Here is a 44809-nt window from a genome sequence, read left to right as displayed (position 1 = left end):
CAGATTCTCTTTGCACGTTGTGCGGCACGAGGTTTCATAGCAACCTCACAGGGAACAGTGACCCTATGCGGCGCTCCGGTGTCCATGATGGAGAATGACAGAAGGTAGTAATCAGCGTCGGCAGTTCCGAGCGGGAGCGGTCGACGCGCATGGAGGTGTTGATGGTCGCAGCGACGACAACCGCAGACCGCGCGCCGGTCGCTCCCCTCAGACCGCTTCGCTCACGCTGGTGGCAGCTGAGGCTCCCGGCGACGTTCGGATATCTGGCGGCTCTTGTCGCTGTCACCGCGGTGTTCTCGGCGCTCAGTGAGTCGGCGCAGGCGCGGATGGTGCTGCATGCGAGCACGAATCTGCACAATCTGCTGGATGGCCGTGTCGGTACCGTGCTGTCGAGCGCACTGGTGATCGGCGATGTCAGCGCCGCCTGGGTGCTGATTCCGTTGCTCGGTTGCCTGCTGGCACTTGCCGAGCTGCGTTTCGGCGCCGTGCATATGGTGCGGGTGTTCTTGGCTGGACATATCGGTGCCACGCTTCTTGTCGCCGTCGGCCTGTGGATCGCGATCGAGGTCGACTGGTTGCCCGCCAGCATCCGCTGGGCGCAGGATGTCGGCGTCAGCTATGGCGCGATGGCGTTGGTCGGGGCGATCGTGGTGGCCATTCCGCACCGCTGGCGAATCGCCTGGTCCACTGTGTGGTTCATCGTCGCGGCCGAGGGCGTGCTGATCGAACGGACCTTCACCAATGTCGGTCATCTGTTGGCGTTCGTCATCGGAACCGCGGTCGGCTTCGGCATGCTGCGCGCGAAAGCGGCGTCTACCCGCCGACTCACCCGGGTCGAATCCGGTCTGCTCGCGGTGAGCGCGTTCCTCGCGGCCATCCTGCTCATGGGCTGACGGTCGATGCGACAGGGGTGACGCCGGGCTGGGCCGGGCACTCACCTACAGTGCTTGGGTGCGCCTAGTGATTGCTCGCTGTCAGGTCGACTACGTAGGGCGACTCACCGCCCATCTCGCGATGGCCCGCCGATTGTTGCTGATCAAAGCTGACGGTTCGGTGCTCGTACATTCCGATGGCGGCTCATATAAGCCGCTGAACTGGATGAGTCCGCCGTGCTGGTTGGAGGAGCGCGACGGTGATGCGGTGCCCGAGGGGGCGAAGGCCTTCTGGGTGGTCACCAACAAGGCGGGTGAGGAACTGCGCATCACCATCGAGGAAATCGAGCACGACTCCTCGCACGAGCTGGGTGTGGACCCCGGTCTGGTGAAAGACGGTGTGGAGGCTCATCTTCAGGAGCTGCTCGCCGAACACGTGCAAACCCTCGGCCCCGGTTACACACTGATTCGCCGCGAGTACATGACCGCCATCGGCCCGGTGGATCTGCTCTGCCGCGATGCCGACGGCGCGACCGTGGCCGTCGAGATCAAACGTCGCGGTGAAATCGACGGCGTCGAACAGCTGACCCGCTACCTCGAACTCCTGAACCGTGACCCACTCCTGGCCCCGGTCGCCGGAGTCTTCGCCGCACAACAGATCAAACCCCAGGCCCGCACCCTCGCCGAAGACCGCGGCATCCGCTGCCTGACACTCGATTACGACGCCCTGCGCGGCACAGAGAGCAACGAATTCCGCCTCTTCTAGCCTGTCGCGCCGCCATGGCGAATGGGTTCGTATGCTGCGCATAGATTTTGCCCGGCGGGCGTGGGGCGCGCTCCGGGTGGATTCGCCTGGCATGCGTGCGCCGTTGTGGAGGGGCGGACTGCGTCCTCGAGTGCGTGAGGTCGTCGGCGGCGGTGCGTGAGGTTGTCTGCGGTGCTTATGTTCGGTGAGCGCACGGCTGGCGGCTGGGCTGGGCTTAGTTCGCTGGGACCCAGGATTGGTTCCATGGGTTTGCTGGCTGACAGATGGTTCGCCGGGCAAACGTATGCGGCGCGGAGGTCGTGCGTGGCGGGCCTGGACTGCGCGCGCAGCGTGAATTCGGCCACGACCTAGGCTTATGGGATGCCTCGACGGAAACCGCGGACGCAACGTCAGGTGGGCCGCTGGCAGGAGGGCGCTCCGCCGATCGGTGATGTCTTCGGTCGGCGGGAGGCCGGGCCGGACAGCGATGATATGTATGTCGTGCGAACCATTCCGGGTAGTCGGGCGATCAAAACGTATCGTTGCCCCGGCTGCGACCACGAAATCCCGCCCGGGGTCGCCCATATCGTCGCCTGGGCGGTCGACGGCGGCGAAGACGACCGCAGACACTGGCACCGCGGCTGCTGGAACGGCCGCCGCACCCGTCGCATCACCCGCCGCTGGTCCTGAATGCCCTGCGCCCCAGAACAATCGATGCACTGCGCGTTGCCAGTGAACACCCCGCGTCAGTGCATACCAGGTGCAGACGGTGTGCGGCCGCGGCAAACAGCGCGCGTCTGCAGTAAGGCGCACTTTTGAACGGGTGCTTGCTGACATGGGTGCGCGCCTGCAGACATGGGCGCCCTATGGATGTGGGTGTGCCTGCGAACGTGCATGTGCCCCCCGGATGTGGGTGCGCCCGCGGGTGTGAGTGTTCCTGTGGACGTGTGTGCCTGTGGAAGTCGGCACCTGCGGACGTGAACGTGCCTGCGATGTGCATGCACCCGCGGATGTCGATGTGCCTGTGGATGTGGGTGCGCCTGCGAACGTGCATGCGCCCCTAGATATGGGTGCGCCTGCGAACGCGCATGCGCCCCTAGATATGGGTGCGCCTGCGAACGCGCATGCGCCCCTAGATATGGGTGCGCCTGCGAACGCGCATGCGTCCCCAGATATGGGTGCGCCTGCGAACGCGCATGCGCCTGCTGTGCAAGGTCCTGCTTGCAGTTCAGACAGATCAAATCGGAAGTGCGGAAAGAGGTTGGGTGCGGCTCTTTCTCAGTGAGCTAGTGGGCTGCGGAAACGAGTGTGGGGTGACGTTGGCGCTTCTATTCCCCGCGTGCCCTCGCGTCCTAGCGGCATGATCCGGACGGCCGACGGTCTACGGCGGCAACTGGCCGGGTACTCATAAGCCGTTGACAGGGGAGGGAGCATGAGGATGCACCTGCAGCGGACACAGGAGAGAGTTGGGACAGTATGAGCGACGACCCCGTGCTGGCAGCGTTCCGCCGGGCCCTCCGCCGTGAAGACGAGCTGGCGGTCCATGGCGCACTCGACAACCGCACGCATACAGTCGAACACTTCCCTGACGGTCGCGCGCAGCACACGTTTTCGGGCTCGTTGATCCAGACACCGCCGGAGTACGCCGCCGTCTACGAGCGCCGCGGCATCACTGCCCCGGTGCGGTCCAGCAGTTTCGACCCGGCCGCCCTGTGGCCATACCTGCCCCGGGAGCCACACGAGGCGCACGCACGTGTCAACGGGTACTTTTGGCTGCCGTGCAAGCTCTGTGGGCGACACTTTGGTGGTCACGAGATCACTAGCAGCATGCACCTGCCCGGCAGCGAGCCCGGCACCCTGACCGGTATCTGCCCGGTGTGCACAGCGGAGCGGAATGGCGGCGAGCCGTGACCGACAGGTTGTCCGATCAGTAGTTCGACGGACACCTTCGCCGGACGCACTTCCAGCCCCAGTGCGGCGGCGATATGCCCAGACCTCAACCCCCTTGCCCGCGTCGGCGAGCACTTCCAGAATGTCGCGGTAGTCCTGCGGCAACACCGACACCTGCGAGCCCTGCCCGCGCGGCGGCACCAGCACCACACCGATCGGCGACCGACCAGACGAAACCAGCTCCGTCTCAGCCGATTCCGAACACTCTTCTTCGCCACCTGTCAGTTCCGGTTCAGCGACTTCGCTGGCGGGGCCGAGGATCTCGAGCATCGTCTCCCGGGTAATCGCCAACCGCGACACCTGCTGCTCTGCCACGGAAAGCTCCTCGGACATCTCGGCTATCCGCCGCCGCAGCTGCTCGACGCGCTCGCTGGCCGCAGCTTCGCGCCGCTCTAGCGCTTCCATCCACGACGCCATCGCCGCCTCCACCCGCCGTGGAAGGGTTACGGTCGAAGCTGAAACGGCCGACTGCGCGGGGCTGGCTGGACGAGGCGATGCCGGGGATGTTCACCCTCGCCGACGGTGTCGACGTCAACGGATAGCGGACTCGTATAGCACGGTTGGCGGGCTCTTCCGTTTAGCGTCGAAGGTGCCACCCATTCGAAACCCGTAGAAGAGCCCGCGGTGACACCGTATGCCACGCCCGCGAGTGCTGACCCCTTTGACGCATTGAGGAAATCGTTCGCCGCGTTGGTCGCCGACCTGGAAAGCGAGCAGACCGCCCAGTTCACCCACGACAGGTTGGAGGATCTCGTCACCGGCAGAGGCCGCGAGCTGTTACGGCAGTTGCTGCAGGATCACCTCGACCTGCGAGCTGCGGCCGAGGAAGCCGAGCTGACCGCCCGGTTGCGTCGCGGTGAGCATCCGCGCGGCCGGAATCGGTTGGAACGCGGACATTCTCGCCTCCTCGCGACGGTGGTCGGGACGGTGACGGTGCGCCGCTGCGCGTTACGTGCTCCGGGGCAGTCGAATATCTATCCCGCCGACGTGGCGTTGTCGCTGCCGTCGGGTCGGCATAGCTTCGGCCTGCGCAAGCAGGCCGTGGCCGAGGCGGTCCGCTCGTCTTACGACACGACGAAATCGGCGATCTGGTCCCGGTGCGGGTCGGTGGCCGGGAAGCGGCAGCTGGAAGCTTTGGTGGCCGCGGCGGCGGTGGACATCGACGATTTCTATGCCACGAGAGTTCAGGAGCCGGCGACCGCGGACACGCTGCTGGGGTTGTCCGCCGACGGCAAAGGCATTGTCATGCGCCCGGATTCACTGCGGGAGGGAACCCGTCGTGCCGCGGCGCGGGCGGCGCCGGTGTTTCGCACCCGGCTGGCCTCGGGTGAGAAGGCGAACCGGAAACGCATGGCCACCCTCGCCGCCGTCTACGACACTGCACCGGCGCCGCGCAGGCCGCATGATGTGATCGCCGTGCCCGGCGGACGCGTCGGCAACCGAAGGCCCCGCCCTGGACCGCGAGCAGTCGATACCTGGCTGACCGCCTCGGTCGCCAAGTCTCCCGCTGAGGTCATCGCGGCCGTGTTCACCCACGCCGAAGCACGTGATCCCGGCCACGAGCGGACCTGGATCGTGCTCGTCGACGGAGACCGGCACCAGATCGACCTCATCCGCGCTGAAGCCGCCCGCCGGCAGGTGCTTGTCCACGTCGTTCTCGACGTAGTGCACCTGCTGGAATACGTCTGGACCTCGGCATGGTGCTTCCACCGCACCGGGGATCCCGCTGCCGAAGACTGGGTCGCTGCGCGCATGTTGCAGATCCTCACCGGCCACGCCGACAAAGCCGCCGATGAGATCGAAGCTCGAGCCACCGGACTCGACTGCGGCCGACGCACCGGCGTCGATGCGGCTGTGCGCTATCTACGCGGACACCTCGCATTCTTGCGCTACGACATCGCTTTGGCCCGCGGCTGGCCGATCGCCACCGGAGTAATCGAAGGAGCAGCCCGCCACCTCAACGGCGACCGCCTCGAAATTACCGGCGCCCGATGGGGATTGGCTGGCGCCGAGGCAATTCTCACCCTCCGAGCTCTGGCTGCGAACGGAGACCTGCAGCCCTACTGGCATTTTCACCTCGACCGAGAACACCAACGCACCCATTCAGGCTGCCTGATCAGCAGTCACTCAGGCAGAGCTGCACCTAAAGAGGTTAGGAGCCAAGCAGTTGGGTGCGCGCCTATGGATTCTCTTGGGGCTGAGGATCTTCGGGAGGCGGGCTTGCCAGGTAGCGCATACGGCTAGTCGCGCGGGACCAAATCAGAAGTGGACGCGGAATTACTCGGAAGTCTAGTGGTACGGGGGGTGGGGCTATGGGTTCTTTTGCGGCTGAGGAGTTCTGGGGCAGATGCGGAATGCCGGGCAATTATCCGGGGGCCGGTAGGTGCTTCGGTGGAGCTGAATATCGTTGTGGGGGTGTATGTCCCGTGCGGGGCGATGTCCGGATATTAGGAAGGCCGCCCCAGGAGTGGGGCGGCCTTGGTGTGAATTCGGTTGGGGTGTTGCGTTTGTCGCCGCTCAGCCCGCCGTCGTCAGTTGGTGATTTCGGCGTTCTCGCGCTCGTCGGCGTCGATATCGTCTTCCTCGGCCGAGACCTCGGGGATGGCCTTGGTGCGCGAACCGCCGGTGACCGACTTGGTGCCGCCGCCGATGGACTTGCGCTGATCCGGAACCCCGTCCAGGAGTTCGCTTTCCCGGTTGACGGCCGCGAGCATGGCGGGCACGGAGTCGAGCTGACCGCGGATACCGAGCAGCTGGGCGAGCACCCGGCCGCGCAGCACGCGCATCTCCTCGGCGAGTTCCTTGGCGTGCGCGATCTTGCGCTCGGAGGTCTGGGTGGCGGAGGTGATGAGGCGGTTGGACTCGTCGGTCGCGTCCTTGATCCGCTGAGCGGCCTCGGCGCGGCTGGTGGCCTCGAGCTCCTCCATGGCACGGGTGAGCTTGGTACGACGCTCCGCCATGGTGGCCTCGAAGTCCTGCTGGGTCGCCTTGCGCTTGGCATCGGCTTCCTTGCCGAGGCGGTCGGCCTCGGCCTGAGCGGCCTCGATGATCTTGGCGGACTCGGTACGCGCATTCGCCAGGGTCTGCTCGAATTCGATTTCGAGCGCCTCGCGCTTCTCCTTGGTCTCGGCGAGCAGCGATTCGTACTTGCCACGCATTTCGGTGGCCTGCTGCTCGGCGATCGACACCATTTCCGCCGCCTCGGCCTGCGCGAGCGCGCGAACCTCGGAAGCCTCGTCGGAAGCCAGCCGCAGCATCCGAGAGATGCGGTCGGACATGCCTTCCGCAGTGGTTGGCGGAACCGAAAGGCGATCGACTTCCTTACGGAGCTCGTCGATCTCGTCCCGCGCGTCCTCCAGCTGGCTGGCGAGGTTACGGGCTTGCGCCGCAGCGGCATCCCGATCTGTGGCGGTGACCCTTAACTCGGCATCGAAACGGTCGAAGTAGTTACGTACCTCGTCTTGCGCATAACCCTTGCGCACAACGGTGAAGGGCAGTGCAACGAAGCGATTGCGATCGGACTCAGGTGACGACATGGCACACAAACTACAGCCTACTTGCACCTCATGGTGACTCGACCGCGAATGTGATCGGGACGAGTTTTTCAGGCCCGATCTTGATACTAGTGCGTAACATTCGGGTTCGGCTCGACCAACTCGATCAGCACACCGCCAGCATCCTTCGGGTGAATGAAATTGATGCGAGAATCGGCGGTTCCGTGACGCGGGGCGTCGTACAGCAAACGCAGACCTCGATCACGAAGATACGTGGAAACGGCCTCGATATCGGTGACGCGATAGGCGAGTTGCTGCAGGCCCGGGCCGCTGCGATCGATGAACTTGGCGATGGTGGAGTCCGCATTGAGCGGCGCCAGCAACTGCAGGGCAGTCGCGCCGTCCGGTGCGCCGGGCAAAGACAGCATCGCCTCGTGCACGCCTTGGGCCTCGTTCACCTCGCGATGGGTCTCGATCATGCCGAGATTGTCGGCATACCAGGCAATTGCGGCATCCAGTTCGGGCACGGCGATGCCGACGTGGTCGACGGCGATGACGTAGTCGCCGGGGATGAAACTCGACGGGTCGTTAACATTGCTCACCCCTCGAACGTAGCGCGTACCTGGTAGGGGGCGTTCGAGTAGGACAAGCTACCGTTGAGTACAGAGGTTGACGTCGCGAGTGCTCGGTGCGCGACGCTGTTTGCGATCAATGAATGCGAGGCTCGTCGTGACCACAACCGTGATCGTCTCCGGTGCGCGTACCCCGGTAGGGCGGCTGCTCGGGGGTCTGAAGGACTTCACCGGTTCCGACCTGGGCGGTTTCGCCATCAAGGCAGCACTGGAGAAGGGCGGGGTCGCGCCGGAGCAGGTCGACTACGTGATCATGGGCCAGGTGCTCACCGCGGGTGCGGGGCAGATCCCGGCCCGGCAGGCGGCCGTGGCAGCGGGCATTCCGATGGATGTGCCCGCGCTGACGGTGAACAAGGTGTGCCTGTCCGGTATCAACGCGATCGCGCTCGCGGATCAGCTGATCCGGGCGGGTGAGTACGAGATCGTCGTCGCGGGCGGTCAGGAATCCATGAGCCAGGCCCCGCATCTGCTCGAAAAGAGCAGGGAGGGTTACAAATACGGCGATGTGACACTGCGCGACAGCATGGCCTACGACGGTCTGCACGACATCTTCACCGACCAGCCGATGGGTGCGCTGACCGAACAGCGCAACGACGCCGAGCCGGTCAGTCGGGAGGATCAGGACGCGTTCGCGGCGGCCTCGCATCAGCGTGCGGCGGCGGCGTGGAAGAACGGTGTCTTCGACGACGAGGTGGTCCCGGTCTCGGTGCCGCAGCGCAAGGGCGATCCGATCGTGGTGGGCACCGACGAGGGCATTCGCGCGGACACCACCGTCGAATCGCTGGCCAAGCTGCGTCCGGCCTTCCGCAAGGACGGCAGCATCACCGCGGGCACGGCCTCGCAGATCTCCGACGGTGCGGCCGCGGTGGTCGTGATGAGCAAGGAGAAGGCGCAGGCGCTCGGCCTGAGCTGGATCGCCGAGATCGGTGCCGCGGGCGTGGTGGCCGGTCCGGATTCGACGCTGCAGGATCAGCCCGCCAATGCGATCGCCAAGGCCTGTGCGCGCGAAGGCATTTCGCCCGCGGAGTTGGATCTGGTCGAGATCAACGAGGCGTTCGCGGCGGTCGGTATCGCGTCCACCCGCAAGCTCGGCATCGATCCGGAGAAGGTGAATGTCAACGGTGGCGCGATCGCCATCGGTCACCCGCTCGGCATGTCCGGGGCGCGCATCCTGCTGCATCTGGCGCTGGAGTTGAAGCGGCGCGGTGGCGGTATCGGCGCGGCCGCGCTCTGTGGTGGCGGCGGTCAGGGTGACGCGCTGATCATCAAGGTGTAGTTCTCTCCTCCGTCGACCCGGCATCCACCGGGTCGACGGAGTTCCGGTGTGACCGGTTCAACTACGGCCCGTCGTAGCAGTCCGGCACAATGGTGGCCATGGGCAATTTCTTCGACTTGAGCACCGTGGCCAAGCGGTTCCGCTTCATCGCCGTGCTGGAGGCGATTTCCTGGGTCTTCCTGATCGTCGGCATGGTGTTCAAGCGCCTTCCCGACCCGGTGCTGTGGCCGGTCAAGGTGTTCGGGATGACGCACGGCATCATCTTCATCCTGTTCGTCATCACCGCGATCCTCGCCGCGCGCGAGCTGGCCTGGAACACCAAGACCACGGTGCTCGCGCTGCTGTCCAGCATTCCGCCGTTCTTCACCGTGCTGTTCGAGGTGTGGGCGGTGCGCGCGGGCAAGCTCGGTGAGCTGAGCGAGGTCGGTTCCGTCGACTCCGGAGCCCCGGCGTCGGTCACGCCGTGACAAACTGGAAGCCGTGACTCGACCTGCTGCCCGCCGCCCCTCGCCAGCCGTCGCCGCCGCCATGTCCGGTGCGGTGGATCTGTCCAGCCTGAAGCAGCCCCCGGCCGGGGCGTCGGGCGCGGGAGGCGGCGACTACGCCGTCTCCGAAGCGGATTTCGAAACGAAGGTACTGCGCCGGTCCACCCAGGTGCCGGTGGTCGTCGCGCTGTATTCGCAGCGCAGCCCGGGCAGTGTCGAGCTGGTCCGGACGCTGGAGCGGCTCGTCCAGGAGGGCGCGGGCGCGTGGGATCTGGCGACGGTCGAGGCCGAGGCCAATATGCGGATCGCCCAGGCGTTCGGTGTGAAGGGCATTCCGACGGTGATCGCGGTGGCCGGTGGTCGACCGCTCGCGGATTTCGAGGGCGCCCAGCCGGAGCCGCAGGTTCGGCAGTGGTTGAGCGCGGTCGTCGAGGCGGTCGGCGGTCAGCTCGAGGGCGGTGAGCAGGCCCCGGCACCCGAGGACCCGCGTTTCACCGCCGCGGAGGCCGCGCTGGAGCACGGTGACCTGGCCGGTGCCGAGGCGGCCTATGAGGCCATCATCGCCGCGGAGCCGGGCAACGAGGAGGCGAAGAGCGCGCTGCGTCAGCTGCGCTTCCTGACCCGGGCCCAGGCCGTTTCGGACTCCGCGATCGCCACTGCCGATGCCGATCCGGCCAATGTCGACGCGGCCCTGGACGCCGCCGATGTCGAATTGCTGAGCCAGCAGCCGGAGGCCGCGTTCGACCGGTTGATCGCCGTGATCAAGAAGACGGCGGGCGATGATCGCACCAGGGCGCGTACCCGGCTGCTCGAACTCTTCGAATTATTCGATCCGGCAGAGCCTTTCGTGGTTGCGGCCCGTCGCAAGCTGGCAGCCGCGCTGTACTGACCGGCCGCTCGGGGTGCGTGTGGCATTGGCTGATATCCCGATGCGATCGCCGGGCCCTGTCGGCTGATCGCAGCGGGGCGGTCGATTGCTGGGGCGGCGGCCGTCGGAAATGGCCTAGCGAGCACCGCGGGATCGGCGCAGCTCAGCACTGCCCGGCGGCCTGCCCGAATCCACCCGGTGGCTTAAGTCTCCGCCGCGAGCCAGTTTGCGGTGTTCGGGACAAGACCACTTGGCCGAGCCGTGCTCCGTGCTGCGGACCTGCGTGGTGGCTTATGACTCTGGATTGAGCTAGCTCGCGGTGTTCGGGGGCAGTGCCACAGTGGCTGAAGCCGGGCTGAGCGGTGTGGCTGGGCCTTCTCGATTTACTGCGGGGTCACGTGTACGCCTAACCTGCGCGTTAGCTTATTTTCTTGCGCGAGCCGGATCGCGGGTGTTCGGGGCCCGCGCCAGGGTGGCCGAAAATCGGGCTCAGCGCTGCCGAAGTGGTGCTACTCGACCCCCCTGTGGATGGGTTATGACTCTGGTGCGAGCCAGATCGCGGTGTTCGGGGCTAGCGCTACGGTGGCCGAAGCCGGTCGTCCGTGCCAGGGGTCATCGGCTGCCTTGACGCCGCCGAGGTTTCCGATGCCGGAGCCGCCGTATTCGACGGCGTCGGTATTGAGGATTTCGCGCCAGGTGCCTGCGGTCGGCAGGCCGACGCGGTATTCACCGTGGACCGAGCCGGAGAAGTTGAAGACGCAGGCGATGACCGAACCGTCGGAGCCGTAGCGCAGGAAGGCGATCACATTGTTTTCGCGATCGTCGGCCTGGACCCAGGAGTAGCCGCCGGGGCTGGTGTCCTGACTCCACAGCGCGGGATTGGCGCGATAGACCGCGTTCAGATCCCGGACGGCAACCGTAATGCCCTGGTGCAATGGGTTTTCCAGTTCGTGCCAGTCCAGGCCGCGATCGTGTGACCATTCCCGGAACTGGCCGAAATCCTGGCCCATGAACAGCAATTGCTTACCGGGATGCGACCACATATAGGCGAGTAGTGCGCGCACACCCGCCGCCTTGGCGAAGTCGTCGCCGGGCATTCTGGTCCAGAGGGTGCCCTTGCCGTGCACGACCTCGTCGTGGCTGATGGGCAGTACATAGTTCTCGCTCCACGCGTACACCAGCGAGAAGGTGATCTCGTTGTGGTGCCAGGAGCGGTGGATCGGATCGCGCCCCATATAGCCCAGGGTGTCGTGCATCCAGCCCATATTCCATTTCATGGTGAAGCCGAGACCGCCGACATCGGCGCCGCGGGTGACACCGGGCCAGGTGGTGGATTCCTCCGCGATGGTGACGACGCCGGGATGGTGGCGGTGCACAGTTTCGTTGAGGTCCTGCAGGAAGTCGACGGCCTCCAGGTTCTCCCGGCCGCCGTGCACATTCGGCTCCCATTCGCCTTCGGCGCGTGAGTAGTCCAGATACAGCATGGAGGCGACCGCGTCGACACGCAGTCCGTCGATGTGGAATTCCTCGATCCAGTACCGCGCATTGGCGACCAGGAAGTTGCGCACCTCATTGCGGCCGAAGTCGAAAATGTAGGTGCCCCAGTCGAGTTGCTCGCCGCGGCGCGGGTCGGCGTGCTCGTAGAGCGCGGTGCCGTCGAAGCGCGCCAGCGCCCATTCGTCACGGGGGAAGTGCGCGGGCACCCAGTCGAGCAGTACGCCGATGCCCGCCGCGTGCATGCGGTCGACGAAGGCACGGAAATCGTCGGGCGAGCCGAAGCGGGCGGTGGGTGCGTAGTACGAGGTGACCTGGTAGCCCCAGGAGCCGCCGAACGGGTGCTCGGCGATCGGCAGCAGTTCGATATGGGTGAATCCGGCCGCGCGCACGTAATCGGCGAGCTGATCGGCCAATTCGCGATAGCCGAGGCCGGGACGCCACGAGCCCAGGTGCACCTCGTAGACGCTCATCGGGGCGCGGGTCGGGTCGGTGCGTTCGCGGGTCGAAATCCAGTCACCGTCGGACCACACGTAGTTGCTTTCGGTGACCACCGATGCCGTAGCGGGCGGCAACTCCGTCGCGAAGGCCAGTGGATCCGCATGATCCACGGTGCGTCCGTCCGCGCCGTGCACCCGGAACTTGTACTTGGTGCCGACGCCGACACCCGGCACGAAGACCTCCCACACCCCGGAGGATCCGAGCGAACGCATCGGTGCGGTGTTCCCGCTCCAACTGTCGAAATCGCCGATCACGGTGACACCCCGGGCATTCGGGGCCCATACCGCGAACGAGGTCCCGTCCACCGCACCATCGAGGGTGGTGTAGCGGCGCGGATGCGCGCCGAGCACATCCCACAGGTGTTCGTGGCGGCCCTCGCCGATGAGATGCAGATCCAACTCGCCGACGGTGGGCAGGAAGCGGTAGCCGTCCGCGCTGATGATCGTCTGTCCGCCTTGGTAGTTGGTGACGATGCGGTAGTCCATCAGGTCCGGATGCGGCACGACACCGGCGAAAATGCCGTGCCCCAACGACTTCAGCGGATGGTCGACGCCGCCGACGCGGGCGAACACCGTATCGGCGTGCGGGCGCAGCACCCGCACTATCGTGCCGTCGGGATGCGGGTGCGCGCCGAGCACGGTATGCGGATCGGTGTGGGTGCCCGCCGCGAGCAACATCAGATCGCGGCGCTTCATCGAAATGTCCTCCGGAAGGCAAGTTCCGCGCGCGCCTGCTGAGATACCGCGGGCAGCGTGAGAATGTGGGCGACCGCGTTGGCCGGATCCAGCCGCACGTAATTGGTCTGCGCCCAATGGTATTCCTCGCCGCTGACCTCATCGAAGACCACCGGATGGTCGTGCCATTCGCGGCCGATGGCGGGCAGGTCGAGCGAGATCATGCCCCATTCGGCGCCATAGGGATTCAGATTCACCACGACCAGGACCGCGTCACCGCTGACCGGATCGACCTTCGAATAGGCCAGTAGCGCGTCATTGTCGACGTGATGGAAGTGGATGCAGCGCAACTGCTGCAGCGCCGGATGCGCGCGGCGGATCTCGTTGAGCCGAGTGATCCACGGCTCCAAGGATTCTCCGCGCGCCAGCGCCTCGGCGAACGGGCGCGGGCGCAGCTCGTACTTCTCCGAATCCAGGTACTCCTCGCTGCCCGGGCGCACCGCCTGATGCTCGAAGAGTTCGAATCCGGAGTAGACACCCCAGGTCGGAGCCATGGTCGCGGCCAGCACCGCACGGATGGCGAACATGCCGGGACCGCCGTGCTGCAGGCTTTCGTGCAGGATGTCGGGGGTGTTGACGAACAGATTCGGTCTGGCCTCGTCGGCCTTGGCGGCGAGTTCGTTGCCGAATTCGGTGAGTTCCCATTTGGCGACGCGCCAGGTGAAATACGTGTAGGACTGGCTGAACCCGCGGCGGGCCAGTCCGTAGAGCCGGGCCGGGCGGGTGAACGCCTCGGAGAGGAAGATCACCTCTGGATCGGTGCGCCGCACCGTCGCGATCAGCCATTCCCAGAAGTCGGCGGGCTTGGTGTGCGGGTTGTCGACGCGGAAGATCTTGACGCCCAAGCCGATCCAGTGCCGGACAACGCGCAGCACCTCCGCGTACAACCCGTCCGGATCGTTGTCGAAGTTGACCGGGTAGATGTCCTGGTATTTCTTCGGCGGATTCTCGGCGTAGGCGATGGTGCCGTCCGGGAGGGTGGTGAACCACTCCGGGTGCGCGGCCACCCACGGATGATCCGGTGCGCACTGCAGTGCCAGGTCGAGCGCGACTTCGAGGCCGAGTTCGTTTGCGGTGGCGACGAATTCGGCGAAATCGGCGGTGCTGCCGAGTTCGGGATGGATCGCGTCGTGCCCGCCGTGCTTCGACCCGATCGCCCACGGGGATCCGACGTCATCGGGTTCGGCGGCGAGCGTGTTATTGCGGCCCTTGCGGTTGATCTCACCGATCGGGTGGATCGGCGGGAGGTAGACCACGTCGAAGCCCATGCCCGCGATTCGCGGCAATTCCTTTGCGGCGGTGGCGAAATTGCCGTGGATCGGGTTGCCCGCGGCATCACGGCCGCCGGTCGAGCGCGGGAAGAACTCGTACCACGAGCCGTACAGTGCGCGTTGACGTTCCACCAGCACCGAATGCTGCGGTCCGCGAGTGACCATGTCGCGCAACGGCGTATTGCGCAGGATCTCGGTGACCTCCGCACTGAAGGCGGGGGCGACCCGGGCGGGCAACTGTTCGTCGGCGCGCAATGCCGTCGCGGCGGCACGCAAACGCTCGAACTGCTTCTTGGGCACCGCCTGCGCGGCCCGCTCGAACAGCCGAGCGCCGAGTTCGAGGTCGTTGGCGAGGTCCGCGGCGCTCTGTCCGACAGCCAGCTTCGCCTCCACCGCCGCCCGCCAGGTGGCGATCGGATCGCCCCAACCCTCGATGCGATAGGTCCATGTGCCGGGCAGGTTGGGTACGAAGGTGGCGTTGAAGACGTCCGGCTCGTAGTCCGGCGTCATGCGAATGCGAGTGATCCGCGACGAGCCGGGACCGCGCACCGCGAGCGTGGCGGAGACGGCCTCATGCCCCTCGCGCCAGACCACGGTGCGCACCGGAAAAACCTCGCCGACCACGGCCTTGGCCGAGCGGCCGCCGGGGATCGCAGGGGAGGTGTCATCGATGGCGATGCGGCCGGTCACGTCGACCAACCTACCGGGTGCGGGCCGATTGGACCGGATCAGCGTGCGTCGGCCGCCAGACCGAGGCCGAGTGCGACCAAGATCGCGCCGAGCGCGCGCTCCACCCGCTGGCGGATTCCTGTTCGCCGCAGCCAGGCCCCGGCGCGGTCCGCCGCCAGCACGATGCCGATGCACCACGCGGTATCGAGGACCAGTTGAATGCCCGCCAGGATCAGCACCGTCGGCAGCACCGGACCGCTCGACGGCAGGAACTGCGGCAGGATCGTCAGGCCGAAGACGGCCGCCTTCGGATTCGCCGCGATCGAGATCAGCGAGGTGCGGAAGGCCGAACCCGGGGTGCGGCCGGTGGGCAGCAGCTTCGTCGCCGGGGGATGGCAGCCGGCGGGGCGGGTGGACGCTGTGCTGCCGAATTCGTCGTCACCGCGGGCGCCGCGCCAGGCCTGCACGCCGAGCCAGATCAACACCAACGCCCCGATGACGTGCACCGCAGTATTCATGAACCGGTTCGCGACCAGCAGCACCGACAGGCCTGCGCCACCGGCGAGCGTCCACCCGAACACCCCTATCTCGTTCCCGGCCACCGCAGCCAGGCCCGCCGCGCGACCGTCACGCACCGCGCGTTGGAGAAACAGCGCCGTCGCGGGTCCGGGCAGTGCGGCCAGGATGAGGCAGGCCAGCAGGAACTGGGGGAGCACATCGATCCAGTGCGGCATCAGCTGATGCTCTCATTCACGTCGGGTTCGCCGCGAGCGGATATTTCGGTGCGCTGAGCAGTGGCGCCGCTGTGCAGGCGGCCGTTCGTGCGATTCGTCGGGCCCTACCCGGTTGTCCGCCCTCGATCGTCGGTACTCGCTGGAAGTAGGCCTGTCATCCGCCAGCTGTGTGCCGCGAATGAACGACGTTCCGGCCGCAGCGGTTTACCCAGCAGTGAGCGCTTGCCGACGCTGCGCGACGCAAGGACTCGTTGCGCTGGTCCGCTCTGGCCGCGATCGCATGCGGTGCATCTGGTCAAGTGACCTGGGTCGGTGGAGCCACCGGGTGCCGTGGCATTCGGTAGGGTTCGGCACGTGAAGGCACTTCGTCGTTTCACCGTCCGTGCCCATCTGCCCGAGCGTTTGGCGGCCCTGGGCGAACTTTCCACGAATCTGCGCTGGTCGTGGCATTGGGAAACCCAGGATCTGTTCGCGGAGCTCGATCCCGTGCTATGGGCCGAGCTCGGCCACGATCCGGTGCGGATGCTGGGCGATGTCCCCGCGTCGCGGTTGGACGAGCTTGCCGCCGATGCGGACTACGTCGGGCGGGTGGATGCCGCGGCCGCGGATCTGCGCGACTATCTGACGCGGCCGGGCTGGTTCCAGCGGCAGACCGACGAGCCGGTGCGCGGTATCGCCTATTTCTCGATGGAGTTCGGGGTTACCGAGGTGCTTCCGAACTATTCGGGTGGTCTCGGGATTCTGGCCGGTGATCATCTGAAGTCCGCATCGGATCTGGGGCTGCCGCTGATCGGTGTCGGATTGCTCTACCGCTCCGGCTACTTCCGGCAGTCGCTGACCGCGGATGGTTGGCAGTCCGAGCACTATCCGGCGCTGGACCCGCAGGGGCTGCCATTGCGGCTGCTGACCACCGAAGGTTCGCCGGTGCTGATCCATGTGGCCATGCCCGATCAGCGGGTGCTGCGGGCGCGGGTGTGGATCGCGCAGGTCGGGCGGGTGCCATTGCTGCTGCTGGATTCCGATATCGCCGAGAACGATCCGGAACTGCGCGCGGTCACCGATCGGCTCTACGGCGGTGATCAGGACCATCGGATCAAGCAGGAGATTCTGGCCGGTATCGGTGGCGTGCGGGCGGTGCGCGCCTATACGCGAGCCGCCGGGCTGCCGGATCCCGATGTGTTCCATATGAACGAGGGACACGCCGGATTCCTCGGCGTCGAGCGTATTCGCGAATTCGTCTCGGCCGGACTGGATTTCGATACCGCACTCACCGCGGTGCGGGCCGCTACGGTGTTCACCACGCACACGCCGGTGCCCGCGGGTATCGACCGGTTCCCGATGCCGTTGGTGCGCAGGTATTTCGGCGGTGGCCACGGCGAATCCGAATCCGCCATGCTGCCAGGGCTTTCCATCGACCGGATCGTCGCGCTCGGTCGCGAGTCCGATCCGTCGGTATTCAATATGGCGCATATGGGCTTGCGACTAGCCCAGCGCGCCAATGGTGTTTCCAAACTGCACGGCGAGGTGAGCCGCGCCATGTTCGCGCCGCTGTGGCCGGGCTTCGACGCGACCGAGGTGCCGATCGGTTCGGTCACCAATGGTGTGCATGCCCCGACCTGGGCCGCGCGCGAATGGTTCGACAAGGCACGCGAACACATCGGTCCTGAGCTGGTCGAGGAGGCGCGTGGCTGGGAGAAGCTGCGCGATTTCGACCTTGGTGAATTGTGGTCGACCCGGAATGCCTTGCGCGCCATCCTCGTTGCCGAGGTGCGTCGCCGGGTGCGCGCGTCCTGGTTGGAACGCGGTGCGGCTTCGGCTGAATTGGGTTGGGTCGACAGCGTTTTCGATCGGAATGTGCTGACCGTCGGTTTCGCGCGCCGGGTGCCGACCTATAAGCGGTTGACCCTGATGCTGCGCGATCCGCAGCGCTTGCGTGCGCTGCTGCTGGATCCCGATCGACCGATGCAATTGGTGGTCGCGGGCAAGAGTCATCCTGCCGATGACGGCGGCAAGACGCTGATCCAGCAGGTCGTGCGGTTCGCCGACGATCCGGAAGTGCGTCATCGCATCGTCTTCCTGCCCGACTACGACATGTCCATGGCCCGCTACCTGTACTGGGGGTGCGATGTCTGGCTGAACAATCCGCTGCGTCCGCTGGAGGCCTGTGGCACCTCCGGTATGAAGTCCGCGCTCAACGGGGGGCTCAACCTCTCCATCCGGGACGGCTGGTGGGATGAGATGTTCGACGGCGAAAACGGTTGGGCCATACCGACCGCCGACGGCGTCTCCGATGAACACCGCCGCGACGACCTCGAGGCCGCCGCCCTCTACGACCTTTTCGAACGCACCGTCGCACCGCGCTTCTACGATCGTAACGGCTCGGATATGCCGGTGCGCTGGGTCGAGATGGTGCGCCACACCCTGCAAACGCTCGGCCCGAAGGTGCTGGCCTCCCGCATGGTTCGTGACTACGCCGTCGACTACTACGCCCCCGCCGCATCCGCGGGTCGACGCGCGAGCGCCGACGAATTCGCCGCTGCCCGAGCGGTTTCGGAGTATCGACGCAGGGTCGAGGCCGCTTGGTCCTCGGTCAAGATCATCCAGGTCGACAGTGCGGGCCTGCCCGATACCCCGATCATCGGCGCCGAACTCTCCCTCGCCGCCCGCATCGACCTCGGCGGGCTCACCCCCGCCGACGTCAGTGTGCAAGCGGTACTGGGCCGAGTCTCACCGACCGACGACCTCTCCGACACCACCACCTTCCCGATGACCCACACCGGATCCGATTCCGGTGTAGACCTTTTCACCGTCGCAACCCCGGTCCCGCTGTCCGGTGCCGTCGGCTATACGGTCCGCGTGCTACCCCACAACGAACTGCTCGCCAGCGACGCCGAACTGGGCCTGGTAATCGCCCCGAACGGTTGATGCCGAATCCGGAACCTACTCCGAGCTCAGTTTCGGGGCCCAGGGCAATGGTCCGGTTGGGCCAGTGGAGCGAATAGGCGAGCCAGAGGTTGATTGTGGCCGGTGGCTCACTTGGTGAACTCCAAGCCGCGGAAGGTGGTGGCGCACCCGAGCAGCGAGGTCAGCGGGCTGGGTAAGAGTTCGACCTTGCCGCCGAGCTGCCGGTGGGCGGTGCCCGCGATATCTGAGATGGCTACCGTGACGAGGCTCACGAAAACCTGGACCGGCTGATGGGTCGGGTTCTCGAGCCCAGTGAATTGTCGGCTACCGTGCCCTGGCACCCCCGTACTCGTTTTTCACTGGAGAGCTCATGGTCACCGACGTTCTGACGCGAACCCGAGGACGCCTCGACGCGTACTTCGGCATCAGTTCGAACGGTTCGACCATGAAGCGCGAGTTGATGGCCGGAACCATCACCTTCCTCGCCATGTCCTATGTGCTGGCCGTGAATCCGTCGGTGCTCGGCGACGAGGGTGCGCTCGGCGCCAAGGGCATTCCCATGCAAGCGGTGTTCACCGCGACGGCGGTCGCCGCGGTCTTCGGCACGCTGGTCATGGGGGTGTGGGCCAGGTATCCGATCGCGCTCGCACCGGGTATGGGCCTCAATGCCTTCTTCGCATATTCGGTGGTACTCGGCATGGGGATCCCCTGGCAGGTGGCGCTATCGGGAACCTTCCTGTCCGGGGTGATCTTCTTCGTACTCGCGATCACCAAGGTGCGCGAACGCATCCTCAATGCGATTCCGATGCAGATGAAGCTGGCCGTCGGCGCGGGCATCGGCATGTTCGTGGCATTCCTCGGGCTGAAGAACGCGGGCATTGTGGTCAATAGCGAGGCCACCCTCGTCACGCTCGGCAACTTCACCAAGGGCACCACCCTGCTTGCACTGTTCGGTCTCGTGATGACCGTGGTGTTCCTGGTCATCGGCTGGCACGGTGCGGTGCTCTACGGCATCGTGCTCACGGCCATCGTGGGCGTCGTCAGCGGTCTGGTCGATCTGCCCAAGGGTGTCGTCGCGATGCCGACGGGACTCGAGCACACCTTCGGTCAGGCGATCATCCATCTGCCCGATGCGTTCACCGGGCAGATGGCCGTCGTCGTTCTCACCATGCTCTTCGTCGACTTCTTCGACTGCTCCGGCACCCTGATCGGCGTCGCCAACCAGGCCGGACTGCTCGACAAGGACGGCAAACTGCCGCGCGCGGCCAGCGCGCTCGCCGCGGACTCGGTGGGCACCATGGCGGGCGCGGTCATCGGCACCTCGACCACCACCGCCTATGTCGAATCGACGGCGGGTGTCTCAGCGGGCGGCAGGACCGGTCTGACCGCCGTGACAACCGCGGGCTGGTTTCTGGTCGCCATGTTCTGCTACCCGATATTCGCGGTGGTCGCCGGTTCGGCGGCCATAACCGCGCCCGCGCTGATCGTGGTCGGCGTGCTGATGGCTCGCGCGCTCGGCGAGATCGATTGGAATCGGCTGGAGTACTCGGTTCCGGCCTTCATCACCGTCGTCATGATGCCCCTGACCTACTCGATCGCGAATGGCCTTGCGATGGGCATGTTGTTCTATCCGATCGTCATGGTCGCGAAGGGGCGCATCAAAGAGGTGCATCCGGCGATGTGGGCACTGATGGTGATGTTCCTCGGATATTTCTTCTTCCTCGCGGAATAAGACTCGCCTATCGCGCGGTTGGCCTGCGCTGTGGGATAATCGGACCGCAGTCCGCTTCATTGCCGAGGCTAATTGTTCATAACCGATGCACAGATGAGGACCAGCATGACTTCCAACGGAACACTCGGACGCTCCACCAATCCGAGTGGCGCGACCCTCGACAACTCCGCCACCGATATCGGCCTCCTGGTGCTGCGCGTCGTCTTCGGCGGCCTGCTCGCGGCGCACGGCGCTCAGAAACTCTTCGGCTGGTTCGGCGGCATGGGTTGGAGCGGCAACGCCGCCGCCTTCGATTCCATGGGCTACAACCCCGGAAAACTGTTCGGCACGCTCGCCGGACTCAGCGAATTCACCGGCGGCATTCTGCTGCTGCTCGGCCTGCTGACCCCGCTGGCCTCGGCCATCGTGCTCGGCACCATGATCAATGCGGTCAATGCCACCTGGGGTGGTGGCCTGCTGACCGGTAAGGGCTACGAATTGCCCTTGCTGTTCGCCGCCGTCGGCGCGACTGTCGCTTTCACCGGCCCCGGCAAGTTCTCGCTCGACCATGGCCGTCCGTGGCAGCGTCAGGGCATTGTCTGGGGCGGGGCCGCCGTCGCGGTGGCGTTGATCGCGGCGGTCGTCACGTTGATCCTCAAATGGACGATCTGATCGAGTGCAGAACCAGGACCGTGGTCGCCCCGCGGTGGAACTCGTAGGCCGTTTCCCGCAGCGATGAGCGGATTCCCTTGTCGTGCAGTTCTTTTCGCAGGTGCGCGACCAGATCGTCTTGGCGTACGCCGGTGTGATCGACCAGCGGGTAGAGGCGGGTCTCGCCCGCGGATACTCGGGAGAGCTCGAGCAGGCATGCCAGATGGAAATCCGGATCGAGGCGGTCGGCGTAGGTGAAGAGCAGATGTGAGCTCAGGACCAGATCGAAGCTGTTGTCGGGGAAGGGAAGCGACGGCAGGAGCGCCGCGACGTACCGATCTCGATGTGCGGCGAGGTCGGCGCCGAAGCGGGCCGCGGCAGCCAGGCGTATCGCTCGATGCTGTTGCGGATCGCCGTAGAAATCCCACCGGTAGCGGTCCAGATGTGCTGTTGCCCAAACGTTTCCGCGATCGGTTTCGGAGATGGCGAGGGTGCGCAGTTGCTCCGCGGGTTGGGCGTAGATCGGATCGGCCGCGATGACGGTGGCCCCGAGTTCACTGGCCTCCGCGGTGAAACTCGCTGCGCCGCCTGGACAGTCGAGGATGCGTCCGTCGAGGTCGGCTTCGGTGAGTGCGAAGATGGCCCGGTACTCGGCCAAAGACCTTGCGCTGATCAAGAATTCGCCGAGGGCGTCGATATCTGGCTGGTGCGTCATTGGGAAACGGTCTCATGGGTGGACCGGCCGTGACAGGGATTTGTGGTGTCCCCGCGCCGCGTGCAGGGCTTGGCGCGGGGACCGCCGATACATCCGGTGTGGGAATTGGGGTCTCACCGGAGTACCGATTCTCAAATTTACTTCTGCCTGGAAGTATTGGAATGCTTTGTGAGTGGTCTCACAATTTGGCCTGCTCAGGCGCTTGCGGCGGCGAGTCGCCGCAGCGCTTTGGTGACGACTTCGGGATCGGCGGTCTCCCAGTACGGCGGCAGTGAGGCCCGCAGATAGCCGCCGTAGCGCGCGGTCGCCAAACGGGAATCCAGGATCGCGACGACACCGCGGTCATCGACGCTGCGCAACAGCCTGCCGGTGCCCTGGGCCAGCAGCAGCGCGGCGTGATTGGCCGCGACGGTCATGAAGCCATTGCCGCCGCGCGACTCGACGGCCCGCTGTCGCGCGGTCAGCAGCGGATCGTCGGGGCGTGGGAACGGGATTCGATCCAGGATCACCAGACTCAGCGACGGACCCGGCACATCGACGCCCTGCCACAGCGACAGCGTGCCGAACAGGGAGGTCTCCGGGTCGTCGGCGAACTTGCGCACCAGCGCACCGGTTGCGTCGTCCCCTTGACACAAAACCGGCGTATTCAGTCGTTCGCGCAGCGCGTCGGTGGCCGCGCGGGCGGCGCGCATCGAAGAGAACAGCCCGAGCGTGCGCCCGCCCGCGGCGCTGATCAGCCGCTCGATTTCGTCGAGGTAGGCCGGTGCCAGACCATCTCTACCAGGTGCGGGCAGATGCTTCGCCACATACAGGATTCCCGACTTGGCATGGTCGAACGGCGAGCCGACATCGAGCGAACTCCAGCGCACGGTCTCCGCGTCCGAGGGCGCCTGCGCGCCGTTCGCGGTGGCGGCATCGCCGCGGCTGCCCGATTGGGCGGGCAGACCCCAGGTGATGGCGAGTCCGTCGAAGGAGCCGCCGATCTGCAGGGTGGCCGAGGTCAGCACGACGGTGGCGGTGCCGAAAAGTCTGCTGCGCAATAGCCCGCCCACCGACAGCGGCGCCATACGCAGCGTGCGCCGGGTGACGCCGCGGATCTCGTCGGCGGCGAGCCAGATGACGTCGTGGCGCTTGGCCGGATCGGATTCGTCGAACGCGGTCAACGCGCGCACCGCGCTGTCGTGCACCTCATCGATGGCGGCCAGCGCCTGGGTGCGGGCGGCGGCGCTTTCCGGATCACCCTGTGCGGTGGTGCCGCCCTGTGGGGCGAGCGCGGTGCGGGCGTTCCAGGCGGCATCGCGGACCAGAGCGAGCACCGGCGCGATGCCATCCGGCAGGCTGTCCCAGCGGGCGGCGGGCAGTTCGTCGAGCACCGTGTGCCAGGCCTCGGCGGCCTCCTCCAGCCGGTCCACTTCCTGCTGGTCGATGAGTTTGGCGCAGCGCCGGGCCGCGGCGCTGATCGCCGATGCGGCGAGTTCGGCGGTGGCGACGCCGGTGACCCGATCGACCAATTCGTGCGCCTCATCGATGACGACCACATCGTGTTCGGGCAGCACCTGGATGCCGCTGATCGCATCGATGGCGAGTAGGGCGTGATTGGTCACCACCACATCGGCCTGGGCCGATTCCGTCCTTGCTCGTTCGGCGAAGCAGTCCTGGCCGAACGGGCAGCGCGATTTGCCGAGGCATTCCCGCGACGACACGCTGACCTGCCGCCAGGCCCGGTCGGTGACCCCGGGAGCGAGCTCATCCCGATCGCCGGTTTCGGTATTCGAGGCCCATTCGTTGAGCCGCTGCACCTCCCGGCCCAGCCGCGAGATGGCGAATGCGTCGAAGAGTTCGGCCTCCGCGGGCTCGTCCGGGATCGCACTATTGATCTTGTTCAGGCACAAATAGTTATTGCGCCCCTTGAGAATCGCGAATTTCGCCTCCCGACCCAGCGGTTTGCTCAGTGCCTCGGCCAGGCGCGGCAGATCCCGGTCGACCAGCTGACGTTGCAGTGCGATCGTCGCGGTCGAGACCACCACGGTCCGCCCGGTGCGCACCGCATGACGCAGACTCGGCACCAGATACGCCAGCGACTTACCGGTCCCGGTGCCCGCCTGCACCGCGAGATGCTCCTTGGTATCGATGGCGTGATCGACCGCCGCCGCCATCGTCACCTGCCCGACGCGCTCCTTCCCGCCGAGCGCGCGCACAGCGGTGGCCAAAAGCTCGGGGACGGGCGGCAGTTCGGGCACGCGACGAGCCTACTGCTTAGGACCGACACAGATCACCGCCCGATCGGATCCTCGGCCTGCTTCGCACACCTTCCAAATGCGAACCCGGCGTGTCATCCGGCAGGTCGAGGTGGACGGTCTGCGTCAGCGAACGACCGAACCCTCGATATCCACGCCCGCCGCACGCATGCGGTCGAGTGCGGCGGTGGTGGTATCGGGTGCGACGCCCGCGGTGAAGTCCAGCAGCACCCTGGTGTCGAAACCTTCGATGCGGGCGTCCAGCGCGGTCGCGCGGACACAGTGGTCGGTGGCGATTCCGACGATGTCGAGTTCGTCGATGGCGCGCTCGCGCAGCCAGTCGGCGAGACCGGTGCCGTCCTCGGTGGCGCCTTCGAAACCCGAATAGGCGGCGCTGTATTGGCCCTTGGAGAAGATCTCCTGGATCTGCTCGGTATTCAACGCGGGGTGGAAATCCGCGCCGGAGGTGCCGACCCGGCAGTGCGGCGGCCAGGTGTCCACATAATCCGGATGTTCGGAGAAATGGCCGCCCGGATCGATGTGGTAGTCGCGGGTGGCTACGACCGCACTGTAATGCGCGGAGTTCAGGTAGCCGGTGATGCGCCGGGCGACCGTGGCCCCGCCGGTGACGGCCAATGATCCACCCTCGCAGAAATCGTTCTGCACGTCGACGATGATCAACGCTCGGTTCATGTCGACCTCACCTTTCCACGATCTGAGCGCCGAGGGTGTAAACACTCGGGCTCCTGTCTGTGGATTACATTGTGCCGCCTGATCGATCGGGCGGGCTACGAACACTCGGAGGTCCACGTGAACAGCACCGTCAGAATCTCGATCGCACTCTTCATCGGCTATACGGCCTATCTGGCCACCGCTTTTCTGCTCGGGGATCGACCCGGCGAGGTGGGTGACTGGGTACGGCTGCTGATCAAGGGGTTCCTGATCGTGCTGGTCGCGATCTCGTTCGTGGAATGGCTGGCCAAGCGACGCAACGCCGAAGCCGTCCGGATCAGTTCACAAATGTCGTCGGAATCGCAGGTTCCCCAGCCGACAGTTTCAGGCCCTCCCACGGCAGGCTGACCAAACCGCGCGCCACCAACTTGCGGGCGTCCGCGAGCGTGGGCAGCTCATCGACCGGTTCGCCGTCGCGCACCAGCGGGACCAACAGTTCGCGAACCTCGAATCCGTTTGCGGCGGGCTGGGTTCCGGCGGCCGGATAGACGATCTCCTCGACCACGGTCCCGGTCCGGCGGGACAGCCGAATCGCCTTCTTGGTGCCGCCGCGCGACTCCTTGTGGCTGCTGCGCTTGGCGACCGGCAACCCGTCCACCTCGACCAGCTTGTAGACCATTCCGGCGGTGGGCGCTCCGGACCCGGTGACCAGCGACGTCCCGACCCCATAGGCGTCCACCGGTTCGGCGCGCAGTGCGGCGATCGCGTACTCGTCCAGATCACCGGAGACCACGATGCGGGTCTTGGTCGCGCCGAGTCCGTCGAGTTGGTCGCGCACCTGTCGCGCCAGTACGCCGAGATCACCGGAATCGATACGCACACCGCCCAATTCGGGTCCGGCGACCTCGATGGCGGTCGCCACTCCCTGGGTGATGTCGAAGGTGTCGACCAGCAGTGTTGTGCCGATGCCAAGCGCCTCGATCTGACCGCGGAACGCGGCCGCCTCATGCGCGCCGTCCGCAGTGCTGTGCAGCAGCGTGAACGCATGCGCGCTGGTGCCCGCTCCTGGCACACCGAAGCGGCGAACGGCCTCCAGATTCGAAGTGGCGTCGAAACCGGCCAGATATGCGGCGCGTGAGCAGGACGGCGCGGCGAGTTCGTGGGCGCGGCGCGAGCCCATCTCGATTATCCGACGGCCGTCGGCCGCGCTCACCATGCGGGCGGCCGCCGAGGCGATCGCGCTGTCGTGGTTGAGGATCGACAGGGCGAGGGTCTCCAACAGGACGCATTCGGCGAAGCTGCCGCGCACCGAAAGAATCGGGGAGCCCGGAAAATACAGTTCGCCCTCCGGATAGCCGTCGATATCGCCGGTGAATCGGTACTCGCGCAGCCAATCGATGGTTTTCGAGTCCAGGAAACCGGCCGCGATATCGAGCTCCGGATCCTCGAAACGAAAATGTGCCAGCGCCTCGACCAGCCGTCCGGTGCCCGCGACCACGCCGTAACGGCGACCATTCGGCAAGCGCCGTGCAAACACCTCGAAGGTGCAGCGCCGGTGCGCCGAGCCGTCGCCGAGGGCGGCCGCGAGCATGGTCAGTTCGTACTGATCGGTCAGCAGTGCGGTGCTGCGCATGTCCACCCAAGCCACTGTAGACAGCCGTGGCGGGCATGATAGGCGGCTGTGGCCGGGGTGTCTGTCGATTACTGGTGGACGGGTGTTGTGTATCCGGAGTCGAGTCGTACCCTGAGTGTTATGGCCTTGTGCGAAGCGAAAGCGACATTGTCGGCGGCACAGGCGACTCCGGAGGCGGTCGAATACACCGAGATCCTGGAGGCCGAGGACCGTCCGTGGGTAACGGTCGTCTGGGATGATCCGGTCAACCTCATGCACTACGTCGCCTACATCTTCCAGAAGCTGTTCGGCTACAGCAAAGCGAAGGCGACCGAATTGATGCTCAAGGTGCACAACGAGGGCAAGGCAGTGGTGTCGTCGGGGTCGCGGGACAAAATGGAACAGGACGTGCGACGGCTGCACGCCGCAGGACTCTGGGCGACCATGCAACGTGACGACTGACCGGTACGACTACCCTGACGTCAGTGCGTAAGTGGAGCCGGAAAAACTCGCTGAGCGGCCTCAAATTGCGATCCGAAATGGACGCGCGTGAGGCGAGCGTACTGCGGTCCCTGGTCGGCGCCGTTTCCGGCCTGCTGACCGAGCGGGCCGAATCCGCACCCGACGATGAGCTCGCCGAGCTCACCGGGTTGCGCAGCGGCAATACCACCCCGCCCGACGATCCCCGGCTGCACCGGCTGCTGCCGGACTTCCACCGGAGTGAACCGGGCTCTCCCGACGCCGATCGCGCCGATCTCAACAGCGCGCTGCGCAGTCTGCACGAGCCGGAGATCATCGACGCCAAGCTGGCCGCCGGATCGGTGGTGCTGAATACGGTGCCGACCGATGGCGGCAAGATCGTGTTGACGCCGGAGCAGGCCGACGCCTGGTTGACCGCGCTGACCGATGTGCGCCTGGCATTGGGCACGGTGCTCGGAATCGATGCCGAGACACCGGATCATCTCGAACCCGATGATCCGCGCGGGCCGCATCTGGATGTGTATCACTGGCTGACGTGGATGCAGGATTCGCTGCTGCAGGCCCTCGCGCCCTGACGGCGTCGGGCCGTGATGCTCGAGGAGTACGTGCTGTGAACGCGCAAGTGGGACTGCGTAATTCGCTGACCGATGTCCCCAGTCTGTTGGTCGGGCACCATCATGTGCTCGATCCGGACGCCACCCTGGGTTCCGGTGCGGCGACCGGCTGCACCGTCGTGCGCGTGCCCGGCGGCGCGGTCGCCGCGGTCGATGTGCGCGGCGGCGGGCCTGGGACCAGGGAAACCGATCTATTGGACCCGGGCAACACTGTGCGCCAAGTGAATTCGATCCTGCTGACCGGCGGCAGCGCCTACGGACTCGCGGCCGCGGATGGCGTAATGCGTTGGCTGGAGGAACATCACGAGGGCATACCGATGGATCCCACCGATCCGAGTCGGGTGGTGCCGATCGTGCCCGCCGCGGTGATCTTCGATCTTCCGGTGGGGGACTGGCGAATTCGACCGACCGCCGATTTCGGCTTCCTGGCGGCCGATACGGCGGCGGAGGAGTTCGAACGCGGGTGCGTCGGCGCGGGCGTCGGCGCGCGGGCCGGTTCGATCAAGGGCGGCGTGGGAACGGCGAGCATTGTGCTCGGCGCGGGTCCCGCCGCGGGCGTGACAGTGGCGGCGCTGGTTGTCGCCAATCCCGTCGGCTCGGTTTTCGACCCGCGCACCGGCCTGCCGTGGGGCGTCGGCACCGAGGGCCCCGACGCATTCGGCCTGCATCCCGCTACGCCCGAGCAACTGGCCGTGGCCAACGCACTCCCGGTCAAGGGCACTGTCCTCAACACGACCATCGGTGTCGTCGCCACCGACGCACCCCTGGACCCAGCCAGCTGTCAGCGCTTGGCCACCACTGCCCACGACGGGCTCGCCCGCGCCATCCGCCCCGCCCACTCGCCGCTCGACGGCGACACCATATTCGCTCTGTCCACCGGCACCGCCGAAATCACCGAGACCCCGATGCCGCCCGCCTTCCCATCCGACCTGCTGGTCCTGGACGAGGTCTGCACCGCGGCCGCACTCTGCGTCGAGCGCGCCATCCTCGACGCCATCCTCACCGCCCACTCCGTCGCAGGCATCCCCGCCTACTCCGACCTCTTCCCCCGTTCCTAGCGGCTCCCGCAAAGCTTCGGAGGCTCTCGCATAGCGACTCGCCGTCCGACATGCCGGGCGGAATTCACGAACGTTTGCGGGAGCACGGGAAGGGGACCGAGGGAGAGGGGGCGGGAATAGCCGAATATTCTGGGTGGTTGTCGGGTGCGATGGGTGAGATGCGGAAGGTTGACTCGTGCTGGTGATCAGGACCGACCTGGTGGAGGCGATGGTGGCGCATGCGCGCGCCGATCACCCGGACGAGGCCTGCGGCGTCATCGCCGGTCCGGAGGGGTCGGATCGGCCGGAGCGGTTCATCGCCATGATGAATGCCGAGCGCTCGCCGACCTTCTACCGGTTCGATTCCGGTGAACAGCTGAAGGTGTGGCGGGCCATGGACGATGCCGACGAGACACCGGTGGTCATCTACCACTCGCATACCGCCACCGAGGCCTATCCGAGCCGCACCGACATCTCCTACGCGTCCGAGCCGTTCGCGCATTACGTGTTGATCTCCACCCGCGATCCCGAGCAGCACGAGCTGCGCAGCTACCGGATCGTGGACGGTGTGGTCACCGAGGAGCCGGTCCGGATCGTCGATGCGTACGAGACCGCTTAGTACCCATGTTCGCTGAATTCGAGGAGTCCCCATGCCGGTAACCGTGTCCATCCCGACCATCATGCGTGGCCTCACCGGAGGCGAGAAGCGTGTCGACGCGCAGGGCTCGACCCTTTCCGCGCTGATCGACAATCTCGAGGCCAACCATCCGGGGCTCGCGGAGCGGCTGCTCAAGGACGGCAAGCTGAACCGCTACGTCAACATCTACGTCGACGACGAGGATGTGCGCTTCGCGGGCGGTCTCGACGCGGAGGTGCCCGAGGGCGCGAGCGTCACCATCCTGCCCGCCGTCGCTGGAGGCTGATCGACCCCGTGGCGCGCTACGAATCGCTGATCGCGACCCTCGGCAATACCCCGCTGGTCGGGCTGCGCAACCTGTCTCCGCAGTGGGACGGCGAAAATCCGGTGCGGCTGTGGGCCAAGCTCGAGGACCGCAATCCGACCGGTTCCATCAAGGACCGTCCCGCCCTGCGGATGATCGAACAGGCCGAGGCCGACGGCCTGCTCTCGCCCGGCTGCACGATCCTGGAGCCGACCAGCGGAAATACCGGCATCTCCCTGGCCATGGCGGCCAAGCTCAAGGGCTACCGGCTGGTCTGCGTGATGCCGGAGAACACCTCGGTCGAGCGGCGTCAGCTGCTGACCATGTTCGGTGCGGAAATCATCGATTCCCCGGCCGCGGGCGGTTCGAATCAGGCGGTCGCGCTGGCCAAGAAGATCGCCGAGGAGAATCCGGACTGGGTGATGCTGTACCAGTACGGCAATCCGGCCAATGCCTTGGCGCACTACGAGACCACCGGCCCGGAAATCCTCGCCGACCTGCCCGAGATCACGCATTTCGTCGCGGGTCTCGGCACCACCGGCACGCTCATGGGGACCGGCCGTTTCCTGCGTGAGAAGGTGCCCGGCATCGAAATCGTCGCGGCCGAACCGCGCTACGGCGAACTCGTGTACGGACTGCGCAATATCGATGAGGGCTTCATTCCCGAGCTCTATGACGAGTCGGTGCTGACCACTCGTTTTTCGGTCGGTCCCTTCGACGCGGTAAAGCGCACGCGCGAGCTGGTATTGGAAGAAGGCATTTTCGCGGGCATTTCGACCGGCGCGATTCTGCACGCGGCACTCGGTGTCGCGCGCAAATGCGTGCGGGCGGGCACGCGGGCGGATATCGCCTTCGTGGTTGCCGATGGCGGATGGAAGTACCTGTCCACCGGGGCATACGACGGAACTCTCGAAGAGGCCGAGGAACGCCTCGACGGCCAGCTCTGGGCCTGAGTTTCGACGAGCGGGCACCTTTCGCGCGGAAAGTGCAAGCTCACGCCCGTATCACTGGCAGGTATGGTCGCGATTTGCCCCGGTACTCTCGAAGGAGCGAGCCCCTTTCGCATATCGTCGGCGTCCGGGCCTCGCTCGACGAGGAGGTTGCGATGACCGGCGGTTCGTCGTTCGATCCGGAGCGGATCGCCGCACTACGCGCCCAGCTCGGGCAGCCGATCGGTTCGACACCAGCGAAACCGAGCAGCTTCGCGCCGATCAAACAGCTCTGGCTGCGCGCGGGCGTGATCATCACCGCATTCGTCGCCCTGCTCTACGGCGTGGAAGGCGTCGACAACCTCGACCACAACCAGCTCGATTACAACGGCATCGAGCCGCGCGAGGCGGACGGCCTGTGGGGCATTCTCTGGGCCCCGGTCCTGCACCACGGCTGGGATCACCTGTTCGCCAATACGCTTCCGGTTATCGTCCTCGGCTTCATCACCCTGCTCGCGGGCATCGGGCGTGGACTCGCCGCCACCGCGATTATCTGGATCGTGGCCGGAGTCGGCGTCTGGCTCACCGGCGCTACCGGATCGGTGCACCTCGGCGCATCCTCGCTGATCTTCGGCTGGCTGACCTTCCTGATCTCGCGCGGCTGGTTCGCCCGCAATCTCCTGCAAATCGGCATCGGCCTGGTTGTACTGGCGATTTATGGGTCCGTGCTGTGGGGTGTGCTGCCCGGACAGCCCGGAATCTCTTGGCAGGGGCATCTTTTCGGAGCAATGGGTGGAGTGCTGGCGGGCTGGGTACTCTCTGGTGATGAACGTCGACACCGTCGCGGGGATCGAGCCGGAGTCAATGCGTAGCCGCGGTAATCGCGCGGCGCGCAGCGGAATGTGGGGGATCGGTTCTTGAGTGAGAATTCGTCGTGGGAGCATGGGGGAATGCGCCTTACCGTCCTCGGGTGCTCGGGCAGTGTGTCCGGCCCGGACTCCCCAGCGTCGGGGTACCTGCTGACCGGGCCGGATATGTCGCCGGTGGTCATCGATTTCGGGCCCGGCGTGCTCGGCGCATTGCAGCGCCACGCCGATCCAGGTGAGGCGGATATCTTCCTCACGCATCTGCATGCCGATCACTGCCTGGATCTACCCGGACTGCTGGTCTGGCGGCGCTACCATCCGACACCCCCGGTGGGGCGGGCGATCGTGCGCGGTCCCTCCGATAGCGCGGTGCGCATCGGCAATGCCTCCGCCGAAATCGGCGGGGAATGCGACGACTGGTCCGATGTCATCGATCACCAGACCTGGGTCGAGGGCGAATCGGTCGAATTCGGGCCTGGCCATACGGTGCTCGCGCGGCGGATGTTTCACCCGCCGGAGTCGTACGGGCTGCGCATCGTGACCGCGGCGGGGCGGACCTTCGTCTACACCGGCGACACCGCGATGTGCGATGCGGTATTCGAACTCGCGGAGGGCGCCGACATTCTCATGTCGGAGGCTTCCTGGACGCACGATCCGGCCAACCGGCCGCCGGGCATTCATCTGTCCGGCACCGAGGCGGGCATCATTGCCGCGCGTGCTGGCGTGAAAGAGTTGCTGCTCACCCACATTCCGCCGTGGACGTCCCGCGAGGACGTGATCGCCGAGGCGAAAGCGCAGTTCTCCGGACCGGTGCACGCCGTAACACCGGGCGAAAGCTTCGACATCTGACCGGCTGCCGCGGGCGGCAGGCCATGTGACTAGGCTTGGCGCGTGTCGAGACGAGCCGATGGCAGGGCGGACGATGAGCTCCGCGAGGTACGGATCACCCGTGGCTTCACCACGCATCCAGCCGGTTCGGTGCTGGTGGAGTTCGGGCAGACCCGGGTGATGTGCACCGCGAGCGTCACCGAGGGCGTGCCCCCGTGGCGTCGCGATTCCGGACTCGGCTGGCTCACCGCCGAATACGCGATGCTGCCCGCGGCCACGCATACCCGCAGTGGGCGCGAATCGGTGAAGGGCAAGGTCGGCGGTCGCACACAGGAGATCAGCCGGTTGGTCGGCCGGTCGCTGCGGGCATGCATCGACCTGGCCGCCATCGGCGAGAACACCATCGCCATCGACTGCGATGTGCTGCAGGCCGACGGTGGCACGCGGACCGCGGCGATCACCGGCGCGTATGTCGCGCTCTCGGATGCGGTGACATATCTGGGTGCGGCGGGCGGATTGGCGGACCCGCAGCCGATCTCGTGTGCGATCGCCGCGGTGAGCGTCGGCGTCGTCGACGGCCGGGTGCGGTTGGACCTGCCGTATGAAGAGGATTCGCGCGCCGAGGTCGATATGAATGTGGTCGCCACCGACACCGGCACGCTGGTGGAGATCCAGGGCACTGGTGAGGGCGCCACCTTCCCGCGCTCCACCCTGGACAAGCTGCTCGACTCCGCGCTCGTCGGCTGTGAGCGGCTGTTCGCCATCCAGAAAGAGGCGCTGGCACTGCCGTATCCGGGCGTGCTGCCGCAGCCTGCCGAGTCGAAGAAGAAGTGATGTCGCGCCGGGTCCTGGTCGCCAGTCGCAATGCCAAGAAGTTGAACGAGCTGCGTCGGATCCTCGCCGACGCGGGTATCGCGGGCATCGAGATCGTCGGACTCGGCGATGTGCCCGGCTACGACGAGGCGCCCGAGACCGGCGCGACCTTCGAGGAGAACGCGCTGGCGAAGGCGCGCGATGGTGCGGCCGCCACCGGTTTGCCCTGTGTCGCAGACGATTCCGGGATCACGGTGGACGCGTTGAACGGGATGCCCGGCGTGCTGTCCGCACGCTGGTCCGGGGTGCACGGCGACGATGCGGCCAATAACGCCCTGCTGCTCGCCCAACTCGGTGACGTGCCGGACGAGCGGCGCGGCGCACAATTCGTCTCGACCTGCGCGCTGGTAGTGCCCGGCGGCACCGAGATCGTGGTGCGCGGCGAATGGCCCGGTGCGATCGGCCGGAAGCCGGTGGGCGATGGCGGTTTCGGCTACGATCCGCTGTTCATTCCCGCAGGCGGGGATATCACCGCTGCTCAGCTGACGCCCGCCGAGAAGGACGCCGTATCCCATCGCGGTCGCGCGCTCACCCAGCTTCTCCCCGCCCTGGCGGCCCTCGCCGAGTCCTGAATCAGCCGTATGGCTCGACGGGGCCGCAAGCTGTGCGGATCCGGCGATGGGCGTGCCTGAGATGGGGTGGGTCAGAGGTTGAAGTCCTGCTTGACCTTGTTCGCGTTGACGTGTTCGACGAAAAAGGACAGCAGTGGGATGGTGCCTGCGATGAGGGTGCCGACGGTGCGCGGGATAGGCCAGCGCACCTTGACCGCGAGGTCGGCGGTGACCAGCAGGTAGACGAAGTAGACCCAGCCGTGCACTACCGCGATCCAGTTCGGGGTGTGCACGTCGAAGCCGTACTTGGCGATCATTTCGCCGGTGAGCAGCAGCAGCCACAGACCCGTCGTCCAGGCGAGTACCCGGTAGCGCAGCAGTGCCGACTTGATCTTCGCGACGTTGGTGGCCGTCGGCTCGGGTGTGAGCGTCGCGGCGGATTCGGTCGAGTTCTCGCTGGTGGTCAACCGGCGCTCCTCTGTGTGTCGTGGGTGAGGCCCGCGTCCCGGACGTGTTGGTCGATGTCTTGTGCATGCAGCTCGGCCAGATATTTGTTGTATTCGGCGAGCACCGGATCATCGTCGCGGGCGGCCTTGGGCCGCTCGGGTAACAGTCCGGCCGGAATCTCGCGCGGCGCATCGGCTTTCGCGGGTCGACGCACCTTCGCGGGAGCCGGTTCGGCTTCCGGCTGCTTATCCGCTTCGGATTCCAGCCGCACGAACCGGAAGTAGGCGAAGACCGCGAATCCGGCGAACAGCGGCCACTGCAATGCGTAGCCGAGATTCTGGCCGGTGCCGCTCGCGGATTCGAACCGCTGCCACTGCCACCACCCCAATGCCAAGCAGGCGAGGGCGGCCACGATCACCAGCACGATGAGGGCCGGGCGATTGTGTGCCGAGCGGCGCGGTGGAGCGGACACGCATACCACGGTACCCGTCTACTACACGGTACGTAGGAGCAGGTCGGGCCTCAGAATTTGTAGGTGATCCCGGTCATGCGCTCGGATTCCTCCCATAGGCGGCGCAGGAGTTCCGGATTCTTCGACAACTTGCTCGATGGTGAGGGTTCGACCGGGCCCTGGCTCTGGAACAACCGGGTCGGACCCCAGTAGGTGGCGGGATCGGCATCTGGCATGGTGGCCGCGAAGAGGGTGGAGTGCGCGGCCTTGGCCGGGGCATGGCCGACGAGGCGGATGAAAGGTTTGCTGATCCGGTCGAGTGGGGTTTCGGTTCTTGCGAACAGATCGGTCGCCGAGACGCCCGGATGCACCGCGTAAGAGCGTTTGTCGGAGCCCGCCTCGGTCAGTCGCCGCTGCAGTTCGCGGGCGAACATCAGGTTGGCCAGTTTGGACTGGGCATAGGCCAGGTTGCGCTGGTAGCGGCGGTTCTCGTAGTTGAGATCGTCGATCCACAGCTTCGGGGTCTGCTTGTGCGCGATGCTCGCCAGGCTCACTACTCGGTCGCGGAGGCGATCGAGCAGCAGTCCGGTCAGCGCGAAATGGCCGAGGTGGTTGACGCCGAATTGGGTTTCGAATCCGTCCTTGGTGCGGGAGAACGGGATGTTCATCAGACCGGCGTTATTGATGAGCACATCGAATTCGTCGGTCTTGTCGGCGAATTCGCGCACCGAGGCCAGATCCGCCAGATCCAGCTGCTGGACCCGGACATCGCCATCGATCCGATCGGCGATCGGCTGCGCCTTCTCGACATTGCGGCAGGCCATGATCACCGTGCCGCCCTTGCTCGCCAGCACCTTGGTGGTTTCGACGCCGAGGCCGCCATTGGCTCCGGTGACGATGAAGGTGCGCCCGCTCTGGTCGGGTATTTCTGTCGGTTTCCACGCCATGAGCCGACCTTACTCTGGAGTAAGTTCCTGGGGAAGAGTGACGCGCGGGCCGGATCCGGTGTCCCAGACGCGGCGTGCGATCTGCTAGGCGATCATATCTTCGAGCGCCCGCCCGCACGCGGACATGCGCAGCTTCAGCGTGCTCTTGTTGGCCGGTGGGCATCGGGTGCTCTTCGGTGAAACGATGCGGCGCACCCTCGCCGGTTAATCCAACGAGCAGATCGCCGAGGTGCTGCGCGGGTTCATCGAGATAGCATTCCGCGCTCTGGAATCACTTGCGGACTACGCCGTGCGCGTCAGGTGAGCTTCGCGCCGGGGACGGCCGGTGATTCGCTGCTGTGTCGCTGGACTGCCCGAACGGCGACAAGCGCCCATACTGCGCGATGACCGGTGCAGCAGCTGTCGCCGAAAAAGCCCAATTGGGTAGACCGAGTGCGCCGGTTCGGTGGCCGGGCGAGCGACGATTCCGATCGCGGGTGGTCGTCGTGCGCGATCGCGACGATCATCTTCCGGCGCCGCTCGGGTTCGAATCCGGTGCTGTCGGCGCGACCGGACGGGCGACACGGGCGCGGTTCGCGCCGATGCTGGCGTATGCGGCGAGGGCGAGCATCGCGGCAAGCACCACCCAGCGCGTGGAGCCGGTTCCCAAGGCGGACAGCAGGTAACCAGCGCCCAGCGCGCCGAGCGCTACGGCACCATCGCAGAGCAGCGCCATTGTCGCTATCGCGCGACCGAGCGTTCCTTCGGGGATGACATCGACGCGGACCATGGTCAGGGCGACGTTGCTGACGACACCAATGCCACCGACTCCGCACCAGCAGGCCGCCAATACAAACGGGTTGGTGCTCAACGCGATCGGTGCGAGCAGTACCGTCCACGCCCACAGGGCTCCCTTGTAGACCCGCCGGGACGGAAACCGCGTGCTGAGCCAGGAGGCGACGGCCGCACCGGCGATGCCACCGACACCGGCGGCGCCCAGCACGACGCCGACCGTCCAAGACGGGTAGTCGCCGTTGTGCAGGTCCAGCAGGATCAGCAGTAAGACAACCTGAATGATGATGTTCGACAACGCGATCATCGCCGTCGACGTTCGCAGGAACGGTTCGGCCCACACGACACGCGCGCCAGCCACGATGCCGCGGCGGGACGGACGATGCCCATCTTCGGCGGGTTGCGCGGAGTCCGAACGGATCAGCAGCAATGTGACGAGGCAGCACACATACGACACGGCATCGGCGACGAACGGCAGCCAGCGCGCTACACCGTACATCGACGCACCCGCCGCCCGACCCGCGAGGATAGCGATGGGTTGCTCTGCCTCGAGGAACGAAAATGCCGCGGGCCGCTGTGCGAGTGACACCACATCGCGGACCGCTCCCAACTCACTGAGCCCGACGAAGACGTACACACTGCCCTCGACGAACGCGGTCGCGCACAGCAACACACCCAGTCCGGGCAGATCGGCTGCGACCGATACAGCGGCCGTGCCCGCGGCGACCAGCCCGATGACTTGGCACCGCACCAGGATTGCCAGCCGATTCGAATAATCCGCGGCCACGCCAGCCGGAAGTTGAAAGACCAGGCTCGGCACGGTCAGTGCGAAGCCCACCCAACCGGCCGCAGCAGGCGAACCGGTCACCGCGAGCACCACCATCGGATAGGCGATTCGGACGCCGTGGAATCCGACCAGTGACGCTGCGTTGCCGGACCACAGCAGCAGGAAATTCCGGTTGGTATGCAACCCCGAACTAGCCATCGATGCGAGTGCCGTCCGATAACCAGCGCAGCAGGTCGACGATCTCGACATTCTCGGCGGCGGCCCGCACCGCCTGGTACAGCGCCGCGGCCACTTCTGCCCGGTGCTCGAGAATGCCGAAGTCGTTGTCCGGGTACAACTTTGGCAGCGCCAGCGCCAGACCGGCCCACGGCTGTGGGCGCAGCGGATCGGCGGAGAGCTCCCGGGTGTAGCGCGTGAGGGCCTCGGGCAGATCGCCCGCCAGGTAGGCATGGTCGCCGTGCGGCTGTTCCGGAATCGACAAAGTTTCGGCCGCGACCGGGTCCTGCACCTTCAGCTGCGCCGGAACCCCGCACCTGCCGTGCCAATTCGCGCACGTCGTCTTCGTCCACATCCGGGTACGGCACGCCACAGATATTGAGGAAGAACACCACCTCATGCGGGACTTCCATCGCCACAGCCAGATCCCCTCCCGTGGATCGATGCACCGCCGCCGGACGTGTCATGTGGTCGTTGCGGATTCGACATCAATCGTGGTGCTCTGCTCGAGCCGCCGGTGCTGACATCACTCGCCTTGTGCGACGACGTCCTGCTCGGCCCAGCGGCGCAGCAGTGCCGCTCGCGCGGCTCGGTCCATGACAAGGTTCTGCTGTATGGCCACCAACCCGGCTTTGTGCATCGGCGGCGGAGTTTCGGTCGGCGCTCCCACGGGCTTGAAACCGAGCTTCAAATGGGCGTCGTATGCCTTCGTGCCAATAGTCGTGTTGGAGTGCACGTCGACATCCCCCAAATGTTCGAGTGCCCTGCGCATGAGAGCGCGCCCGACGCCCGCGCTGTGCCATTCCGGCAATACATGCCAGGAGTACAGTTGGCCGTTGCCGTCTTCGCGGAATGATGACTCGACGAAGCCGGTAACCTGTCCTCCGGGTGTCCGATGGACGAAAATCGTTCGTTCGGAATCGGACAGTATTTTCCGGTACTCCGCGGGTTTCCGGGTCATCATATCGTTGATGAGACGCCGCACTCCGCCGCCCGCGGCGCCGGGGAGATCCCGGTAGGCCGCTCGTACGCCTTGGAGCAACGCGTTGACGACACCATGCACATCTTTTATGGTGGCTCGTTCGATATCATGCGGCTGAACGGAATGCGCTATACCGGCCGGGCGGACCGATCGCGCACGGGCCACGTTGATCGCGCCGAAGCTGGTGCGATCGGCTACCGCCAATTCCCTAGCCGCTTTGGATAGATCGGTGGCATACCTTTCATAGCCGTGCTTCACGGTACGTCCCGCTCGCTCGACCACCTCTCCCACCCGACCGATCAAAGCTCCGCCGATATTTATGGACATTGGAACCCTTCTGCTACCCCTCGCCGCACAGCGACTCCGGTGGTAAAGGTCACCACATTCCTCGTGATCGGCTCGATCATTCTCCAGTCTTCTCGCCTTTGGGAACCCGACGCGCCTGAACGGAATCCACAGTTGATACCCGGACGATCCATATCACCCGAACAGTGCGCCAGGAAATATCTTGTCAGCCAGCACTTGAACAATGACAATATGTTGCCGACTGAATTCCTCGGCAGACTCCGCAGTCATCGGAAGCGTCTCGAATCAGGTACCGACTTACGTGCGTCCTTCAACGTCTCGAACGCCGCCGTCTCGGCCGCACATTCGCCAACCCGGCACTCGCGGTGCACCCGCATCGCGTTGTGCGCAGCGGCAATACTCGAACTCGGCTACTGATGGGTCTGGTCCGCGGCCCAGGGTTCACGGTGTGCTCGATCCTCAGCTTCATCGTCGGGTTCGGGAGACCAGAGAACAGGAACTCGCGCACGCCTAGTACTTGTGCCCGAATACTCGTAGACGTATATTCGTATACGAGTAAGGAGGTGTCCATGGCGACGAAGCGCAAGGTGAACAATCTGCTGGCGCTGGCGGTGCTCGCGACCGTCATCGAACGGCCGATGCACCGCTACGAGATCGCCTCGCAGATGCGTGAGCGCGGCAAGGACCGCGATATGGACATCAAATGGGGCTCGCTGTACACCGTCGTGCAGAACATGGAGAAGGCGGGCTTCCTCGAGGTCGTCGGCAATGAGCGCGACGGCGCTCGGCCGGAACGCACGATCTATGCGATCACCGATGCCGGTCGCGCCGAAATGGCCGACTGGACAAGGGAATTGATTGCCGAGCCGGAGCCGGAACACCACCGGTTCACGGCCGGACTCTCCGTCGTGGCGGCGCTGCCGCCGGATGAAGTCGTCGAGTTGCTCGGTCGGCGCATCGAGGCGCTGGGTCGCACCATCGGGGCGGCGCGCCGAGAGCTCGATCAACTCGCGGCCGCCAATCTGCCCCGGCTGTTCGTCGTCGAAGCCGAATACGGCGTGGCGATGCTGGAGGCCGAGGCGGGGTGGGCCGCGTCCTTGCGTGACGAGATCGCCGCGGGCACTTTCCCCGGCGTCGATCTCTGGCGGCATATGCATGCGGTCGGCATGTCGCCCGCCGAGGTCACGGAGCTGGTGGAAAGGGGGATGACGGACTAGAGACCAGGCCCGGCGGGGTGCGGCAACACCGCCGCCGAGCCCGATGTAACCGTCTCGAACCGTGTCCGCATGCGCGCACCCGGCTACAAGGCTGGCAACCACAGGATAACTGGGTGTGCGATGGGACGGTCGGTTCGGGCTTCCAAGAAACCCGTATCGCACATAACTGGAGTACACCCATGTCCACAACAGAAACGGCCATCGTTATCGGCGGCGGCATCGCCGGACCTGTCACCGCGACCGCATTGCACAAGGCGGGCATTGCCGCTCGCGTCTACGAGGCCTATCCGGGTCCTACCTACGGGATCGGCAGCGGGCTGGCACTGGCACCGAATGGTGTTGCCGCCCTGGATATTGTCGGTGCGGGCGACCGCGTTCGCGAGATCGCGAGTCCGATATCGCATACCCAGCTGTCGGTCGGCGGCAAGGTGTTGCAGATGCCGGAAATGCAAGACGTTCCGTCGTTGAAGATGGTCGACCGCAACGAATTGCACCGGACGCTGCATGATCATGCGGTCGCCGCGGGCGTTCTCTTCGAGTACAACAAGCGGCTCGTGCGCGTCGAGGAGGACGCGGACGGCATCACCGCGTATTTCGCCGATGGCAGTAGCGCAACCGCCGATGTGTTGATCGGCGCGGACGGCATTCGCTCGACGGTGCGCGGTCTCATCGACCCGAATAATCCGGGACCGGAGTACACCGGGATGATCGGATTCGGCGCGATGCTCGACAATGATTACGGAATTGCCTCGGAGACAATGGTTTTCGCATTCGGGAAGAAGGCGTACTACCTCTACGGAACCGTCGACGACAACAAGGTCATGTGGGGTGCCAATCTGCCGCACAAGGAGTATCTGTCGCTGACCGAGGCGCGCGCGATTCCGGCCGAGCACTGGTTGGCCATCCTGCGGGAGACCTACGCTGAGGACACCCCGGGCGGTGACTTCGCTCGCAGGACTACCGCCGAAAACCTGGAAACGACTGGGGCACTGCATATTATGCCGCCGGTGCCGACCTGGTATCGGGGGCGCATGGTGCTGGTCGGGGATTCGGTACATGCGCCGTCCAACAGTTCGGGGCAGGGAGCGTCGCTGGCCATCGAGAGCGCGGTGCAGTTGGCTCGCTGTCTGCGGGACCTGCCGGATCACAGCTCGGCCTTCGCCGCCTATGAAGGGCTGCGGCGGTCTCGGGTCGAGGCCGTAGCGGCGCGGGCGCGCAAGATCAACCACAGCAAGACGCCGGGACCGGTGGCGCGCCGGATGATGTCCATGTTGATGCCGCTGCTGATCAAGGGGATGAACCCGGAGAAGACCATGGGTGTCGAGCAGCGGTATCGGATCGATTGGGATGCGCCGGTGCAGCAGGAGTTGGCGACTGCGAAGGCGTAGTGCTGGTGCTGCCTGCCTCTTCCGGGGGCAGGCAGCATTCTTTCGAACCCGGGAGCCGGTTCGTCCGTAACGTAGGAGATGGGAACCGAAGACCAGAGGGGGATGGACAGTGCATCCTGCGTTGCAGCTGACCGGGCTTTATAAGCGATTCGGTGGTCCGTGGGTGGTCGACGATGTCGGGCTCACGGTGCCACCGGGCTCGTTCTTCGGGCTGGTGGGTCCGAATGGTGCGGGCAAGACGACCACCTTGTCGATGGCCTGCGGACTGTTACGGCCGGACGCCGGACAGGCGCGGATCCTCGGCGTCGACGTATGGGCCGATCCGATCGCCGCCAAGACCTTGGCGGGCGTACTGCCGGACGGACTTGCGCTACCGGAGCGCCTGACGGGCCGAGAACTGTTGACCTACACCGGTTTACTGCGCGGACTGCCCGCGAAAACCGTGGCCGAGCGTACCGAGGAATTGCTCGGCGTTTTCGAATTGACCGGTGCCGAACGGACTCTCGTCGTCGATTACTCCGCGGGCATGCGCAAGAAGATCGGGTTGGCGACAGCACTGCTGCATGCACCGAAGCTGCTGGTGCTCGACGAACCGTTCGAGGCGGTGGATCCGGTGTCGGCGAGCACGATTCGCACCATTCTGCAGCGGTTTGTCGCGGCGGGCGGCGCGGTGGTGCTGTCGAGTCATGTGATGGCGCTGGTGGAGAACCTGTGCGATCGAGTCGCGGTGATCACCGGCGGCCGGGTAGTGGCCGCGGGCACCCTCGACGAGGTCCGTGCGGGAAACACTTTGGAGGCGGCGTTCGTGCACTTGGTCGGTGGACGGGTCGGCGGGGAGGACGGGCTGTCGTGGTTGGCGTCCTGATTCGGATGCGGTTGCTGTTGACCAAGCGTGCGCTGGGCAATGGCTGGCAAGGTGTGACGTTCGTCAGCGGTGTGCTCATCGGTGTCGTATTCGCGCTCGGCACAGCGGGTCTCATCGGATTCGGGGAGCGCGACGGTGATGTGGCCGGTGGTATCACGGTGGCGGCGGCGTGGTACGGGATATGGACACTCGGCTGGCTGTGCGGTCCGGTATTGATGGGCAGCAGCGACGAGACCGTGCAGCCCGAACATCTGCGGTTGTTGCCGCTGAGTCATCGGCAATTGGCCACTGGGCTATTGGCGGCGGCCTTTGTGGGGCCTGCGCCGGTGATCAATCTGTTGGCCTTCTCCGGGCTGATTGTGCTTGCGGCGCAACTGAGTTGGGGTTCGGTCGCAGTGGCGCTGGTCGGTGTGGTGCTGCAGTTGATATTGGTGGTGGTGCTCTCGCGGGTGGTGCTGGCGTGGATCGGCGCCGCGATGCGTTCTCGGCGCGGACGCGACCTCGGGGTGCTGCTTGCCGGTCTCGCCGGTTTGGCCTATTACCCGATGAGTTTCCTGCTGAATCATGTGGATGCGGTGCGGGAATCGGCACCGTGGTTGGCGGATCTGTTGCGCGCGTTGCCTTCCGGGTGGGCGCCGGTTGCGGTGGGTGCGGCGGCGCGGGGTGACTGGTTGTCGGCAGTGGGCGCGTTGCTCGGGTTGTCGGCGTTGACAGCGGTGCTGTGGCAGGCATGGTCGACGCTGTTGCGGAGGCGGTTGATCGCGCCGCTGGATTCGGTTTCCGGCGCGGGTGGGCGTGGGATGCTGCTGAGCCGGGTGCGGACGTCCGGGCCGGTGGGCGCGGTGGTGGTCAAGGAGTTGCGGACTTGGTCGCGAGATAGCCGACGCAGGGCGGCGCTTTTGCCCGTGCTGCTGGTGGGAGCCCTGATGCCGGTGTTCCCGGCGATCCAGGGTGGCGGCTCGGGTGGCGTGGTGTTCGCGGGTGTGACTGCCGCGTGGTTCGCGGGCCTGGCCGCCAATAACCTCTACGGCTACGACGGCACCGCACTCTGGCAGACATTGGTGACGCCCGGCGCGGCGCGCGCCGATGTGCGCGGTCGACTGCTGGCCCTGCTGCTGGTGATCGGCCCGCCGTCGGTGCTGCTCGCGGTTGTGCTGCCGGGTGCGCTCGGCCGCTGGTCGATGTACCCGTGGACGCTGTCGCTGCTGTTCGCTGTGCTCGGCGTCGGCGTGGGTTCGGCCGTATTCCTGTCGGTAACCGCGCCCTACCCACTACCCCCGCGCACCGGAAACCCCTTCGCCACCTCCGGAAATCCAGGCTGCGCAAAGGCTTTGGTGCAAGTCGCCACCAGCCTGGGGCAACTGGTCGCGGTGATCCCGGTCCTGATCGTGCTCATCACCGGCCTGGTCCTGCACCTCACCGCCGTACTGTGGCTGGCCCTGCCGGTCGGGATCGCCATCGGGATCATCGGAGCTGTACTCGGTGCGCGTCTCGCCGAACAGCGGTTGTCCGCCCGTGGGCCAGAGATTCTTGCCGCTGTGCAGCCGCGTTGAAGCGATGGGCATTGCGGGTCAGGGGCCTCGATGCGCCTTGCCGAGCAACCGAGGTCTGGTCGCAGGCCGGAGGTTTCCGCAGCTGTGCAATCGCATCGGCGATGACGATCCCGCGGCGCCCAGCTGGATTCGTCCGACAGAAGATGTTCGAGGCAATCGACGGATAGCGCGCTGGGGCATGTCGCGTTCATCGAATCGAATGGGCCCGGTCGTGGGAGGGACCAGAGCGATCAGGTGTGGGGCCGGTCGACGCGGCGATCGGCTGATTGAATATCGGGGGAGAAATACACTTGGCGGGTGGGCGATAGGGATTCCGATGGCAGTCTCGATCTGAATCAGCTGCGGACGTTCCTGGCGGTGCATCGCGCCGGATCTATCACGGCGGGGGCGCGGTTGGTGGGGTTGTCGCAGCCCACTGTGACGACGCAGTTGCAGGCGTTGGAGAGGCGGTTGGGGTATCGGCTGTTCGAGCGGTTGCCGCGCGGGGTGGCGTCGACCGCCGCCGCTGTGGAGTTGGCGGCGCGGGTGGCCGGGCCGTTGGACGCACTCGACGGGGTGACGGGTCGGGCGGTTCCGGCCGAACCGGCGCCACAGCCGCCCGTGCGGCTGGCCGGACCCGCCGAATTGCTTGCGGTGCAGGCGCTTCCGGCCCTTGCGCCGTTGATCGAGCGCGGCGTGCGGCTGACGGTTACTGCGGGACTTTCCGAGGAACTGCTGGCCGGGCTGCGTGCCGGACACTACGACCTCATCGTGTCCACGGTGCGCCCGCGCGGCCGCGCGTTGGTAGCGGAACCGCTCGCCGACGAGGAATTCGTTCTGGTCGCCGCACCGCAGCTGGCCGCCCGCATCGACACCACACGGCTGCGCACCGACGGACCCGCCGCGCTCACCGGTCTCCCCTTGGTCAGCTACTCGGCCGACCTCCCGATACTCCGCCGGTACTGGCGACACGTCTTCGGTATCCGCCTCGCCGCGGAAGCCGCAGTAGTCGTCGCCGACCTACGCGCCATCACCGCGACCGTCGCCGCAGGCGCAGGCATCACCGTCCTTCCGCGCTACCTGTGCGCCACCGAACTCGCCGCAGGCACCCTGGTCCCCCTACTCGAACCCGCCGACCCACCCATCAATACCGGCTTCCTCGTCCGCCGCCCCGGCACCACCTCCCGCTCTCACATCGACCTCGTCCACGACCACCTGCGAGCCGCCGCGCGCACCTGGTAAACCACTGCTGACGTGGGCACTTCGGTCCCTGCCGCTGACAACACCGTGGCACCTACGGCCGTTCGCGAACAGCCGGACGACGCCTGGTGAATCGCCCCGAGTTGACGGCGTAGGTCTTCGCGCGGCCGCCGAGCGCACCGTGACATGCTCGCTTATCGAGTCCTGTCTGTCGTCAGGTGCCGACGCGGGCACTGGTTGCGCGGGCGGAGGTCTGCTGCTGGGCAGTCACTTGCCGATTCCGACGCCGACGCGCGCGCCGGTCGATCGGGCCTAGGTCTGCTGCTCGGCTGTCACTCGCCGATCTCGACGCCC

Annotated in this window: 42 protein-coding genes and 1 pseudogene; 27 read left to right on the top strand and 16 right to left on the bottom strand. The window is 66.0% G+C overall.

Annotation, left to right across the window (positions count from 1 at the left end; genetic code table 11):
• The first annotated feature begins 161 nt into the window (after positions 1-161).
• The 5 genes and pseudogenes from NA5_RS26705 to NA5_RS26685 all read left to right on the top strand — a co-directional run.
• A complete protein-coding gene (locus tag NA5_RS26705) occupies positions 162-893 on the top strand; it encodes a rhomboid-like protein (RefSeq protein WP_062990824.1) in 732 nt (243 codons plus the stop codon).
• A 58-nt stretch (positions 894-951) separates the two neighbouring features.
• Complete coding sequence (gene nucS, locus NA5_RS26700; RefSeq protein ID WP_062990794.1) at positions 952-1638, top strand: endonuclease NucS; 687 nt, start codon at positions 952-954, stop codon at positions 1636-1638.
• Positions 1639-1998: 360 nt separating this feature from the next.
• Entirely contained in the window at positions 1999-2307 is a 309-nt protein-coding gene (locus NA5_RS26695) for an Rv1322 family protein (protein ID WP_062990792.1), read from the top strand.
• A gap of 786 nt (positions 2308-3093) precedes the next feature.
• A complete protein-coding gene (locus NA5_RS40670; RefSeq protein ID WP_157110650.1) occupies positions 3094-3528 on the top strand; it encodes a hypothetical protein in 435 nt (144 codons plus the stop codon).
• 663 nt (positions 3529-4191) lie between these two features.
• Positions 4192-5670, top strand: a pseudogene (locus NA5_RS26685) (ISKra4 family transposase); the annotation flags it as partial.
• A gap of 428 nt (positions 5671-6098) precedes the next feature.
• On the opposite strand, the gene NA5_RS26680 reads toward NA5_RS26685, so the two are convergent.
• Both NA5_RS26680 and mce read right to left on the bottom strand, forming a co-directional pair.
• Positions 6099-7103, bottom strand: a complete 1005-nt coding sequence (locus NA5_RS26680) for a coiled-coil domain-containing protein (protein WP_040687167.1) — start codon at positions 7101-7103, stop codon at positions 6099-6101.
• Between the two features lie 86 nt (positions 7104-7189).
• Positions 7190-7663, bottom strand: coding sequence for a methylmalonyl-CoA epimerase (gene mce, locus NA5_RS26675; RefSeq protein ID WP_062990785.1), 474 nt, complete (start codon positions 7661-7663; stop codon positions 7190-7192).
• A 127-nt stretch (positions 7664-7790) separates the two neighbouring features.
• On the opposite strand from mce, the gene NA5_RS26670 reads away from it, so the two are divergent.
• The 3 genes from NA5_RS26670 (at position 7791) to NA5_RS26660 (ending at position 10343) form a co-directional block, all read left to right on the top strand.
• The gene (locus NA5_RS26670) at positions 7791-8969 is read left to right on the top strand and encodes an acetyl-CoA C-acetyltransferase (RefSeq protein ID WP_062990822.1); all 1179 of its coding nucleotides are present in this window, start codon (positions 7791-7793) and stop codon (positions 8967-8969) included.
• An 89-nt stretch (positions 8970-9058) separates the two neighbouring features.
• Positions 9059-9436, top strand: coding sequence for a DUF3817 domain-containing protein (locus NA5_RS26665; RefSeq protein WP_062990783.1), 378 nt, complete (start codon positions 9059-9061; stop codon positions 9434-9436).
• Between the two features lie 61 nt (positions 9437-9497).
• Positions 9498-10343: a tetratricopeptide repeat protein gene (locus NA5_RS26660; protein ID WP_062990782.1), complete on the top strand. Its 846-nt coding sequence runs from the start codon at positions 9498-9500 to the stop codon at positions 10341-10343.
• A 512-nt stretch (positions 10344-10855) separates the two neighbouring features.
• On the opposite strand, the gene glgB is transcribed toward NA5_RS26660, so the two are convergent.
• From glgB to NA5_RS26645, 3 genes are read right to left on the bottom strand one after another with little or no spacing between them, the layout of a single operon-like run.
• Entirely contained in the window at positions 10856-13012 is a 2157-nt protein-coding gene (gene glgB / locus NA5_RS26655; RefSeq protein ID WP_062990780.1) for a 1,4-alpha-glucan branching protein GlgB, read from the bottom strand.
• Positions 13009-15012, bottom strand: a complete 2004-nt coding sequence (locus tag NA5_RS26650) for an alpha-1,4-glucan--maltose-1-phosphate maltosyltransferase (RefSeq protein WP_062990820.1) — start codon at positions 15010-15012, stop codon at positions 13009-13011. The genes glgB and NA5_RS26650 overlap by 4 nt, the downstream gene beginning before the upstream one ends.
• Positions 15013-15050: 38 nt before the next feature.
• Entirely contained in the window at positions 15051-15725 is a 675-nt protein-coding gene (locus NA5_RS26645) for a LysE family translocator (RefSeq protein WP_062990778.1), read from the bottom strand.
• Positions 15726-16079: 354 nt separating this feature from the next.
• Here NA5_RS26645 and glgP point away from each other — a divergent pair, with 354 nt between their 5' ends.
• Positions 16080-18650, top strand: a complete 2571-nt coding sequence (gene glgP / locus NA5_RS26640; RefSeq protein WP_062990776.1) for an alpha-glucan family phosphorylase — start codon at positions 16080-16082, stop codon at positions 18648-18650.
• Positions 18651-18757: 107 nt separating this feature from the next.
• On the opposite strand, the gene NA5_RS40665 is transcribed toward glgP, so the two are convergent.
• Positions 18758-18970, bottom strand: a complete 213-nt coding sequence (locus NA5_RS40665) for a hypothetical protein (RefSeq protein ID WP_157110649.1) — start codon at positions 18968-18970, stop codon at positions 18758-18760.
• 29 nt (positions 18971-18999) lie between these two features.
• Between NA5_RS40665 and NA5_RS26635 the strand changes: the two genes are divergently transcribed.
• Positions 19000-20361: an NCS2 family permease gene (locus NA5_RS26635; protein ID WP_062990774.1), complete on the top strand. Its 1362-nt coding sequence runs from the start codon at positions 19000-19002 to the stop codon at positions 20359-20361.
• A 105-nt stretch (positions 20362-20466) separates the two neighbouring features.
• Positions 20467-21012 carry a DoxX family protein gene (locus NA5_RS26630; protein ID WP_084484433.1) on the top strand — a complete coding sequence of 182 codons (546 nt, stop codon included), beginning with the start codon at positions 20467-20469 and terminating at the stop codon, positions 21010-21012.
• Here the strand turns inward: NA5_RS26630 and NA5_RS26625 are convergent.
• The 3 genes from NA5_RS26625 to NA5_RS26615 form a co-directional block, all read right to left on the bottom strand.
• The gene (locus NA5_RS26625) at positions 20996-21706 is read right to left on the bottom strand and encodes a methyltransferase domain-containing protein (RefSeq protein ID WP_062990772.1); all 711 of its coding nucleotides are present in this window, start codon (positions 21704-21706) and stop codon (positions 20996-20998) included. The genes NA5_RS26630 and NA5_RS26625 overlap by 17 nt on opposite strands.
• Before the next feature lie 194 nt (positions 21707-21900).
• Entirely contained in the window at positions 21901-23946 is a 2046-nt protein-coding gene (locus tag NA5_RS26620) for an ATP-dependent DNA helicase (protein ID WP_062990770.1), read from the bottom strand.
• 123 nt (positions 23947-24069) lie between these two features.
• Positions 24070-24636 (bottom strand): nicotinamidase, encoded by a 567-nt coding sequence (locus tag NA5_RS26615; protein ID WP_040687184.1) that lies wholly within the window; start codon positions 24634-24636, stop codon positions 24070-24072.
• Between the two features lie 117 nt (positions 24637-24753).
• Between NA5_RS26615 and NA5_RS40660 the strand changes: the two genes are divergently transcribed.
• A complete protein-coding gene (locus NA5_RS40660; RefSeq protein WP_157110648.1) occupies positions 24754-25023 on the top strand; it encodes a hypothetical protein in 270 nt (89 codons plus the stop codon).
• On the opposite strand, the gene NA5_RS26610 is transcribed toward NA5_RS40660, so the two are convergent.
• Positions 24953-26248 (bottom strand): nicotinate phosphoribosyltransferase, encoded by a 1296-nt coding sequence (locus NA5_RS26610; RefSeq protein WP_062990816.1) that lies wholly within the window; start codon positions 26246-26248, stop codon positions 24953-24955. The two genes, NA5_RS40660 and NA5_RS26610, sit on opposite strands and share 71 nt — an antisense overlap.
• Before the next feature lie 120 nt (positions 26249-26368).
• Here NA5_RS26610 and clpS point away from each other — a divergent pair, with 120 nt between their 5' ends.
• From clpS to rdgB, 10 genes are all read left to right on the top strand, one after another.
• Entirely contained in the window at positions 26369-26689 is a 321-nt protein-coding gene (gene clpS, locus NA5_RS26605) for an ATP-dependent Clp protease adapter ClpS (protein WP_157110647.1), read from the top strand.
• A gap of 23 nt (positions 26690-26712) precedes the next feature.
• Positions 26713-27282 carry an oxidative stress transcriptional regulator AosR gene (gene aosR / locus NA5_RS26600; protein WP_062990765.1) on the top strand — a complete coding sequence of 190 codons (570 nt, stop codon included), beginning with the start codon at positions 26713-26715 and terminating at the stop codon, positions 27280-27282.
• Between the two features lie 35 nt (positions 27283-27317).
• Positions 27318-28379, top strand: a complete 1062-nt coding sequence (locus tag NA5_RS26595) for a P1 family peptidase (protein WP_062990763.1) — start codon at positions 27318-27320, stop codon at positions 28377-28379.
• 175 nt (positions 28380-28554) lie between these two features.
• Positions 28555-28977, top strand: coding sequence for a M67 family metallopeptidase (locus NA5_RS26590; protein ID WP_062990761.1), 423 nt, complete (start codon positions 28555-28557; stop codon positions 28975-28977).
• 31 nt (positions 28978-29008) lie between these two features.
• Positions 29009-29281: a MoaD/ThiS family protein gene (locus tag NA5_RS26585; RefSeq protein WP_062990759.1), complete on the top strand. Its 273-nt coding sequence runs from the start codon at positions 29009-29011 to the stop codon at positions 29279-29281.
• Between the two features lie 8 nt (positions 29282-29289).
• Positions 29290-30252 (top strand): PLP-dependent cysteine synthase family protein, encoded by a 963-nt coding sequence (locus tag NA5_RS26580; protein WP_062990757.1) that lies wholly within the window; start codon positions 29290-29292, stop codon positions 30250-30252.
• A gap of 152 nt (positions 30253-30404) precedes the next feature.
• Positions 30405-31100 (top strand): rhomboid family intramembrane serine protease, encoded by a 696-nt coding sequence (locus NA5_RS26575; protein ID WP_084484432.1) that lies wholly within the window; start codon positions 30405-30407, stop codon positions 31098-31100.
• Positions 31101-31178: 78 nt separating this feature from the next.
• Positions 31179-31943 carry a cyclic nucleotide-degrading phosphodiesterase gene (locus NA5_RS26570; protein WP_084484431.1) on the top strand — a complete coding sequence of 255 codons (765 nt, stop codon included), beginning with the start codon at positions 31179-31181 and terminating at the stop codon, positions 31941-31943.
• A gap of 42 nt (positions 31944-31985) precedes the next feature.
• Positions 31986-32756, top strand: a complete 771-nt coding sequence (gene rph, locus NA5_RS26565) for a ribonuclease PH (RefSeq protein WP_062990755.1) — start codon at positions 31986-31988, stop codon at positions 32754-32756.
• Positions 32756-33367, top strand: a complete 612-nt coding sequence (gene rdgB, locus NA5_RS26560) for an RdgB/HAM1 family non-canonical purine NTP pyrophosphatase (RefSeq protein ID WP_062990753.1) — start codon at positions 32756-32758, stop codon at positions 33365-33367. The genes rph and rdgB overlap by 1 nt, the downstream gene beginning before the upstream one ends.
• Before the next feature lie 71 nt (positions 33368-33438).
• On the opposite strand, the gene NA5_RS26555 is transcribed toward rdgB, so the two are convergent.
• From NA5_RS26555 to NA5_RS26525, 6 genes are all read right to left on the bottom strand, one after another.
• On the bottom strand, positions 33439-33813 hold the full coding sequence (locus tag NA5_RS26555) for a DUF3817 domain-containing protein (RefSeq protein ID WP_062990751.1): 375 nt from the start codon (positions 33811-33813) through the stop codon (positions 33439-33441).
• A complete protein-coding gene (locus NA5_RS26550; RefSeq protein WP_062990749.1) occupies positions 33810-34265 on the bottom strand; it encodes a hypothetical protein in 456 nt (151 codons plus the stop codon). The genes NA5_RS26555 and NA5_RS26550 overlap by 4 nt, the downstream gene beginning before the upstream one ends.
• Positions 34266-34315: 50 nt before the next feature.
• Positions 34316-35191, bottom strand: a complete 876-nt coding sequence (locus NA5_RS26545) for an oxidoreductase (protein ID WP_062990747.1) — start codon at positions 35189-35191, stop codon at positions 34316-34318.
• Positions 35192-35693: 502 nt separating this feature from the next.
• Positions 35694-36947 (bottom strand): MFS transporter, encoded by a 1254-nt coding sequence (locus NA5_RS26535; protein WP_169811367.1) that lies wholly within the window; start codon positions 36945-36947, stop codon positions 35694-35696.
• Positions 36940-37320 carry a hypothetical protein gene (locus NA5_RS41410; protein ID WP_062990741.1) on the bottom strand — a complete coding sequence of 127 codons (381 nt, stop codon included), beginning with the start codon at positions 37318-37320 and terminating at the stop codon, positions 36940-36942. Before NA5_RS41410 ends, NA5_RS26535 begins: the two co-directional genes overlap by 8 nt.
• A gap of 171 nt (positions 37321-37491) precedes the next feature.
• Entirely contained in the window at positions 37492-38274 is a 783-nt protein-coding gene (locus NA5_RS26525; RefSeq protein ID WP_084484429.1) for a GNAT family N-acetyltransferase, read from the bottom strand.
• A 548-nt stretch (positions 38275-38822) separates the two neighbouring features.
• On the opposite strand from NA5_RS26525, the gene NA5_RS26520 reads away from it, so the two are divergent.
• From NA5_RS26520 to NA5_RS26500, 5 genes are all read left to right on the top strand, one after another.
• Positions 38823-39470 carry a PadR family transcriptional regulator gene (locus NA5_RS26520; protein WP_062990737.1) on the top strand — a complete coding sequence of 216 codons (648 nt, stop codon included), beginning with the start codon at positions 38823-38825 and terminating at the stop codon, positions 39468-39470.
• A gap of 179 nt (positions 39471-39649) precedes the next feature.
• Positions 39650-40858 carry an FAD-dependent monooxygenase gene (locus tag NA5_RS26515; protein WP_062990735.1) on the top strand — a complete coding sequence of 403 codons (1209 nt, stop codon included), beginning with the start codon at positions 39650-39652 and terminating at the stop codon, positions 40856-40858.
• A 109-nt stretch (positions 40859-40967) separates the two neighbouring features.
• On the top strand, positions 40968-41723 hold the full coding sequence (locus NA5_RS26510; RefSeq protein ID WP_062990733.1) for an ABC transporter ATP-binding protein: 756 nt from the start codon (positions 40968-40970) through the stop codon (positions 41721-41723).
• Positions 41708-43276 (top strand): hypothetical protein, encoded by a 1569-nt coding sequence (locus tag NA5_RS26505; RefSeq protein WP_063813594.1) that lies wholly within the window; start codon positions 41708-41710, stop codon positions 43274-43276. The genes NA5_RS26510 and NA5_RS26505 overlap by 16 nt, the downstream gene beginning before the upstream one ends.
• A gap of 297 nt (positions 43277-43573) precedes the next feature.
• On the top strand, positions 43574-44497 hold the full coding sequence (locus NA5_RS26500; RefSeq protein WP_062990729.1) for a LysR family transcriptional regulator: 924 nt from the start codon (positions 43574-43576) through the stop codon (positions 44495-44497).
• Positions 44498-44809 lie beyond the last annotated feature (312 nt).

It is taken from the genome of Nocardia anaemiae NBRC 100462 (genome assembly GCF_001612725.1).
GTDB classification, from domain to species: domain Bacteria; phylum Actinomycetota; class Actinomycetes; order Mycobacteriales; family Mycobacteriaceae; genus Nocardia; species Nocardia anaemiae.
The sequence above is the reverse complement of the archived record's forward strand: the minus strand, read 5'-3'. Positions and strand labels throughout refer to the sequence as shown.

Coding starts and splice junctions, on each gene's coding strand:
- NA5_RS26665 (WP_062990783.1), top strand. CDS start 9,059: ATGGTGGCCATGGGCAATTTCTTCGACTTGAGCACCGTGGCCAAGCGG.
- NA5_RS26705 (WP_062990824.1), top strand. CDS start 162: ATGGTCGCAGCGACGACAACCGCAGACCGCGCGCCGGTCGCTCCCCTC.
- NA5_RS26515 (WP_062990735.1), top strand. CDS start 39,650: ATGTCCACAACAGAAACGGCCATCGTTATCGGCGGCGGCATCGCCGGA.
- NA5_RS26610 (WP_062990816.1), bottom strand. CDS start 26,248: ATGCGCAGCACCGCACTGCTGACCGATCAGTACGAACTGACCATGCTC.
- NA5_RS26545 (WP_062990747.1), bottom strand. CDS start 35,191: ATGGCGTGGAAACCGACAGAAATACCCGACCAGAGCGGGCGCACCTTC.
- clpS (WP_157110647.1), top strand. CDS start 26,369: ATGGCCTTGTGCGAAGCGAAAGCGACATTGTCGGCGGCACAGGCGACT.
- NA5_RS26525 (WP_084484429.1), bottom strand. CDS start 38,274: ATGTCCATAAATATCGGCGGAGCTTTGATCGGTCGGGTGGGAGAGGTG.
- NA5_RS40670 (WP_157110650.1), top strand. CDS start 3,094: ATGAGCGACGACCCCGTGCTGGCAGCGTTCCGCCGGGCCCTCCGCCGT.
- NA5_RS26520 (WP_062990737.1), top strand. CDS start 38,823: ATGGCGACGAAGCGCAAGGTGAACAATCTGCTGGCGCTGGCGGTGCTC.
- NA5_RS26615 (WP_040687184.1), bottom strand. CDS start 24,636: ATGAACCGAGCGTTGATCATCGTCGACGTGCAGAACGATTTCTGCGAG.
- NA5_RS26625 (WP_062990772.1), bottom strand. CDS start 21,706: ATGACGCACCAGCCAGATATCGACGCCCTCGGCGAATTCTTGATCAGC.
- NA5_RS26680 (WP_040687167.1), bottom strand. CDS start 7,103: ATGTCGTCACCTGAGTCCGATCGCAATCGCTTCGTTGCACTGCCCTTC.
- NA5_RS26635 (WP_062990774.1), top strand. CDS start 19,000: ATGGTCACCGACGTTCTGACGCGAACCCGAGGACGCCTCGACGCGTAC.
- glgB (WP_062990780.1), bottom strand. CDS start 13,012: ATGAAGCGCCGCGATCTGATGTTGCTCGCGGCGGGCACCCACACCGAT.
- NA5_RS26645 (WP_062990778.1), bottom strand. CDS start 15,725: ATGCCGCACTGGATCGATGTGCTCCCCCAGTTCCTGCTGGCCTGCCTC.
- NA5_RS26660 (WP_062990782.1), top strand. CDS start 9,498: ATGTCCGGTGCGGTGGATCTGTCCAGCCTGAAGCAGCCCCCGGCCGGG.
- NA5_RS41410 (WP_062990741.1), bottom strand. CDS start 37,320: ATGTGGACGAAGACGACGTGCGCGAATTGGCACGGCAGGTGCGGGGTT.
- rdgB (WP_062990753.1), top strand. CDS start 32,756: ATGTCGCGCCGGGTCCTGGTCGCCAGTCGCAATGCCAAGAAGTTGAAC.
- NA5_RS26535 (WP_169811367.1), bottom strand. CDS start 36,947: ATGGCTAGTTCGGGGTTGCATACCAACCGGAATTTCCTGCTGCTGTGG.
- NA5_RS26695 (WP_062990792.1), top strand. CDS start 1,999: ATGCCTCGACGGAAACCGCGGACGCAACGTCAGGTGGGCCGCTGGCAG.
- NA5_RS26570 (WP_084484431.1), top strand. CDS start 31,179: ATGCGCCTTACCGTCCTCGGGTGCTCGGGCAGTGTGTCCGGCCCGGAC.
- NA5_RS26630 (WP_084484433.1), top strand. CDS start 20,467: ATGACTTCCAACGGAACACTCGGACGCTCCACCAATCCGAGTGGCGCG.
- NA5_RS26585 (WP_062990759.1), top strand. CDS start 29,009: ATGCCGGTAACCGTGTCCATCCCGACCATCATGCGTGGCCTCACCGGA.
- NA5_RS26575 (WP_084484432.1), top strand. CDS start 30,405: ATGACCGGCGGTTCGTCGTTCGATCCGGAGCGGATCGCCGCACTACGC.